This is a genomic window from Gilliamella sp. W8128 (assembly GCF_016100545.1).
GTDB classification, from domain to species: Bacteria; Pseudomonadota; Gammaproteobacteria; order Enterobacterales; family Orbaceae; genus Gilliamella; species Gilliamella apis.
The window spans coordinates 288,358-343,510 of the sequence record NZ_JACFSE010000002.1 but is presented as its reverse complement, the minus strand read 5'-3'; the positions used below and the strand labels follow the sequence as shown (position 1 = coordinate 343,510).

Genomic DNA, 55,153 nt, shown 5'->3' with positions numbered 1-55,153 from the left:
TCAGGTGTGTAAGTGTAGTGATACATTGAGCTAACTGATACTAATGAACCGAGAGTCTTAACCTTACAACTCGGAGTTGTTTTGGATACGCGAAGATAAAGATAGATTAATAGATAATCGAACAGTTTGTTCCGGATTGAGCGATTGATGTGGATATGAGATAATGCGCAGCAATTGAGAGAAGAGAAGACAGAATATGTCTGGCGGTAATAGCGCGGTGGTCCCACCTGACCCCATGCCGAACTCAGAAGTGAAACGCCGTAGTGCCGATGGTAGTGTGGGTATTACCCATGTGAGAGTAGGGTGCCGCCAGACTTTTAAATATACGAGCCCAGCAGCGATGCTGGGCTTTTTTGCATTCTAGGATTAATGTATTTTTGTTAATTATTTTTCAGAGTTATTTCCCTGAATAGTAGACAATGGATAATCTAAATTTTCTGTATCAGTTTTTGGGTTCTGATTTTATTGAAAAATATACAACAATCCCGTAATTAATTGTTAAATTGTATTATTTGGATGTTGAACAACATAATATACGATTGTTAATATTACTAAATAGTATTTTATGGATAATATATAGCTTATGGATAGGCTCTTTAGGTAGTTTAGCTATAGAGGTTACCTTCACGATAATTACTATTATGACAATTATTAAATTATCACCAAAATCGACTGTATGATATTATATTTATTCTATTAGTATCATTTTCCTATTTATTTATTGTTGTATGTATGAAACAATTCAACAATATAAAAATAAATTTTTTGAGGTAGTCAGTGATCGATAATGATGGCTACCGTCCAAATGTAGGAATAGTTATTTGTAACAGGTATGGTCAAGTGCTTTGGGCTCGGCGTTATGGGCAAAACTCTTGGCAATTTCCTCAGGGCGGAATAAAACTTAATGAAACGCCAGAACAGGCAATGTTTCGTGAACTAAATGAAGAAGTAGGATTACTACCTAAAGACGTTAAAATTTTATCGGTTACCAATGGTTGGTTAAGGTATAAATTACCAAAACGTATGATTCGTTGGGATAATCAGCCGGTATGTATCGGTCAAAAACAAAAGTGGTTTTTATTAGAATTAATTTCTGATACGTCAGTTATTAATTTAAATATGTCTTCAACTCCTGAGTTTGATGATTGGAAATGGGTAAGTTATTGGTATCCTATACGACAGGTTATTGCTTTTAAGCGTGATGTATATCGCAAAGCAATGAAGGAGTTTTCTTTGCCTGCATTTACTATACAATCTGAAGTAGAAGAACCTGTAACAAATCTTTCTAAGAAAAAACGGTTTAACTTCTTTGCTCACAAACGAAAAAATAAACAGCGTATTAAAAAATGAATCAATTTTTACAATTTCCCAATTTTGATCCAATTGCTTTCTCAATCGGACCTATTTCATTACATTGGTATGGTGCAATGTACCTATTTGGTGTGCTTGGTGCTTTGTTTTTAGCTAAACGTCGAGCTAATAAACCCAATAGCAATTGGACATCACAACAAGTTGAAAACCTATTGTTCTGGGGTTTTTTAGGCCTCTTTATTGGTGGGCGATTAGGTTATGTATTATTTTATAATTTTGATGCATTTTGTGAAGATCCCGCTATTCTATTCAGAGTTTGGGAAGGAGGAATGTCTTTCCATGGTGGTTTGATTGGTGCCATTTGTGTTATTGCTATCTTTGCTAAAAAAACACAAAAGACCTTTATGCAAGTAGCTGATTTTGTAGCTCCATTAGTACCGCTTGGTTTAATGTTTGGCCGATTTGGTAATTTTATTAACGGTGAATTGTGGGGCCGAGTAACTAATTCTTCAATCGGTATGTTATTCCCTACTTCATCACATGCTGATTTTATGTTTGTTCAAGCAAATCCGGAATGGTTTTCCTTATACAGCCAATTAAACGGTGTTTTACCTCGTCACCCTTCACAACTTTATGAGATGGTATTTGAAGGTATAGTATTATTTATTATTTTAAATTTATTTATTCGCAAACCTCGTCCAGTTGGCGCAGTCTCAGGACTATTTTTAGTTTGTTATGGCATATTTAGGTTTATAATTGAGTTCTTTAGACAACCCGATGAACAATTAGGATTATTTTTAAATATAATCAGTATGGGACAAATTCTCTGTCTCCCTATGATCATTGGTGGTATCTTGATGCTTTTATATGCATATAGATTTAACAATAAGGCTATTAAAAAATGAAACAGTATTTATCACTAATGCAAAAAATTTTAAACGAAGGAACGGCTAAATCGGATAGAACAGGTACAGGGACTTTATCGATCTTTGGTCACCAAATGCGATTTAATTTGCAAGATGGTTTTCCATTAGTGACCACAAAAAAATGTCATTTACGTTCAATTATCTATGAGTTACTTTGGTTTCTTAAAGGTGATACTAATATTAATTATTTAAAAGATAATAAAGTAACAATTTGGGATGAATGGGCCGATAAAAATGGTGATCTTGGTCCTGTTTATGGCAAACAATGGCGCGCTTGGGGCGCTGCGGATGGTCGACAAATAGATCAAATTTCGCAACTAATCGAACAAATTAAAAATGATCCAGACTCTAGAAGAATGATAGTTTCGGCATGGAATGTTGGTGAGCTAGATCAAATGGCGTTAGCACCTTGTCATGCTCTGTTTCAATTTTATGTAGCTCAAGGTAAGCTGTCATGTCAACTTTATCAACGTTCATGTGACGTATTCCTAGGATTACCATTTAATATTGCTAGTTATTCGTTATTAGTTCATATGATTGCTCAACAATGCGATTTAGAAGTTGGTGATTTTGTTTGGACAGGTGGCGATACCCATTTGTATTCCAATCATATGGAGCAAACACATTTACAATTAAGCCGTGAGCCAAAACCATTGCCTAAGCTTGTAATTAAACGCAGACCACCTACAATTTTTGATTATGAATTTGAAGATTTTGAAATTGTTGATTACGATCCTTATCCAGCAATAAAAGCGCCAGTAGCAATTTAAAGCTTAACAAATTTTGAGAAATACTCTTTTAGGGTATATTTTTTCTAAATTATAAGTAAAAATTGATTATTAGGGATTAATCAATTTAATCCTTAATATGTGTTTTTTTATATAATCTTTTAAAACAACTTCATGATAAGAAGTTTAGTTATCTTTGATTATTTTATTTTTCTGCCGCATAACTGAAGATATTGGTATATAATGACTAACTTTGTTTAAATGGTTATTTAATCTTAATATGAGTCAAAATCAAGAAATTCATCCTATTTTTACAAAACGATTATTACATCCTCGCTATTGGTTAACCTGGTTTGGTATTTCTATTTTATATTTGATCGTTTTACTGCCATATCCGGTTATTTATCAATTAGGGAAAGGTTTAGGATTACTTTCGATGAAATTAATTGGCAAGCGTAAAGAGACCGCAAGGCAAAACTTAAAATTATGCTTTCCTGATAAATCCGAACAAGAACGAGATAAAATATTAAGAGATAATTTTATTTCCACAGGACTTGCTATATTTGAAACTGGTATGGCATGGTTCTGGTCCGACAAAAGACTTAAAAAACACTCTTCAATTAAAGGTGATTCACATATCACTCAGATACAACAGTCCGGACAGGGTGTTTTATTAATTGGTATTCACTTTTTAACGCTAGAACTAGGTGCACGTATTTTAGGTATGAGTCATCCAGGTGTAGGTGTTTATCGACCAAACGACAACCCTGTTATGGATTATGTACAATTAAAAGGGCGTTTAAAATCGAATAAATATATGTTAGATCGCTATAATACTAAAGGCATGATAAGAGCCTTAAAGAATGGTGAACTGCTTTGGTATGCGCCAGATCATGATTATGGTCCTAAGAATAGCGTTTTTGCGCCACTCTTTGCGGTAGAAAAAGCAGCAACGACCATTGGAACTCGAATTTTGGTTAAATTAAGTCAGCCTGCAATTATTCCTTTCACCCCTAAACGAGAAAAGAATGGGCACTATACTGTTTACGTTACACCTGAGCTTAAAGGCTATCCTATAGATGATGATGTGCTAGCGGCTACTTTTATGAACAAAGCGATTGAACACGAAATATTAAAAGCACCAGAACAATATATGTGGTTACATCGACGATTCAAAACTCGACCTAAAGGTGAAGCGCCTTTATATACAAATAAAGTCCAATCAGATTAATTTGATAACTTTATAATATTTTCAAATAATTGAAAGAAAGAATATGCAAAAACTGAACAAAATAATTTTGTATTGTCGACCAGGATTTGAAAAAGAATGTGCAGCAGAAATAACAGATAGAGCCGCACAAAAAGAGATATTTGGATTTGCCAAAGTCAAAGAAAACATCGGTTATGTGATATTTGAATGCTATCAAGATGGTGACGCTCAATTATTGATTAAAGAAATTCCTTTTCGAACACTTATTTTTGCCAGACAAATGTTTGTTGCTGGTGAATTATTGGCTGATTTACCAACAGAAGATCGTATTACGCCAATAATTAATTTTTTATCTGGTATTGTTGATAAAGCTGGTGATTTACGTGTTGAAGTGGTAGATACTAATGAAGGTAAACAATTAGCAGGATTTTGCCGAAAGTTTACTGTTCCACTTCGCCAGGCATTACGTAACAAACGTATTTTGTTAAAAGTACAAAATCCATCTAGACCAGTTATTCATTTATTATTTATCAATAATAATAGCTGTTATGTTGGCTATTCTCTGAGTCAAAATAACTCTCCTTTTTATATGGGTATACCGAGGTTAAAATTTCCATCTGATGCACCAAGTCGTTCAACATTAAAATTGGAAGAAGCTTTTCATATTTTTATTCCTTATGAAGAATGGGATGAACGACTTAAAGGTGGTTTAAACGCTGTTGATTTAGGAGCGTGTCCAGGCGGTTGGACTTATCAATTGGTCAAAAGAAGTATGATGGTATATGCTATAGATAATGGTCCTATGAATGAAAAATTAATGGAAACAGGACAAGTTAAACATTATCGTGAAGATGGCTTTAAATTTATACCTAAAAAGCATAATATTTATTGGTTGGTGTGTGATATGGTTGAAAAACCAGCCAAAGTAACAGAGTTAATAGCTAAATGGCTAATTAATGGTTGGTGTAGAGAGGCAATTTTTAATCTCAAACTACCAATGAAAAAACGTTATGAAGAAGTAAAACAAAATTTACAATTACTAATAGAAGAACTAAATAACAGCCAAATAAATGTACAAATTCAGGCTAAGCAACTTTTTCATGATCGTGAAGAAGTTACTGTACATGTACAGCGAATTTGGGGATGAGAAATTATAAGAGAATGGTTATGAAATTAAAACAATCCTTTTATGCTATTGTTATTTTAGCATTATTTTCACTTTTAGTTGGATGTCATCTTAGCTCATCAAAAAGCGGTAAATACGATGAAACTAAAGACTCCAATTATTATTTGTCGCAGGTAGATACTAGCTCAGGAAGTGCTAAAATCGATTGGCAGTTATTGGCAATAAGAGCATTAATAAACGAGAATAAACTTTCTCAAGCAAATAAATTATTATCTCAACTACCAGCTAATCTTAATGTAGAACAACAAAAAGACCAATTGTTATCTCAAGGTGAAATAGCAACTAGAAAAGGGCAACCATTTAATCTTAGCCAATTATCTATCGAGAAATTAAATGATTCACAATCATATCGTTATTATTCAATCAAATTAGCCTTAGACAAAAAAGCTAAAAAGATTAATGAACAAGCGAATGATTATTTGTCTTTACAAAAATTTGCACCTGAAAAATTAAAAAAACAAATTTTAAATAATACCTGGAATTTCTTTAGCAAATTATCGACAAATCAACTAAGTAAAATTGCCGTACTTGAAAATGACTTCATATTGAAAGGTTGGATTGATTTAAGTTATACATATCAAAGTAATAATAGACAAATTTCTATTCAAGACGGTGATAGTTCAGAAGTGCTTGAAGCGAAAAATACAAATCGTAAAAATCAACTAAAACAAGCTATTTTGGATTGGGCTGCAAAATATCCCGATCATCCTGCACAAAATATTGTTGCGATTATAACAGGTGAACAAACACTTGCGGTTGATAATGTGAATGCCAAAAAAGTAGCTTTACTATTACCTCTGAATGGATCTTCTCGAATATTTGGTAATACTATTCGTCAAGGATATGTTGATGCAGTTAAGTTCTATCCTCAAGAACCACAACAAAATGTTATTGTTTTAGATACAACGTCAGTACCAATGGATAATTTAATTCAGCAAGCGCAAGAACAAAATGTCGATTTAATCGTTGGTCCATTATTGAAGTCTGAAGTGAGTAAAATAAAGCAGTTAGCACCTAATATCCCAGTTCTAGCATTGAATAAGGTTGATGATGGAACAGTTTCCGCTAACAAAATGTGCTTTTTTGCGTTATCTCCTGAAGATGAAGCAAAGGATGCGGCTGACCATATTTTTGCTCAAAATAAACAAAAGCCATTGTTAGTTATACCACAAAATGACTTGGGTAGGCGTGTAGCCCAAAGCTTTGCTAAGCAATGGTCGCAAATTTCTAATGGCTCACAAGCTTATGTACAATATGTTGGTAATTTAAATACTTTACGCGCCAATATTAATCATAGTAGTGGAATAAGTTTAACCGGTAGTCCGATTGTATTTAATAGTGATGATGGCTCAGCCTCAATGACCTCAAATGGTTCCTCTTCTGGATTTGATGCAATTTATATTTATGCATCTTATGACGAATTAACCTTGATAAAACCAATGCTAGATATGGGGGCGGGTAAGACAGTAGGTAATGGCTCTTCACCAATAGCGCTTTATTCAAGTTCTAAAAGTCATGTGGCAAATGCTTCGAATGACTTTTATTATGATATGAATCAAACGGAATATTCTGACATTCCTTTGATTATTAATTCATCAGAAAAGACAACGGCAGTGATTCCTAGCAATATTCAAAAAGATTATTCTTTAACACGATTATACGCTATGGGAATCGATGCGTGGCGATTAGCTAATCGTTTTAATCAATTAGACTCTTATCAACCTAATTTTTTAGATGGAATGACTGGTAAATTATCAACCAGTAATCAATGTGAAGTGACTCGAACACTTGCATGGCAACAATATGCCTATGTTACATCCCAATCGTCCTCGGAACAGAACGAAAACTAAAGATATCGGCAAGCATTATGAACATATTGCTTGCCAATTTTTAGCCAATCAAGGACTTGTGTTACTTGATCAAAATAGCTTATATCGAATCGGTGAAATTGATTTAGTTATGCGAGATAAGAGTTGTCTTGTTTTTGTTGAAGTTAGATATCGAAAAAATGCTAATTTTGGCGAGGCTGAAATGACTATTTCGCTCACTAAGCAAAACAAAATTAAAAAGGCAGCTCAACTTTGGATGTTAAATAATAACTTAAATATTGAAGATACAGAGTTTAGGTTTGATGTTTTTGCCATAACGGGAAAAAGTCAAAAATGGATAATTAATGCGTTTTAATGATCAGGTGAAAAACGTGCAAGATTTAATAAAAAATTATTTTACTGAAAGTATTCAAACTCAAATTGTTATGGCTGAATCTCTAGGCTCTTCAATTGAAAAAGCGGCTAATATTATCGTTGAAGGATTACTTAATGGTAATAAAATTATGGGATGTGGTAATGGCTCAGCTGCTGCAAATATACAAAGTTTTACCTCTCGGTTAATTACCAGTCTTGATATTGAAAGACCGAGTATTCCGGCCATTGCATTAGTTTCTGATAATGTATTGTTAAGTGCGATATCTAATCACGAAGAAATTTATGCTCGACAAATTCAAGCTTTAGGTCAACAAGGTGATATCTTAGTTATTTCAACTTGTGAAGGGAATAGCCGTTCGATTATTCGTGCTGTTCAAGAAGCCGTAATTAAAGATATGAAAATTGTTGCCTTAACTGCATTTGATGGTGGAGAAGTGATCGGATTACTTGGGCAAAATGATATTGAAATTAGAATTCCATCTTATAAAAAGGTGATGGCTTATGAAATGCATGCAATGATTTTAAACTGCTTAAGCCAATTAATTGAAAATACATTGTTTATTCATACAGAATAAGTTGAAATAAAAACAGTTTTGTTCTGCATTAATAGCGATTTTTATGCTATAATTATGAACTATTTTAAGATTTAAGTTAATAAGAGAACCTGGTGTTATGACCGAACTAGCCAAAGAAATAACCCCCGTCAATATTGAAGACGAATTAAAATCCTCTTATCTTGATTATGCGATGTCTGTTATTGTTGGGCGAGCTTTACCTGATGTCCGCGACGGACTTAAACCTGTTCACAGACGGGTTTTATTCGCAATGCATGAAGCTGGATACGATTGGAATAAACCTTACCGAAAATCTGCTCGTGTTGTTGGGGACGTAATCGGTAAATATCATCCACATGGTGATTTAGCCGTTTATGATACCATTGTTCGTATGGCACAACCATTTTCATTACGTTATATGCTTGTTGATGGCCAAGGTAACTTTGGTTCTGTCGATGGTGACTCTGCGGCGGCAATGCGTTATACCGAAATTCGCATGCAAAAGTTTGCCGGTGCATTATTAACTGATTTAGATAAAGAAACAGTAGATTTTTCACCAAACTACGATGGATCAGAAATGATTCCTGACGTGTTGCCAACTCGCATTCCTAATTTATTAATTAATGGTTCGTCAGGTATTGCTGTTGGTATGGCAACCAACATCCCTCCTCATAATCTAGCAGAAGTTATCAATGGTTGCTTAGCATTTATTGAGGATGAAAATATTTCTGTTGATGGATTAATGGAATATATTCATGGTCCAGATTTTCCTACTGCTGCTTTAATTAATGGCCGTAAAGGTATTGAAAATGCTTATCGAACTGGCCGTGGTATTATTTATATTCGTTCAAAGGCGACGATTGAAGTAGATGATCATAGTGGTCGTGAAACGATCATTGTTAATGAGATCCCTTATCAAGTTAATAAGAAAAAACTGATCGAAAAAATAGCTGAACTAGTTAAAGACAAAAAAGTTGAAGGTATTTCAGCATTGCGTGATGAATCAGATAAAGATGGTATGCGCATTGTTATTGAAATCAAACGTGATGCAGTTGGCGAAGTCGTTTTAAATAATCTTTTCTCATTAACTCAACTACAGGTTTCTTTCGGGATTAATATGGTTGCCTTACATAAAGGTCAACCGAAACTATTAAACTTACGAGAAATGATCGAGGCGTTTGTTCTTCACCGCCGTGAAGTCGTAACGCGTCGAACTATCTATGAACTTCGCAAAGCTCGTGAACGAGCGCATGTGTTGGAAGGTTTAGCGATAGCATTGGCTAATATCGATCCTGTTATTGAATTAATTCGTGCTGCGGCGACTCCTTCTGAAGCGAAAGCTAAATTATTATCGCAAGCTTGGCAACTAGGTAATGTTGCGGCAATGCTTGAAAAAGCGGGTAATGATGCCGCTCGTCCTGAAGATTTAGCACCTGAATTTGGTATTCGTGATGGCCATTATTATCTTTCTGAAGCTCAAGCCCAAGCAATTTTAGATCTTCGATTACATCGTTTAACAGGACTGGAACACGAAAAAATTCTTGATGAATATAAAGAACTATTAGTTCAAATTGCTGGTTTGTTACATATTCTAGCGAGTCCAGAAAGACTAATGGAAGTTATTCGCGAAGAGCTTGAAGCTGTTCGAGATCAATTCCAAGATGCAAGACGAACTGAAATTACAGCAAGTAGTGCGGATATCAATATTGAAGATCTTATTGCTCAAGAAGATGTTGTAGTTACGCTTTCTCATCAAGGTTATGTAAAATACCAACCGTTATCTGATTATGAAGCTCAGCGTCGGGGCGGTAAGGGCAAATCGGCAACGAAAATTAAAGAAGAAGATTTTGTCGAAAAATTACTGGTTGCAAATACTCATGACACGATTCTTTGTTTCTCAAGTCGTGGCAGATTATATTGGATGAAAGTTTATCAATTACCTGAAGCCAGTCGAGGCTCCCGTGGTCGTCCAATTATTAATTTATTACCATTGGAAGCAGATGAACGTATTACAGCGATTCTACCTGTTCGTGAATTTGATGATGAGCATTGTGTGTTTATGGCGACAGCTCAAGGTACGGTTAAGAAAACTTCATTAATTGAATTTAGTCGTCCGAGAAGTGGTGGCATTATTGCTATTAACTTACGTGATGATGATGAGTTAATTGGTGTTGATTTAACCAGTAACGAAACAGCAGATGCTGTTGATGATGAAGAACTCAATGATGATGTTATTGTTGATGAGCTTGACGATGGTGATGAGGTCTCGCAAATTTCCAATACTGAAGATATTATGTTATTCTCAGCCAATGGTAAAGTTGTACGATTCCCGGCCAATAAAGTCCGTTGTATGGGTAGAACAGCAACAGGTGTTCGAGGTATTAAATTAGAAGGTGATGATAAAGTTGTATCACTTATCGTCCCTCGTGGTAATGGTACAATTTTAACAGCAACTCAAAATGGTTATGGTAAACGTACTGAACAAGAGTTATATCCAACTAAATCAAGAGCAACGAAAGGCGTAATCTCTATTAAAGTGAGTGAACGAAATGGTGCTGTAGTTGGTGCAGTGCAGGTTGAAGAAACCGACCAAATCATGCTGATTACTGATGCAGGAACTTTAGTACGAACTCGAGTATCAGAAGTCAGTGTTGTTGGACGAAACACGCAAGGGGTTACGTTGATCCGAACAGCTGAAAATGAGAAAGTTGTTGGATTACAAAGAATTGCTGAAACAGAGGATGATGTTGAATCGGAACTATCGCCACAGAGTGAGGATAGTAATGATTCAAACCAAGAATCCGAACAATAATTTTAATTATAAAAAAGGATTAGCCACACAGACTAATCCTTTTTTATTTTCTAAAACAGTGAAAAGGAATAGAATTACATGTCTTTCTTAATAAAAAAAATCTTAACTAATCTTGCATGGCAAATATTAATTGCCTTGATTTTAGGTGTAGCTGTTGGTGCTTTTCTATATGAACTAGCAGATCCTAATCATGCGTTACATTCATATTACCAATTTTCAATTGTTAATATTTTCCAACCAGCAGGTGATATTTTTATTCGTTTAATTAAGATGATTGTTTTACCAATTATACTTAGTACACTGACATTAGGTATTGCTGGAATTGGTGGCTCTAAACGTTTAGGAACATTAGGATTTAAAACCATTCTTTATTTCGAAATCATTACAACAATTGCTATTTTATTAGGTCTTTTATGGGGTAATGTTTTTGCCCCCGGTGCTGGTATTGACTCTTCAACTTTAGCCACAACTGATATTAGTAAATATACTAAAGCAGCCGAAGAGTTAAGTGGCAAACCTCACGGTTTGATTGTCATGATTTTAGACATGATTCCAGCAAATATATTTAAAGCAATGACGGATGGCGCAGTTTTACCGGTTATTTTCTTCTGTGTATTTTTTGGTTTAGGTTTAATGTCTTTACCAGATAAACAACGCGAACCATTTGTGTTCTTTTTGAAAGTAGTTTCAGATACTATGTTTAAAGTGACCAACATGATTATGCGTTATGCGCCAATTGGTGTATTTGCATTAATTACCGTAACTGTTGCTAAATATGGTTTTGCTTCTTTACTACCGCTATTAAAACTGATTCTAACTGTGTATTCCGCAATGATCATTTTTACATTAGTGGTATTAGGTGCAGTTTGTAAACTATGTAAATTCAATATTTTTACTTTATTAAAAATATTGAAGGAAGAATTAGTTATTGCTTTTTCTACAGCAAGTTCAGAAACAGCATTACCAAAAATCATTGAAAAGATGGAGGCCTATGGAGCACCAAAAGCGATCACAAGCTTTGTTATTCCTACTGGATATTCATTCAATCTTGATGGTTCGACATTATACCAAAGTATCACGGTTATCTTCTTAGCACAGTTATTTGGTATGGATTTAAGTATCTTAGATCAAATAATCATTGTAATAACATTAATGATTGCTTCAAAAGGAATTGCTGGAGTACCAGGTGCTTCTATTTTAGTTCTATCAGCAACACTTGGTAGTGTTGGTATTCCACTAGAAGGCATCGGTTATATTATGGGTGTTGAACGTATTTTAGATATGGGTAGAACAGTTGTTAATGTTGTTGGTAATGCATTAGCGGCAATTGTTATTGCGCGTTGGGAACATGTCTTTGATGATAAAAAGGCAAGAGCCTATGAGCAAGAATATTTAAAATAGAAATTTACTCTAAAAAGCTTCAGGTAACTGAAGCTTTTTTTATGCATCTAATTTAATAAATTTTATGATGTGATTATTGAAAACATAAAAAAACCCAGCTTAAGCTGGGTTTTTTATTGCTAGATAAAACTATTTAATTTTAGCTTCTTTGTAAACAACATGCTGACGAACAACAGGATCATATTTTTTGATCTCCATTTTTTCAGGCATGGTTCTTTTGTTTTTGCTAGTGGTATAAAAATGACCGGTACCAGCAGAAGAAACTAATCTAATTTTTTCACGTACACCTTTAGCCATGATATGGTTTCCTTATTAGTACTTTTCACCACGGGCACGAAGTTCAGCTAAAACTGCATCAATACCCTTTTTATCGATAGTACGCATACCTTTAGCTGATACACGCAATTTTACAAAACGTTTTTCACTCTCAATCCAGAAACGGTGAGTTTGAAGGTTTGGTAGAAAACGACGTTTAGTAGCATTCATCGCATGAGAACGATTATTTCCCACTAAAGGACCTTTTCCTGTTACTTGGCATACTCGTGACATGTCAATAATTCTCCAAAATTTCTATGCTTAAGCCTAGGGCGTAATATGTTAATGGAATTAACCTCGTCAGGCTTTTAGTTCGCTGCAGTTCTTTTGAGAAGCAGTCTCACCTCTCACACTACACCCATAATAATGAGGTAGCGAAGTATACGCTTTTACAGGTAAATTCTCAAGCATTATCTTATTTATGCACAAAAATAAGTTTCTAATTGAAAAAAATAAATATACCGAGAGTTGTTATTTTTAGCAAAACTATTATATCGTAGTTCATGTTGTGTTGTTCAATATAAAACTATTATATCGTAGTTCATGTTGTGTTGTTCAATATAAAACTATTTAATTTTATAACAGATATGTTTTAATACTATTGAATTCAGATATTATCTGTTAGGCCTAATTTTCTTACTTTCAAGGAGATAGTATGAGTCAGTTCACGCCATACAGTATCTATGGCATTATCGGTTATCCACTAGGGCATAGTATGAGCCCACTTATTCATACAACGTCATTTCAAGATTATGGTATTCCTGCTGTATTGGTGCCATTTCCTACGCCACCCGAAGATATTGCTACTTTATTTAAATCAGTAAGATTACTTAATATTCGTGGTTTATGTGTCACTATTCCACATAAGCAAACTATTATCCCTTATTTAGATGAAGTAACCGAACATGTCAAAAAAGCGGGAGCAGCTAACTTAGTTTATTGGGATGGTGACAAACTTTGTGGTGATAACACTGATATTATTGGTTTTATGCAACCATTAGCACAAAAAAAACTACCTGCTGAGTATAAGAAGGTTTTACTACTTGGCGCTGGTGGTGCGGCTAGGGCTGCGGTTGTTGGTTTACAAGACCTTGGTTATCACGACATTACGGTAACGGATATTGTTACTGATCTTCCAGAGGCACTAGCTAAAGAATTTAATCTTAAAACGATTGCATGGGAAGATAGAGATAAAGTAGAAGCGCAAATTATTATCAATTCTACTCCACTAGGTATGCAAGGCAAATTTGAAGATCAGACACCTTACGAACAAGCTTGGTTTAAAGGTAAAGGGATTGCATACGATATTGTATATACACCATACAATACCAAATTTAGACAAGAAGCAGAAAAAGCGGGATGGGAATCAATTTCTGGTCGAGAAATGTTTATTGGTCAAGCAAATGCCCAATTTAAAATTTGGACCGGTAAAGATCTTTCTGAGAAAGCAAAACAAGCTGTAATTGATGCCTTAGCAGGAAAATAAAATTATAAATAGCCTCGCTCTCATTTTATGGGAGCGATATTTTAAGGTTTTAGGTATTTAATCATCATTTTAAATATTTATTAAATCAATAAAGTAATTATGTTTAGTAAATTTAAAATTGATTAAAAAGGAGTAGTTATGACTAATTTAGAATTACAAGCGTATCGCCGTTTTTTAATGTTAAAAGTGTCAGAAGCAAGTGAATATATTGGTAAAACTGATGTCGAAACATGGCGTAAGTGGGAAAACGGTTCATTACCTATTCCTGAAAATGTGGCAATAGCTATGAAAGAATTAAAAGCTTTTCGCAACGAGAAAATAAAATTGATTATAAATAGCATTAATGACCGTGTAGGTAGTAATACCATTCGTTATTTTATGACTTATCCAGAATTCAAAAAAGTTAACCCAGACTTAGATGTGCTGCAATGGCGATTACATCAATCAATTGCTACTGAACTTTATTTTAGAGGATTAGAAAAATTGTGTTAATGACTATGTTTGACACAATAGTCTATGATTAAAATCGAATGTGTAATAAATTATTTACAGTTATTTTTTTATTTATGTTTATTTAAATCATATTGTTATGTTGATTTTGAATTAGACTGTAAAAAAATATTGCAAAAAGTTAAATGAATCTCTAGCATAGATAACTTATTTCCAGATCTGTATATTTAAAAGGACCCACAATGAAGAAAACAATTTTTTTAGTTGGCGCAAGAGCCGCTGGCAAAACAACAATGGGTAAAATGTTAGCCAATAAGTTATCCTTTTCTTTTATTGATACAGATTGTCATCTACTCGAAACAACGCAAAAAACTGTAGCAGAAATTGTCGAAAAAGAGGGATGGGAAGGGTTTCGAGCTAGAGAAAGCCAAGTGCTTATTGAGACAGCTAAACCCAATAGAGTTATTGCAACTGGTGGTGGCATGGTACTAGCTGAGCAAAATCGTCAGTTTATGAAACAGCATGGCACAGTTATTTTTCTCTCAGCTCCTGCAGCGACATTAGCGGCACGTTTGATGAAAGATCCAAATGTTGCCCAGCGACCATCATTAACGGGTATGTCGATATCCGATGAGATGGAAAAAGTGCTTGCTGAACGTTTACCTTTATACCATGATGCCGCTCATCATGTTGTTAATGTTGACCAAGATGAGAATTTAATTCTTACTGAAATATTGGAAAAACTGCAAACTAATTAAATTACCATTTTTTAAATAAAAATTATTTGTTTCGGGATAATGTTAGTACATCAATTTGTAATTTAAACAATCTATACATCATAAATTTATTAATTGTGAATATTCTTGAATTACAGTAAATAAATAGTCTATTAACAGTAAATAATTGATACATATTCCTTTCAGATAGTAGTCAACACTTGTATATTAATTGCGATTGCGTTTTTTAGTCGCTTAAACTAGTTAAGTTAATATTGGAGTTTTACACATGGATAATCAAAGAGTCAATTCTTATGGGATTGCTGGCTCTATATATGCTAATTACATAATACAAAGTATTGCTTTAATTGTTATTATGCAGTTCGCAGAAGGCATTTCAAAACAGCTTAATACCGATGTAGATGTCGGTCTTGGTTATGTTGCATCAGGAATCGGTATTGGAAAAATTTTATTAATGTTTGTCGGCGGAATGCTATCTGATAAATTTGGACGAAAATTATTTATCTATTTAGGTATGGCTTGTTATATTGTCTTTTTCGTCAGTATGCCATTTTGTCATAATATAGATATTGCGTTTTGTTTAGCTATTGCCATCGGTATAGGTAACTCTTTCTTAGATACAGGGTCTATGCCTGCATTAACTGAATGTTTTCCTCGCTCATCTGGTTCGGCTAGTGTTTTGATTAAAGCTTTTATCTCAATGGGAAGTTTTATTCTGCCACTAATTGTTGGATTATTTTATAAATACGATATTTGGTATGGATGGGCATTTTTGGGTTTTACTGCCTATCTAATTATTAATGCAATCAATTTGCTACCAAAAAAATTTCCACCTAAAGATACCAGAATTAAAGGTAATCAAGGTTTTGATGATTACTTTATTCGTAAACCAAATTTTGCTTTTGAAGGCATTTTATTGATAATTATGGGATTCACAACCACCGCAACCTTTGTGATTATTTGGCAATGGCTACCTGCGATTGCAATTAAAGCGGTTAATATGCCATTAATTGAAGCTAAACAGCTTATTAGCTTTTATAGTTTTGCTTCAATCGTTTCTGTCTTTATCACTGCTTTTATAGTGAAAAAATTCTTGAAACCAATTTATTGTATTTTTATCTTACCTGCAATGTCATCATTGGTTTTACTATTATTTTATTTTGATCTATCGCCATTAATGTGTTTAATCACCGCAATCGGGATGGGATTTTTTGCTGCTGGAGGTGTTTTACAATTAACCTTAGTTGTGATGCAACAAATGTTTCCAACACGTAAAGGGCTTGCTGTGGGTTGTATGTATACTTTAAGTGGCCTGTCTTTCTTTATTATCCCGAGAGTTATCCCTGAATTGGCCGAAATTAATGTTAGTTATGCTATCTTAGCTGATTTGATAATGGCCGTAATGAGTACCCTACTAGGACTGATTGTTTACTGCAGATTTGTTAAAGTTATTGATATGAAGAAGATTTAAATGTGAATCACTCGAATAACTAAAATAATTACTGAGCCGTCTTAATGACGGCTCTTGTCTATAAGCATTATTAATAAATTAAGGTTTTGTCATTTCCTAGCGAATTTAACAAAAGTTTTTCCCTTCGTCAGTATAGAACTTTAGCTTGTTGAACTTATCAAAAAAGACTTGCTATTAACTAAAAAATAAATAAAAATACAAAAAATATGAATAAATATTCATTTTGGCGGTGATAAGATGAAAGAAAGAACAACTGAATTGGTTGATGGTTTAAGGCATTCGGTACCTTATATTAATGCTCATCAAGGAAAAACTTTCGTTATTTTATTAACAGGTGCAGTGCTAAAGAGTCATAATTATGCAAGTATTATTAGTGACATTGGTTTATTGCATAGTTTAGGCATTAAATTGGTTATTGTGAATGGTGCTCGTAACCAAATAGATGAATCACTCAAAAGTCATAATATCCAACCTAGATATCATAAAAATACTCGAATTACTGACGCAGCAACTTTAGACATTGTTAAACAGGTAACCGGATTATTACAGCTCAATATAACAGCAAGTTTATCAATGAGCTTAAATAATACGCCTTTACAAGGTGCACATATCAATGTTGTTAGCGGTAATTTTGTTATTGCACAGCCATTAGGTGTTGATGACGGAGTGGATTATTGTCACACCGGGAAAATTCGGCGAATTAATAATGAGGCAATTGATGAACAATTGAACCGGGGATCAATTGTATTATTAGGGCCTGTAGGGGTATCAGTTACTGGTGAAAGTTTTAACTTATCGTCTGAAGATGTTGCCGCTGAAGTTGCTATTCGCCTTAAAGCTGATAAATTAATAAGTTTTTGTGCTGAACAAGGTGTACTTGATGAAAACAATCATGTTATTACCGATCTGTTTCCGATTGATGCCGATAATTACGTTAATAACAAAGAGCAAAGTGGTAAGCATTTATCTAGTGAAGCGCGTTTTTTACGTGCTGCATCAAAAGCATGTCGCAATGGTGTGCGTCGTAGCCATTTAGTCAGTTATCTAGTAGATGGTTCTATTCTGCAGGAACTATTTTCTCGTGATGGTATTGGAACTCAAGTGTCAATGGAACATTCAGAACAAGTCCGTACCGCAACGATAAATGATATAGGTGGTATTTTAGAATTGATCCGTCCACTTGAAGAACAAGGTATTTTGGTTAAACGCTCAAGAGAACAGTTAGAAATTGAAATTGACAAATTTACCATTATTGAGCGTGATAATATGACGATTGGCTGTGCAGCTCTTTATCCATATCCAGAAGAAAAAATGGGCGAAATGGCTTGTGTAGCGATTCATCCTCAATATCGAAACTCATCACGCGGTGATCTATTATTAGAAAAAATTGCAGAAACGGCTCACAATTTGGGGTTAGAAAAGATCTTTGTGCTGACTACTCGTAGTATTCACTGGTTTCGTGAAAAAGGCTTTAATCCAGCTGAAGTCGATGACCTGCCTATTAAAAAGAAACAACTTTATAATTATCAAAGAAATTCGAAAATTTTAATGTTTGATTTAGTTTAACTATATCGAGTTTAAAAAGTCCAATTTATTCAAGTTGGACTTTTTTATTTTAACTAAATATAAGATGGCCTAATTATTAATTTGAGGTAAACGATCGCTATATCAATAAGCTATCAATATGTTTATATGCAGAAGATGAAAAATTGTTTATGGAAGAAATAGTATTTTGAAAATAGAAAAGATAAGTAAGATTAAAGGGGGATGAATACTATTGTTGGCTCACTTTAAATATAACAATTAGCATTTTGCAGAATTTGTAATGTAAATGATTTTTTTAAATAAAACCCTCGTGGACGTGTTAATATAATTTGGCCATTTTCACCAATAGCTTCAGTTAAAGCTTTTCCATTAGCAGCTTTAGGACGGATCTGTAAATAAGTACCATAACGGGCAGTAATCTTTTCAACCTGACCAAGTACAATCATATCCATCAACTCTTGCCAATCTTGTTTAAGTTGTTGCTCTTGTTGTTCAGTTGGTGTCCATAATATGGGGTGGCCAACTTTTCTCTGGGCTAGGGGTATACTTCGTTCTCCTTCAATAGGGATCCACAGAACTTTACTTAGTTTATATTTCACATGGCTTGTTTCCCAAATTACACCATGATTAGCCATTAAAGGGAGGACACTGACAAAAGTGGTTTCAAGTGGTTTACCTTGTTTATTAACTGGAATGGTTTTTAATTCGATACCTAAATTAGCAAAATCACGTTCGGCTTTACTACCCGCATTAGCGCCTAAAAAAGTTTCAATTAAATTACCTACCCAACCTTTTTGCTTATTAAGATTAGCTGGAATAGCAATATTTAAATAGTTAGCTATCTCACCGAAACTATAACCTGCAGCGAGTCTGGCTCGGTTTAATAATTCTTGTTCATTGCAAGGTTGGAAATTTTTCATTTAATCTGTTTTAAATAACTTTAATCATATCCACAACTCATTATATTGGCTGTGGATATTAAAATAAATCATTATTAACTTAGTTTCTCAACCCAATTAGCATAACTATTAATGATCAATGAAAGAAATGCTTTAGTTTTTTCACTAATATTACCATTTTCATCAAAAGCACTGTTAATATTACCAATATAAGCTTCTGGTTGTTGTAAAGTTGGCATATCAAGAAAGACCAGTGATTGTCGCAACTGGTGATTGGCACCGAAACCACCAATAGCACCTTGTGATACCGAAACTACCGCAGCTGGTTTTTGTGACCAAACACTTTTACCATAAGGGCGAGAACCAACATCTAAAGCGTTTTTAATCACTGCCGGCAAGCCTCGGTTATATTCTGGTGTTACAAATATAACACCATCACAATTGGCAATTTGTTGACGAAAACGTTCATAAGATTTTGGTGGCGTATCTACATCAATATCTTCGTTATAAAACGGTAAATCGCCAATTTCAATAATATTTAAAGAAAGTGATTGTGGAGCGATCTGTTGTAATACTTTTGCGACTTTTAAATTGTAGGAATCTTTACGTAAGCTACCCACAAGTACAGCAATTTTTTTACTCATTTGTAATTCTCCCTTACTCAAACGATAAAGAGACACAATATGTGTCTCTTATTCGGGATGATCACTCATAGCCACTAGATTTTAGTGACCAGAAGAGTCCAATTTACGGCCTGTTTCAAATAAGAACCATGCGCGTTTTTCAGTTTGATCTATCCATTCTTCAATTAAACTTGCTGTTGCCGAGTCATTATATTTATCACAAATATCATGGGCTACACGCATACGAGTAGTAAGTTTAATATTATCTTGGCAGAGTTCAGCTATCATATCTGATGGTTCAACAAAATCAGCATCGTTATCAGAGATACTCTGTAATTTTGAAATATGACCAATTGAACGTAGAGTTGTACCGCCTAATTTTCGGACACGTTCAGCAATTGGATCTGTCATTGCAAATAACTCTTCTCCATGATCATCTAACATTAAATGATAATCACGAAAATGAGGACCACTTACATGCCAATGAAAGTTTTTGGTTTTTAAATATAACGCAAATACATCTGCTAATACAGAGTTCATGGCACCGGAAATATCTTTTGATGCCTTTTGACCTAAATCAGTTGGAAACAAAATAGCTGCTTGTTGTAGCTTTTTTGCCGAAGTCGTACTTTTAGCCATATTAGATTCTCCTATTAATTGAAAAGTAAAATAACTTTGTAATACCAAATTACGCCAACTTATCAGTAAAAAACAGTCATTGTTAACTATTGCTGTTATATCAATAATCTATGAATAAATTAGCTAAAAAAATATTTACCAAATATTTAAAAAAATTTCAAAATAATGATTAACTTTTCAAACTATGATCAAATTAAAGTCATTTTAAATCATTTATAGCATCAATGTTTTTATCAATTAGATGACTTACTTTAACTCTGAATGACAATCTTGACTGATGCTCTATCTACTATTTTTAAAAATCTAAAACCACGAGATAAGTTAAATATTTATAAAATATAAATCAAAAAATTTGAGGAAAGGGGTTTTTTAGCCTGAAATTATTGGTTAAATTTGGTAACGCAACCTATAACTTTATTATTATATTAAAATTGCTCTAATCGTTACCAGTCTTTTTACTGAATAGCACTACGGAATTTTCGAGTATATGATTATTTGGATGGTCGTTATTAGTGTTATGTAATCTCTTAAATAATAACGACCAAAATCATTTTTAACGATAAAAATTAAAATAATAATCTTGCTCGAATAGTACCTGCTACACTTTTCAGCTTAATTAATAATTCTTCGGCTTTATTTTGTTCAACTCTATCAATATCAATAACAACATAACCTATTTTAGCATCAGTTTGTAGATATTGGGCAGAAATATTTAGACCTTGTTCAGCAAATAATGTATTGATAGCCGTTAATACCCCTGGTTGATTATGGTGAATATTGATAAAACGGCTTGAACCTTTTGCTGGAATCGGTAATGAAGCTTCAGGGAAGTTAACCGCTGAAAGGGTTGCACCAGTATCAGAATATTTCGCTAATTTGGTTGCAACCTCAATACCAATATTTTCTTGAGCTTCACTGGTTGAACCGCCAATATGAGGGGTAATAATAACATTATCAAATTTACATAAAGGTGATTCAAAAGGATCATTATTGGTAGCGGGTTCTGTTGGGAAAACATCAATTGCTGCACCATTTAGTTTATTGGTTTCTAATGCTTGTGTTAGCGCCTTGATATCAATCACGGTACCACGTGATGCGTTGAGCAATATTGCACCTGTTTTCATCATATCGATTTCAGGTTGGCTAATCATTTTAATTGTGGTTGGATTTTCTGGAACATGCATACTGACAATATCACTCATAGCAAGTAATTCCCGCATTGTTGGAATTTGTTTAGCATTTCCTAATGGCAATTTAGTTTCAATATCATAAAAATAGACATTCATTCCTAATGATTCAGCTAATACACTCAACTGGCTACCTATATGACCATAACCAATGATACCTAAATTTTTTCCTCGGGCTTCGTGCGAACCTGTGGCAAGTTTATTCCATTTACCCTGATGAGCTTTAGCATTAGCTTCAGGTACTCGGCGAAGTAATAATATTGCTTCAGCTAATACTAGTTCTGCCACAGAGCGAGTATTTGAAAATGGCGCATTAAAAACTGGAATTCCTTTAACCGTCGCTGCGTCAAGTTCAACTTGATTAGTGCCAATACAAAAGCAACCAATACCGGCTAATTTTGGTGCGGCATCGATGATGTCCTTAGTTAAATGGGTTCTGGAACGAATACCAATAAATCTGGCATCTTTTAAAGCTGTTTCCAGCTCAGATTTCGATAGTGCGCCTTTATGATACTCAATGTTGTTAAAGCCCGCTGATTTAAGTGTTTCAACTGCACTAGGGTGGATACCTTCAAGTAATAGAAACTTATTTTCATCTTTCGTTAATGCCTGAACAACCATTTATTCCTCTCTATGCTTAATATTTTAATTGATTGCAAATACAAAATTATCCATCAAAAATGTAAATTTTTATTTTATTAATTCTTTTACACCAGAACGAGTACCGACTAAAGCGATATCAGCCCCTTTATTTGCAAATAATCCAACAGTAACTACCCCAGCAATGCTGTTAATACGATTTTCCAATTCCATTGGTTTGGCAATAACAAGGTCATGAACGTCTAAAATAACATTACCATTATCGGTTATAACACCTTGGCGATAAATTGGTTTTCCACCAAGTTTGAACAATTCTCTAGCAACATAAGAACGAGCCATAGGAATCACTTCTACTGGAAGAGGAAATTTGCCAAGGACATCGACAACTTTAGATTCATCAACGATACAAACAAATTGCTTAGCTAAAGCTGATACGATTTTTTCACGGGTTAATGCTGCTCCGCCTCCTTTAATCATTTGCATATGATGATTAATTTCATCGGCACCATCGACATATATATCTAAACTATCAACTTCATTGCAGTCTAATACGGGGATTCCATAGCTTTTTAATTTTTCAGTTGATACTTCTGAACTAGAGACAGTTCCTTTTATCTGATCTTTTATTGTCGCAAGTGCATCAATAAAATGCGCCGCAGTAGACCCTGTTCCTACGCCAACTAATGAATCAGGCTTAACATATTTTAGCGCTGACCAACCTACAGCCTTTTTTAGTTCATCTTGTGTCATGATATCACCGTATGTAAATATGATTTTGATCAAAAAAAATTTAAAATTTTAAAAGCAAAATTGTTCAATATATGGCATAGTAACCAATTGGAGAGCAAAAATCATTAGTATTTTAAGAAAATCTATAAAGTTTTAGATCGATTTCAAATTTTTTGCAAAATAAAAATAGCTTGAATGACCAAGCAAAGATCAAATCATTAGTAAAGAGATTATGAAGCGTCCAGATTATAGAGCATTACAAGCATTAGATGCAGTGATAAAAGAACGAGGATTTGAACGAGCGGCCGATAAACTGTGTATCACACAACCAGCGGTTTCGCAACGTATTAAGCAATTAGAAAGCTTTTTTGGTCAGCAACTATTAGTACGAACTATTCCTCCAAAAGCAACCAAGCAAGGTGAACATCTTCTCGGATTATTGCATCAAGTTGAATTATTAGAGCAGCAATGGTTAGGTGATAATGAACAAAATACCACACCATTGTCATTATCAATTGCTATTAATGCCGATTCTTTAGCAACATGGTTTTTACCTGCATTAAAACCCGTTCTCGATAAAAATATTTTACGTTTTGATATTCAAGTTAAAGATGAAGAGCATACCTTAGAGCTTTTACGCTTAGGTACTGTTGTAGCTGCAATTAGTATTCAACCAAATCCTTTACCAGGATGCTTATCAGATTTATTAGGCGCATTAGATTATATCTTTGTTGCTTCGCCCGAATTTGCAAAAAAATATTTTCCGAATGGAGTAACCCGTTCATCGCTTTTAAAAGCACCAGCGGTTGCTTTTGATCACTTAGATGATATGCATCAAGCATTTTTACAGGAAAATTTTAATTTGACACCAGGCAGTGTAATTTGCCATATCACTAGTTCGTCAGAAGCTTTTGTTCAGTTAGCTAAACAAGGTTCTGCATGTTGTATGATTCCTATGTTACAAGTTGAGCAAGAGTTAAAAACAGGGGAATTAGTTAATTTAACTGAAGGTTTATTCCAAAGACGGATGCTGTATTGGCATCGCTTTGCTCCTGAAAGTAGTGTAATGCAAAATATCTCCGAAACGTTAATTCGTTATGCGCAGCGAATCTTATCTCAGCCTGCGGAACGAAAATAACTGTCGCATAAAATATTTTTAGCTAACTAAAATGTCGCTTTAACTATTTTATTAGCAACTAGCAAATTTATAGAACTAAAAGATGAACCAATTGAAAAACGATCGTTACTTACGAGCATTACAGTGTTTGCCGGTAGATTACACGCCAGTTTGGATGATGCGTCAAGCTGGTCGCTATTTGCCTGAATATCGACAGCTTAGAGCAAAAGCAGGTGATTTTATGACAATGTGTCAAACGCCAGAACTCGCATGTGAAGTGACTTTACAACCGTTGCGACGCTTTGAACTTGATGCCGCAATTATTTTTTCTGACATTTTAACCATTCCTGATGCTATGGGACTTGGATTATATTTTGAAGCTGGTGAAGGTCCAAAATTTGAAAAAACAATTTCTAGTTTGGTAGATATAGAACAATTGCCAATACCTGATCCAGAACTATCACTTAAATATGTGATGGATGCTATTCGTTTAACTAAGCAAGAGTTAGCCGGTAAAGTCCCCTTAATTGGCTTTTCTGGTAGTCCATGGACATTAGCCACTTATATGATTGAAGGTGGCAGTAGTAAAGCTTTTACAAAAATAAAGAAAATGCTTTATTGTGAACCAAAAGCGTTACATCTATTATTGGAAAAATTGGCTAATAGTGTGGCACTGTATCTAAATGCACAAATTGATGCCGGTGCGCAAGCAATTATGATATTTGATACTTGGGGTGGGGTACTTAGCCATCAAAGTTATCGTGAATTTTCTTTACATTATATGCAATTAATTCTTTCGCAATTAAAGCGTGGTAAGAAATGTGACAATATTACTTCTTATGTCCCTGTTACGCTATTTACCAAAGGGGGCGGTTTATGGTTGGATACAATTTGTCAATCAGGAAGTGATGCAATAGGTGTTGATTGGACAGTGGATTTGAATCTAATTGCTCAAAAGGGTAATATTGCTGTACAAGGTAATCTAGATCCTTCAATATTGTACGCTAACAGAGAAACCATAGAGTCTCAAGTTGAATCGGTGCTGACTGATTTTGGCTACTATAATGGCCATATTTTTAATCTAGGGCATGGTATTCATCAAGATACCCCAATTGAGCATGTACAATATTTAGTTAATGCAGTACATCAACAGTCCAAAAGGTTCCATTTATGATTAAAAATCCAGTTCAATTGAGAATAGCAAAGCTAGCTGTGTGGCAACAGCGTTTATTTATGATTTGTTTATGTGAACGAATGTATCCAAACTATGTTTATTATTGCCGTTTACAACAAGAGGAACAATCAGCTGTTGGCTATAAAAAAATTCTTGATTTAATCTGGGAGTCATTATTAGTAGAAAATGTTAAAATCAATTTTGATTTACAACTTGAAAAACTAGAATTGATAATTCCAATCCTCAACGAGGATAGTCCGTATATGGTTTATCCTGCTATTGATGCTTGTCAGGCGCTGAGCGAGATTTTACATTCTTATATCAGTGGTGAAATAGTCGAACATTCGGCTAAAGTGAGTAGTATATCGGCTACTACAGTGGCTGAATTTGAAATGACTAAAGATAATATTGAACTTTCGGAGCAAGAACAATCGCAATTACCTAGTGTTGTTGAAGAATTTGACTTACAATGGGATATTTTTCGATTATTAAGTAATGAAAACAATGAAATGGTTGATCTAATTAAAGGCCTAAAGGAGGATATAAGATTGACTAAAACGAGCAATATTGGTGTTTTTTTGAGCAATTAAGTCGCTTACGGAGTGATTTTTTTAATTTTTATTAAATTTTTCTTTAACATTACACAAATATAGACTACATTTAACAACAATGTAATCTGAATAATGTTTACAGAAGCAAAATTAAGTGATTAACTTTGCTAAAAAAATGTTAACTTTAACAATAAAATAAATATGTAAGGATATCTCCATGAATAAAACAGAACTTGTAGATGCTATCGCTAGTAAAGCTGATATTACTAAAGTTGCCGCTAAAACAGCGTTAGAAGCAACTCTTGCTGCTATCACTGAATCACTAAAAGCTGGTGAGCCGGTTCAACTAGTTGGTTTTGGTACATTTAAAGTTAATGCTCGTAAAGCTCGTATTGGCCGTAATCCAAAAACTGGTAAAGAAATCAAAATTGCAGCAAGCAAAGTGCCTGCATTTGTTTCGGGTAAAAGCTTAAAAGAAGCAATCAAATAATATTACTGCTTTTTTTCCTATCATTATTGATAGGGTAGCATCTAAGGCCATACATGGATAAGTTATGGCCTTGTTGTTAATCTCAAATTCTCTTCTTTTTTCTTTTTAGAATCTGTTTGTTTTTCTTAATTATTATCAATTTTTATCAATATAGTTAATTAGACAATTTGCTAAATTTAGCATTCAATAGATTGGCTAAATCAGCTGGAGATATTTCAATTTCTAATCCTCTTTTGCCACCAGAAACCAACATAGTTTGGTACTGTTTAGCACTAATATCAATCAGTGTCGGTAATAATTTTTTTTGACCCAATGGGCTGATTCCACCCACTATATAGCCAGTCGTTTTTTGTGCTAAATGTGGATCTGCCAACTCAATTTTTTTACAATCTAGTATTTTAGCAACTTGTTTTAGATCTAAAGAACAATTAACTGGTATAACACAAACAGCCAATGTCTTATTATCACCATTGATACTCACTATTAAAGTTTTAAATATTTGACTAGTAGCAATATTAAGTTCTAATCCAAGCTTATTTGCGGCTTCTTGACCATAATGAGTCTGATCGGCATCGTGCTGATATTGATGAATATTAAATTTTATTTTCTGATTTTTTAGTAATCTAATGGCTGGCGTCATAATAATAACCGTAACATAAAGATTTTTGGTGAGAATTAGAAATTAATAATCCCTATTAAATTTTATTAATAGGGATTAATGATAATTAAGAAATTATTAGTTTGTTATTATCGTCTGATTTTGTCGATTCAATATTATTATTTATGCTGTATAAACGATAAAAGAAGCTAAATATAAAGAAATCAGCAAACACACCTAGTGAGGTAGATATAACATCAAAAACAATATTTTTTCCTAAAGAACTTATACCATTCAGTATTCCAGTAAAAATAACGCTGATTAAAATCATTAAAACAGGCGCTTTCCAATTTTGGAAGAAAAACATGTGGCAGGCGTTAAATCTTTGAAAAAAAGGCGCCGAGTTAGGTTGTGCTGCTGAAACGAGAAAATAATTAAAAATCGACTTATAAATTACTAAAGCGGTACAACCTATCACCAATATTAATAGTAATGATACCATTTTGGGTAGAAGCAATCCTATTATGCTGAAGACCAGTAAGAATAAAATAACGATAGGAATACAAATTAACATATATAAAACAGAAAAACCAAGTATATTCAGACATATTGGTAGAATTCGTGACAATATTAAACTTGGATTAAGTTTGTTACTCATTGATAAATTACAGATAATGCTTAATATTATTGAAACCAAAGCTATATTCACCAAATATAGAATTATGACGGTTTTCATAAAATAATCGGGAATCATACCGAATTGATTAAAATACTCTAATTCTAGCATTAGTTGGTTAGGATTAATTACAGAATATATAACTAAAGTATTAATTAAACCAAGTACAATACTTGATATTGCTATTAGGGAAAATCGATTACGGATAAAGTTAATCGTTTGTTGAAAAATAGCTGTAAATGAAAGGTTTTTTTGTGAATCCATCATGTTTCCTTATATGTGGTAATACAAGTATTACCACGGTGTATAAATTCAATTTAATAATTATGATTGTAATAATGAAATATCGGCAACTTTCAAAAATAAATTTTGTAGTTTCTTTAAAAGAGCCAAGCGATTTAGTTTAATTTTTTCATCATCAACCATCACCATAACTTTCTCAAAAAAGGTATCTATAGGTGCTTTGAGGGATGCTAATTCAACTAAAGCCTCTTGATATTGTCCCTTAGCAAAATAAGGCGCTAACTTATCTGTTAATACCGCTATTTGCATCGCTAATTCGCCTTCAGCACCAGCTTCGAGCAATGAAGCGTTAATATTTTCAGGAATAGTATCTGCGGTCTTCGATAAAATATTTGATACTCGTTTGTTAGCTTCAGCTAATGAAGAAGCTTCTGGCAACGTTCTAAAATGTGTTACAGCGTTGACACGGGCATCAAAATCAGCCGGTCTAGTTGGATTGATAGCTAGTACTGCTTGAATCGTATCGATAGCAAATCCTTTTTCTTGATACCAAGCTCGGAATCGACCTTGCATAAAGTTGACAATGTCTTCAACAACATTTTGGTTAGTTAATTTATCACCATATAATGATGTGGCAAAATTAGCTAATTCAACTAAATCAATAGGTAAATCTTTTTCAACAATAATGCGTAATACGCCAATAGCTGCTCGACGAAGCGCAAAAGGATCTTTATCTCCTTTTGGATGTTGTCCAATACCAAAAATACCCGCTAATGTATCCATTTTCTCTGCAATTGAGACCGCACTAGCAACCGCTGTACTTGGTAATTCATCACCAGAAAAACGTGGTTTGTATTGTTCTTCAATAGCGGTGGCAACTTCGATACTTTCACCATCTTTAATCGCTAAATATCGTCCCATAATGCCTTGAGTTTCAGGAAATTCAAATACAGTATTGGTGACTAAATCACATTTAGTTAATTTTCCTGCTCGTTTGGCTTGTTCAACATTAGCGCCAGTTTTTTCAGCAATAAAACCTGATAAGGCTTCAATGCGGAGTGCTTTATCTTTAACTGTACCTAATTGTTGTTGGAATAAAACAGTTTCAAGGCGAGGAAGACGAGCTTCTAAGCTTTGTTTCAAGTCTGTTTTATAAAAGAATTCAGCATCAGCTAAACGTGGGCGTACGACTTTTTCATTACCTGAAATAACAACTTGCGGATCTTTGGACTCAATATTGGCAACAAAAATGAAATTTGGTAACAATTTTCCTTGTTTGTCATAAACAGGGAAATATTTTTGATCGCCTTTCATGGTATATACCAATGATTCAGCTGGAACCTCTAAAAATCTTTCTTCAAATTTAGCAGTCAATACCACTGGCCATTCAACTAATGATGAAACTTCTTCAAGTAAGCTTTCGGTTAAGTCTGCTTTACCATTAAGTTTAGCTGCTGCTTCTTCAGCTTGCTGTTTAATGATTGATTTTCGCTTGTCATAGTCAGCGACGACTTTACCACGTTGCTCAAGAATTTCTGGATATTGATCCGCATTATCAATAGTAAATTGTTGCTCACCCATAAAGCGGTGACCACGAATGATTCGGTTTGATTGAATATCTAAAATGATACCTGGTACTAGCTCATCACCATATAACATAGTGACTGTATGGCTAGGTCGAATAAATTCAACTTGACGAGCAGCCCAGCGCATTGGTTTAGGGATCGGTAATTTATTTAAGGCATTTTTAACCATATCACAAAGTAAATTGACAACAGGTTGACCTTTTTGATTGTGAGTATAAGATAGCCATTCGCCTTTATCGGTTTGAATTCGTTCTGCTTGTGATATATCAATCCCACAACCACGAGCCCAACCTTCTGCTGCTTTTGTCGGATTACCATTTGCATCAAATGCTGCACTGACTGCGGGGCCTCTTTTAACGATTTGGCTATCTGGTTGAGTATCATTTAAATTCAAAACTTTTAATGCTAAACGGCGTGGTGATGCATACCAAAGTACTTCACCATGTTCTAAATTAGCATTATCAAGTTGTTCAATAAAATTAGCTGCAAAGCTTTCAGCTAAAGTACGGAGTGATTTTGGTGGTAACTCTTCAGTACCGATTTCCACTAAAAATGTTTTTTGCATAATATATCAACTCCTACTTTGCTGCATTTGGTTTAGAACTTGAATTTTGGCACATTGGAAATCCTAGTGCTTCACGAGATGCGTAATATGCTTCAGCCACCATTTTGGTTAATGTTCTGATTCGCAATATATAACGTTGGCGTTCGGTTACCGAAATTGCTTTACGAGCATCTAATAAATTAAAACAGTGAGCTGCTTTCAAAATACGTTCGTAAGCTGGTAATGGTAGTGGTTTTTCTAATTCAAGTAATAATTTTGCTTCTTTTTCATGTTGTTCAAAACAATAAAATAAGAAATCAATATTAGCGTATTCGAAATTATAGGTTGATTGTTCGACTTCATTTTGATGAAAAACATCACCATAAGTAGTTTTACCAAATGCTCCATCGCTCCAAACTAAGTCGTAAACACTATCTACACCTTGGATATACATTGCTAGTCGTTCTAATCCATAGGTAATTTCACCGGTGACTGGTTTACATTCAAGCCCACCGACTTGTTGGAAATAGGTAAATTGCGTCACTTCCATGCCATTTAGCCATACTTCCCAACCTAATCCCCATGCACCTAATGTTGGGTTTTCCCAGTTATCTTCTACAAAACGAATATCGTTGATAGTTGGATCAAGGCCAAGTTCTTTTAAAGATCCTAGATAGAGTTCTTGGATGTTATCTGGTGATGGTTTTAAGATAACTTGAAATTGATAATAATGCTGTAACCTATTTGGGTTTTCACCATAACGACCATCAGTTGGGCGGCGAGATGGTTGAACATAAGCTGCATTAATTGGTTCCGGACCAAGTGCTCGTAGACAGGTCATTGGATGAGAAGTACCCGCACCGACTTCCATATCTAATGGCTGAATCACTGTACAACCTTGATTAGCCCAGTAATCTTGTAACGTAAGTATTAAACCTTGGAAGGTTTTGACATTAAACTTTTGCATGATGTTATCTTTATGGTTGAATTAATTTTTCTACAAATTAAATAGTGCTACATTTTATACTTTTTATTAGAGCTTGTGAAATGCCTAATTACTTTATATTGATTAAGCTATACATGATAGTTTTCATTTTGCATCTTTAGCCATTTGTCGGTATAGTGAAGTCATCTATATTGCTTGGTAAAAAATCAAAAATAAAAAGGCCATGTCTATTTATCATAAACTGTTGATTACATTTTTTATTGGATTAATAAATACACACTTTGTGTATGCAGATGATAATCAACAATTACAATCGTTACGTCGTTCAATCGAAGAACAAGAGAAACGTCTAGCAGAGCAAAAAAAAGAGCGAACGCAATTAATTAATGATCTTAAAGATCAAGAGACAGAAATAGCAAAATTACTAACATCAATTGAGAAAAATAGTCTTACACTTAAAAAGTTAGACAGTGAAATCATTTCTTTAATTAAACAAATCGATGATTTAAAAATTAAACAACAACAACAACGCAATGAGTTAGCCAAACAGTTAGAAAGTGCTTTCAAGTTAGGAAAAAACACCAACTTTAAACTCATTTTTGCTAGCGAACAAAGTGAGCGTAATGAACGTCTTATTACCTATTTTCGTTATATTAATGAAGCAAGACAACAGCAAATAAATATGCTTCGTGAAACACAAGTTCAACTTAGTGAAAAGAAAACGGCTTTGAAAAAGACACAGAGCACGCAAAAAACGCTAAATAATAAACAGAAACAGGAACAGTTAGCGCTAGAAAAAAATCACCAGAATCGTAAAAAAACTATCAATTTGCTTGAGTCTTCAATGCAGAAAAATCAACAGAAATTAGACGAGTTAAAGAATAACGAAGCAAAATTACAGGCTAGAATTGCCCAAGCGGAACGAGAAAGTCGAAAAATAGCCGAAGAAGAGGCAAGGCAAGCAAAAAATATAGAAGAAAAACAACAAAAGAATACTAATTACACACTTAATGCTAACGAACGGGCATTAATGGCTCGAGTCAGTGGTATTGGTAAACCGCAACACCAATTTAATTGGCCAGTAAATGGTAATACTATTCATCGATTTGGTGAAACATTACAAGGTGAACTACGTTGGAAAGGTATGGTTATCGATGCCAGAGATGGCACTCAAGTTAAAGCTATTGCTGATGGACGAGTTATTTTAGCCAGCTGGTTACAAGGTTATGGATTTGTTGTTGCACTTGAACATGGTAAAGGCGATATGAGTTTATATGGTTATAATCAGCGCGTTTTAGTTGAAGTAGGCGAAAAAGTTCGAGCTCAACAGCCAGTTGCTATTGTTGGCTCTAGTGGCGGTCAAAATACCTCTGGTCTTTATTTTGAAATTCGTCGAGATGGTAAAGCATTAGATCCAAGTGGCTGGTTAAAATGATAAAAAATCTGTTAAAAATAGGAGTATTACTTTTCTTATTTAAAGCTAATAGTGTATTAGCAGCAAAATTAGCATTAGTTATAGATGATTTTGGTTATCGCCAGCACAATGAAGAACAGATTATCTCATTTTCTCCTAACATCACTATTGCCGTTCTACCTCATTCGCCTAATGCTAGACGGATTGCGACTATTGCCCATCAACATGGTAATGATGTTATTATTCACTTACCCATGGCCCCTTTGGGAAAACAACCTTTAGAGAAAGATACTCTATTTCCCTATATGAGTGAGTTAGAAGTAAAAAGAATCGTTGATGATGCCGTCTCCCGTGTGCCGTATGCTATTGGTGTGAATAATCATATGGGCAGTTTAATGACTGCAAATTTAAATGGTATGCATAACGTGATGAAGGCGTTAAGTCACTATTCCATGTTTTTTTTAGATAGTAAAACGATAGGTAAGACCCAAGTAAAAAACGCAGCAAGTGAATACAATATAGCGGTTATTGGACGCGATGTATTTTTAGATGATCAGCAAAAAGAATATGCTATCGCTCAGCAGTTTGATTTGGCAATAAAAATTGCCCACAAAAATGGTCATGCCATTGCTATTGGGCACCCTCATCCACAAACTGTGAATGTATTACGTACAAAATTAGCTAATTTACCTGATGATATTGAATTAGTAAAAGTTAGTCAGTTGATTACATCACTTCCAACTAAAACTAAACTTAAACCGACATTTAAAGATATATTTGAAAAATATAAAAAACGATTAACAGATCTATCAAATGTTAATCCTATTGAGCAACAGTAATTATTGTTTTTCAAGTGTACGATGACGAATTTGAACTTGTTTATTTTGTGCTTTAAAAAACTCAGCTAATTGCTCAGCGATAAAAACAGAACGATGTTGTCCACCGGTACAACCAATGGCAATAGTTAAATAGCTACGGTTATTTTTTTCTAACATAGGTAACCATTGTTGTAGATAATTGGCGGTTTGATAAATGAAATTCGTTACCTCATCATGTTTTAATAAATAGTTTTTAACGGGTTCATCTAAGCCGGTTAATGGTCGTAAAGAGATATCCCAATGGGGATTCGGTAAAAATCTAACGTCAAACACAAAATCAGCATCGACGGGTAAACCATGTTTAAATCCAAATGATTCAAAGATCATGGTTAATTCTCGTTCTTTCTTACCTAAAACTCTGGTTCTAAGAATAGTTGATAACTCATGAACCGAAAGGTTGTCGGTATTTATCATCAAACTCGCATGTGATTTTAATGGCTCTAAGTAAGTCTCTTCAAGATCGATGGCTTCTTCTAATGAATATTTTTGATTAGTAAGGGGATGTATTCGTCTGGTTTCGCTATAACGTCGAATTAGTGTATTACGACTACAATCAAAAAAGATTATTTCCGGTGTAACCGAAGAGGGTAAGCGTTGGAGGACATCATGATTAAAATCAAAATTATCAGGCAAATTTCGAATATCTAGACTGACCGCAACAGGGGTATTATTATCTTTTAATGATTCAGCAAGTTGAGGCAATAACGCAATAGGAATATTATCAACACAATAAAATCCCATATCTTCTAGTGCACGTAATGCAATTGATTTTCCTGAACCTGAACGGCCACTTACTATCAATAATATCACAATATCAACTCCAAAATAATTGGTGTTCTAGTATATACTGTTTAGTTCAAAATGTGCAATTATTGGAAATAAGTAGTGAGCTGAAAAGCCAGATTATCTGGCTAATACTCAGTTTTTATTTTGGCGATTAATTGTTTAAGTGCTTGTCCTCGATGAGAAATTTGGCTTTTATGTTCTTTAGTTAGCTCTGCGGCACTACAATTAAGTTCTGGAACAAAAAATAATGGATCATAACCAAATCCACCATTGCCATGCGGTTCATTCAAAATTAATCCATTCCATTTTCCTAAGCAGATAATAGGGGTTGGATCGTTTTCATGTCGCATAAAAGCAAGCGCACAGTAGAAGTATGCAGTTCTTTTTTCTTTTGCTACATCCTTTAATGCAAGTAATAATTTCTCATTATTACTTTTATCATTGCCATGTTCTCCAGCATAACGAGCTGAATATATTCCTGGCTGACCATTTAGCGCATCAACAACTAAGCCAGAATCATCTGCAATCGCAGGTAATTTTGTCAATTTTGCAGTATGTCTAGCTTTTAAAATAGCATTTTCAATAAATGTTAAACCGGTTTCTTCAGCATCAGGAACATTGAATACACTTTGGGCTACAACATCAAAGTCAGCATTAGCCAAAAGCTGTTGTAATTCATTAACTTTTCCTTGATTGTTGGTAGCTAAAACAATTTTTTGCATTTTATGACTCCATAACTAATTTGTGTTATATATCTATTAGTAAGTTAAATATTACTAATAGATTTATTGTTTAAAATTTTAAAAATCTGGCTCACAACAAAATGTCATACTTTCCCCTGTTTTGGGGTGATTTATTGTAAGTAGTTGTGCATGTAACAATAATCGTTGTGACATAGAAAATGCTTCAGGATGAGCATAAAATTTATCCCCTAGAATGGGATGTCCGATTGCTTGCATATGAACTCGTAATTGATGGGAGCGTCCTGTAAACGGAAATAGTGCAACTCTGGTGGTATTATCATCATTACGGGAAATAACTTGATAATGGGTTAATGCATATTTGCCATTTTCGTGGTCAACCATTTGTCGTGGACGATTAGGCCAATCACAAATTAATGGTAATTCGACTTGGCCAATATCATTTTTAAGATGGCCATGAACTACGGCAATATAAGTTTTTTTCGGTACTCGTTCGCGGAATTGTTTTTTAATTTCTCTATCAGCCAATTTTGATAAAGCCGCAACCATGATACCACTGGTCGCCATATCGAGACGATGGACTGATTCAACATAACTATATTTTTGTTGTAAGCGATGAATAATGCTATCTATAAATTGTGGCTTATTGCCTGAAACAGATAATATACCGGGTTGTTTATTCACAACAACAATATGATCATCTTGATATAAAATAGTTAGCCACGGATCAATGGGGGGATGATATTCCAAAAGCATGTATGTGTGATAATTTGTAAAATTAAATTGCCACACATTCTAACAAACTCAACAAAAAGTGCCAGTCGAAAAGTTTATTTACTCCAGATTGACTTTTTACTCGGTGAAAATAGTTGAGAGAAGAGTATCACCAAACTCACTAAAAGGTAACAAGCAAAAATAATGATCATCCATTGCGACATTTCAATAGTTAAAAAAGACCAAATTTTGTCTGCACATGAGCCATAAGCATTAAACATGCTTGGTAACCATTCATTTAACGCTAACCAAGAAGGAAATTGCACATTAATAGCACAGGTATCACCTAGATTTGGTTCAAATTGTAAATGTGCATGAAACGTTGCTAAGTTAAAACCTTTAATGGCACTAATTAACCACACCAAAATACCTGCTAAGCGAAAAATTAGTTTGCTAGGCGCTATCAGTCCAATTAAGCTGCCAAGCATAATGCCGTAAATTGCACAACGTTGATAGATACATAATGTACAAGGGGCAAGGCCTAAGCCATGTTGAAAATAGAGAGCGGTTATTTCAAAAATAAACGTGGAAAGAAATAACAAAAACCAAGCAACTCTACTGCGAGAGTATTGATTGAGCAGAGACAACATACTGTTTTATTCCTCCAGATTCCGTTATAATCGTTTTGAATTCATTTTATTGAAATTAATCGATATTAATTTTTAGCCAGTAGTAGTGTAGTTTATTTTTTAATAATGTGAAACGACTTTTATTTATTAACGGTGGATTAATCTTTTCTTATGGACTCAAAAGTTCAACAAACAAAACAACAAGTTTCATTTGTCACAATTAGTGAAGAAAATGAAGCGCAACGCATTGATAACTTTCTTATTACATATCTTAAAGGTGTGCCTAAAAGTATGATTTATCGCATACTTAGAAAAGGTGAAGTTCGTGTTAACAAAAAAAGAATAAAACCAGAATACAAGTTAGCTATTGGTGATGAAGTGCGTATCCCACCTATACGCGTTTCCGAAAAAACGGTGTTTGAGATTTCCACAAAACTAAATAAAGTTGCTGATTTGGAGAAAGCGATCATTTATGAAGATGATGTAATTTTAGCCATTAATAAACCATCTGGAATTGCCGTACATGGTGGTAGTGGTCTAAGTTTTGGTGTTATTGAAGGATTAAGAGCCTTACGACCAGAAGCAAAATTTTTAGAATTAGTGCATCGAATTGACCGCGAAACATCAGGTATTTTATTGATTGCGAAAAAGCGTTCTGCGTTAAAGTCACTGCACGAACAATTACGTTTGAAACAGATGCAAAAGAATTATTTAGCTTTAGTGAAAGGTAATTGGCCTTCTGAATGCAAAGTTGTACAAGCACCATTACTAAAAAATGTTCTTAAAAGTGGTGAACGAGTGGTTAAGGTCAATGCCGAAGGTAAACCTTCAGAAACGAGATTTAAAGTAGAAGAACGCTTCGGTTTTGCAACCTTAGTTAAGGCGAGCCCAGTAACTGGTCGTACTCACCAAATTCGTGTGCATACTCAATATGCTAATCATCCGATTGCATTTGATGATCGCTATGGTGATAGTCAATTTGATGCATTATTAGCTGATAGTAAACTTAATCGATTATTTTTACATGCCGCTAATGTAAAATTTATTCATCCGAAAACTTTACAGGAGATGCAATTACATGCCCCGTTGGATGATGTATTGCAAAATTGTTTGACAAAGATTAGAGATGATAAATATCAACAAACAGAATGATTAAAATGAGAAGGTAATTAATAAGCATGAAAGATCTTAATTTATACTTAATTAGACATGGTCAAACAGAATGGAATATTAAAGATCAGATGCAGGGGTCACAAAACTCACCTCTAACTGAAAATGGTATTTTAGGCGCCAAGATAACCGGAAAGCATCTTAAAAATATACCATTTATACAAGCCTATTCTAGCCCTCAACAACGTGCAATGGAAACTCGGGACTATATTATTAATGAAAATGATAATGTAATTCCTACTTTTGAGCTTGAAGGTTTGCGAGAAATGGATTTTGGGCTTTGGGAGGGTAGACATGTTCCTTCATTAAAAGAAGAATTCCCAGAATTTAATACCTATTTAACTGAACCAGAAAAGTTTGATGCATCTGTCAATCAAGGTGAAAATTATCTTGATGTCCTTTCTCGTATGAAAAATGCTTTAAATGAAATTGTCAAAAATGCGCCACAAGATAAGGGTAATATTTTAGTTGTATCGCATGGTACGGTGTTACGAATATTACTTTGTGTTTTAAATGGTGGTGATTGGCGTCAACATCGTGATGAAAACTATTTCCCTAGAATGTTAAATACCAGTATTAGCGTGGTTAATTATAAACAGAACAACGATCAACAAGATGGCGAATATTCAGTTAAATTTTATAATAATGTTGATCATTTAGACGATTAATTACTATTATTCTTTGACATTTTCAGGCTAATGCTATTAGTAACATTAGCCTGAAATGTGAGTCTACCTTCTACTATAAACAGCATAACGTTTTTGTAACTGTTTTAATTGATTAATTCTGGCATCAATTTTTGCAATTAAGGTTTGATTGCCTTTTGCTTGAGTTTTAGCATTAGTTAATAATCGAATCGCATCAGGAAACTTTCCTTCTAGCGCCACTGACTCTGCCCGTGCGCTCATCTCTTGAGCTCTTGACTTTAGTCCACCATAAGCAGTTATTAACAAATCCCAACCGTTAGTGTCATCATTGTGATCAAAAGTATAACGATGTAATAAACTCACTGCTTGCTGGTAATTGCGTGCTTTTACATAGGCATTAGCTAAATTTAATTGCAATGCGGAACTATTAGGTGATTTTTTTAATGCTGATTGAAGACGACTAATCGCAGCACTACTATTATTAAGCGCTAAGTCAATATCCGTCATTAGATCAATATACCAAATATTATTTGGATCATTATCTAATAATGGTTGTAATTGTTGTTTGGCTTTTGGGTAATTATTATTATTGTAATCAACTAAAGCATTAGCATAAATTACCGCTATTTTACTTTGTTCATTATTCAGTTTACGATAATCTTCAATCAATAATCTTGCATTCGTTTTGTTACTCATCAATATTGCTATTCTAGCTTTGGCTAGATAATAATTTAAAGATGGCGTAACATTCTTTTTTGAGTATTGTAATGAACGATTACGAATATCTGATAAACGGCTATTAGGTAAAGGGTGAGTCATTAAGATTTCAGGTGGCTTACTGCTAAAGCGACTTTGATCGGCAAGTTTTTGTAGAAACTCAGAAGAAGCATAAGGATCAAATCCAGCCTTAGTTAATGTTCTAAGCCCAACTCTATCCGCTTCTTGTTCATTTGATTGGGTAAAACTAATCATACTTTGTGTTGAACTAGCCATAGTAGTTGTCATTGCCGCCATACCCGCTTCTGGATTGGCTAAAGTTAGTAATAACGAGCCAAGTGTTGCCCCCCAAACGTATGGACTATTACTATTTTGAGCCTCCATTGCTCGAGCCAAATGGCGTTGTGTCACGTGCCCGATTTCATGAGCCATTACCGATGCTAATTGACTTTCATTATCGGTATCTAATATTAATCTTGAATGAACGACGACATTGCCACCAAAAAAAGCAAAGGCATTAAGTACATTACTTCTCATAACATAAAAGTGAAAAGGCGTCTGTACTGAATCCGATTTGGAAACTAATTTTTTTCCTAAATCATTGATGTATTGATTTAAAACCGGATCATTAATAATCGGAGCACTACCACGTAACAAGCGCATATAATAATCGCCCATCTCTTTTTCTTGCCCGATGCTTAATGTAGCTGCAGCTGCGGTGCCCATATCGGGTAGCTTAATGTTATCTGCATAAACGATCGATGCATTTTGTAGTAATAATGATGTAGATACTATTAGTGCGATTGCTTTTTTTAACATACTTTTAACTCATAAAAAAGATTAATAATTAAGTATTCTAGCTTAAAAAAAAGACAATATCACTTTGAATATTTTATCAATTTGAGCTATTACTTCTATATTATTTTATTTACTCGATTAAATAATGATGTTATTCCAATGCTGCATAGCGAATTTATTCAACATCAATATCAACATTCTTAATGTAGTTTTTGATATTGGGATAAATATTTTAATGATTTCTAAACTCAGGTTACATTAATTCATCAACAACTTGACGTTTATTCCAGTTTTGAAAAATCAAGCGATACATAGCAACAACTACGCCTGTGCGGTCACTGCTATGCCAACAATGAATTAATCTCAGTTTAGGGGAATTTTTGATTGTTTTAAGAATTTGAATTATTTTTTATCGGAAACATTTCCTGCTCGCATATTGATCCAAACTTCAGTAATGCCAGTATTGACAACTTTATCTCGATCACTATGCCATATCGCAGATTAATTATGGTTTTAATGCTAAGTTTATCAAGCTGTTTTATCTGTTTTAACGAGGATTGTTCAAGCGATATATATCGTTAGGTACTTGATAAAAGTTATTCACAATGAGGTTTGAATTAATTTCGACTGACAACTGCTAATAAAAAATCAAGCAACACAACAAAATAATGTTCACTATTTGGGCAATTTGCAAACCAAAGAAAGCCATTATTTGTTGTGTCCTATTTATTATTACTACAATTGTTTATTTTTGTGTTTATTGTTGACGGCTTTTAATAAATTCAAGGATTTGATCTACTTTTACCAATTCTTTATCTCCACCAGCACGATGTTTATATTCTACATTGCCACTATCAAGGTTACGGTCACCAATAACAATTGTATGTGGAATACCAATTAATTCTGCATCAGCAAACATTACACCAGGGCGCTCTTTACGGTCGTCAAATAATACTTCAATACCTGCAGCTTGTAGATCGGCATAAAGTTTTTCTGCAGTCGCTTGTACTCTTTCAGATTTGTGCATATTCATTGGAATAATAACAACGCTAAATGGTGCTATGGCTTCTGGCCAAATAATTCCACGATCGTCGTGGCATTGTTCGATTGCAGCGGCAACTATTCGGCTAACGCCAATACCATAACAACCCATGATCATCACATGATTTTGGCCATCTTCACCTTGGACAGTTGCTTTCATGGCTTCTGAATATTTAGTACCAAGTTGGAAGATATGCCCAACTTCAATACCACGCTTAATTTGCAATGTGCCTTTGCCGTCTGGGCTAATATCACCTTCGACTACATTACGAATATCTTCGACGCGAGGTAAAGCAACATCGCGTTCCCAATTGATATTGAAATAATGTTTATGGTCAATATTGGCACCGGCAGCAAAATCACTCATTACAGCAACATCACGGTCAATTATAATTGGCATACTGAGCTTGACCGGTCCTAAAGAGCCAGGTCCAGCATTGACTAAGGCACGAATTTCATCTTCGGTTGCAAATTCAATTGGAGACGCAACAATATCGATTTTTTCCGCTTTGATTTCGTTTAAGGTATGATCACCACGCACTAATAAAGCCACTAGTTGGTGACCACTCTCTTTAGTGGCTTTAACCATTAATGTTTTAACGGTTTTTTCAATTGGTAAATTGAATTGTGCTACTAATTCATCTATAGTTTTGGCATTTGGAGTATCAACTAATTGCATCTCTTTGGTTGGAGATTGGCGAGTTTGAGTTGGTGCTTGTGCTTGTGCCATTTCAATATTGGCGGCATAATCGGATTCCGTTGAAAAGACAATATCATCTTCGCCACTATCCGCTAATACTTGAAATTCATGTGACCAGTTACCACCAATTGAGCCTGTATCAGCACGTACTGCTCTAAAATTTAAGCCAGCCCGAGTAAATACTGCACTGTATGCCTTATACATATCATCATACGTCTCTTGTAATGACTCTTGCGAGGTGTGGAATGAGTATGCATCTTTCATAATAAATTCACGTGAACGCATTACACCAAAACGAGGGCGGACTTCGTCGCGGAATTTAGTTTGGATTTGATAAACATTTAGCGGTAATTGCTTATAAGAACTCACTTCATTACGTAGTAAGTCAGTGATTACTTCTTCATGAGTTGGCCCTAATACAAAATCACGATCGCCACGATCTTTAATACGTAATAATTCAGGACCATATTGTTCCCAGCGACCACTTTCTTGCCATATATCGGCAGGTTGTACCACCGGCATTAATACTTCAATTGCACCGGCTTTATTCATCTCTTCACGAACAATATTTTCGACTTTTTTTAGTACACGATAACCTGTGGGTAGCCATGTATATAATCCGGCAGCAACTTTACGGATCATACCGGCACGTAACATTAATTGATGGCTAATTACTTCAGCATCTGCTGGCGTTTCTTTTAATGTAGATAGAAGATATTTACTGGTTCGCATACATTTATCCCGAAAAATAATTTATATATAAATATAATAAAAATGTTAGCTAGTTTAGCAGTACCAAGCGCAACACAAAAGTAATTTTATTAGTAAATATGGTTATAAATGTTTATATGTGATAAATTTTCTTTTATTGAGAATAAGTTACTAAACAATATGGACAAATTGAACATACCTAAATTAAAACAACGTTTATTCTTTCTCTTTTTAATAGGTCTTATTTTATATTGGCCAATTAAATTTGCTAAATATCATTTGTTTGATTTAAGTTATCAAGAGGTATTAGAGTTTTATTGGCGAACTGATGGTTGTAGTCGACTGTCTAATACAACGGAATATATAATGGAATGTCCTTGTGATAGTTTTATTCAGCCTGATGACCATTTTACCATTACTGATGATGGCGATTTATATTTTGAAAATAAGTTTTATGGTAAATTGATATTAAAAGAAAAACCTAGTTTTTTCCACGACACATCTGAAATATTGTCTGGTGGCTTTATGGAAATTATACGGTCAGATTTAGGTGTTGTTTGTTACTATGATTCGATATAAAAATTTTGAGAGTTTTTAACTAAAATTAGTTGTCAAAAACCCCGTTCCTCAAAAATTTTTATGCTAATAATTTAATCTTAATTAATAGTCTGATTAGGTAATGGTTATCAGCATAATATAGTACTAAATATAATTCGTTGTTTATTTATCATTACGAATAAGTTTTCTTGTGTCTTATCTTGAAAAACTTAATAACGCTAATCTTGATCACACACCCCATATTACAAATACTATAAATCAACGTTATTTATAACTTAGATTTTTTTAAATATTAGGATACCAAAATAATTTTATTATTGTTTTTAACTAAAATAATGAGTAATGACTCTGTTATTACTTATCGATTAAAACTCAATTCAAATATAAATTTTGTCAGATTACTTATTTATAGGTGTCAAAAATGATTCTTTAACAAATTTAAGTAGCTTAAGTATCAAAATAGATATCAATATCTTATTGATTATATTGAATAATTTTGTGTTTAATGTGATAAAGGTCACACTACAAAAGTTTAATTATTGATATCATACGCGCGAATTTTAGATTAAGGAGAAATTCAATATGGGACATACGATTAATAAGGACATATTTGAAGATAAAAGCTCATCGAAATTACCGAAATGGCGTAAAAGTGATACATTATGGATGCTTAGCCTTTATGGAACAGCTATTGGTGCGGGGGTACTATTTCTTCCTATCAATGCAGGTGTCGGAGGATTAATCCCGTTATTGGTGATGTTAATCCTTGCTTTCCCAATGACATTCTTTGCTCATCAAGCTTTGTGTCGGTTTGTTTTATCGGGTAAAAGCCCTGATGGTGATATAACAGTAGTGGTTGAAGAAGCATTTGGACGCACTGCAGGAAATTGGATAACACTACTCTATTTTTTTGCGATTTATCCGATTTTATTAGTTTATAGTGTCGGTATTACTAATACTGTTGATAGCTTTATAGTTCATCAATTAGGCATGGAGCCTCCTCCTCGAGCTTTGCTTTCATTCTTTTTAGTTGCTTTTTTAATGATGATTGTACATTTTGGTGAAGAACTTATTGTTAAAGTTATGTCAATATTGGTTTTTCCTTTTATTGCTGTGTTAATGATTTTGGCTTTGTTTTTAATTCCTGAATGGAATGGTGAACTTTTCACAAATTTTTCATTTAGTAATACAGCTAATGAAGGTGGACGTAGTATTTTAATGACACTATGGCTAGTTATACCCGTAATGGTATTTGCATTTAATCATTCACCTATTATCTCATCTTTAGCCGTAGCTAAACGTAGAGAATATGGTGAAGTATTTGCTGAACCTAAATGTAGTAAAATTATTGCGGCTAGTAATATTATGATGGTGGTGACTGTCATGTTTTTTGTCTTTAGTTGTGCGCTTTGCCTAACCCCTGCAGAGCTATTAGATGCAAAAGCTCAAAATATTTCAACATTATCTTATTTAGCTAATCGATTTAATTCACCAGTAATTGAGTACATTGGTCCTCCAATTGCCTTTATTGCTATGGCTAAATCATTTTTAGGTCACTATTTAGGTGGTAAAGAAGGATTTAATGGCCTTGTTAATAAGGCACTACGTAGCCGTAATAAAACAATTTCGCCAAAAAAACTCGATAAAATTGCCATTGCTTTTATGTTAATTACTGCATGGGGTATTGCGACACTAAATCCAAGTATTTTGGGGTTAATTGAATCATTAGGTGGTCCAATTCTAGCGATATTACTATTTTTAATGCCAATGTACGCAATCCATAGATTGCCTATATTAGAAAAGTATAAAGGTAAAATTAGTAATATATTTATTGTTGTTATGGGAATGATTGCGATTTCAGCAGCTATTTATAATTTAATTTAAATTTGCATTAATTAAAAACCATAACTGTTTATGTGTTATGTAGTAAAGTCGATTGTTTTATTGATCAATAGAAGGAGTTAGTGGCAAATAATTTATTTGCGGAAATCTTAACATAAGATTTGAAATAACTTGTATAAATTTATAGGTTTTACTGCATTTTTGCTCACAGTTATAATTTATAATATTGATAATTGTTATCGATTTAAAATTAGGTATAAAAAAGGGAAAATATGAGTTCAGTATTTGAAATATTTAAAATCGGTATAGGTCCTTCTAGTTCTCATACAGTGGGACCAATGATAGCAGGAAAAATCTTCATTGATCAGTTGATTAGTGCAAATTTGATGTCGTCGGTTACTAAAATTGTTGCTGATGTTTACGGTTCTTTATCATTAACAGGTAAAGGGCATCAAACTGATATTGCCATTATTATGGGATTAGCTGGCGAAAAGCCTGATAGTGTGGATATCGATAATATTCCATTATTTATAGAAACAGTGACTCAGACCAATCGATTATCAATTTATAACAATAGGTATGAAATTGATTTTCCTCTCGATCAATGTATGGTATTTCATTCAAAATTTTTACCATTACATGAAAATGGTATGACATTGAGTGCTTATAATGGAGAGACGTTATTATTACAAAAAACGTATTATTCTGTTGGTGGTGGTAAAATTGTAGAAGAGGAGAAATTTGGTCAGGAAGAACAAAATTCAGTAAAGTTACCATATTCTTTTTCATCAGCAGCACAGCTACTTAGTCTCTGTGAAGATAATTCATTGTCTATTTCCAGCATAATGATGAAGAATGAGTTACAGTTACATACATATGAAGAAATAGAAAACTATTTTGAGCGAGTGGGCGAAACAATTTTAGATTGTATTAAACGAGGAATGAATACAGAAGGTTTATTACCTGGACCACTTAAAGTTCCACGTCGAGCATTTTCATTATATCGGCAATTATCGACCACAAAAGATGGTATTATTAATGACCCAATGGTTATTATTGATTGGGTTAATATGTTTGCTCTCGCGGTTAGTGAAGAAAATGCTGCTGGTGGGCGAGTGGTAACAGCTCCAACAAATGGTGCTTGTGGTATTATACCTGCTGTAATTGCTTATTATAATAAATTTATCAATCCGGTAACACCTGATATCTATATTCGTTTTTTCTTAACTTGTGGTGCTATAGGGCAACTTTACCAAATGAATGCTTCTATTTCTGGTGCCGAAGTTGGTTGCCAGGGTGAAGTGGGGGTTGCTTGTTCTATGGCTGCAGCAGGTTTGGCTGAACTCTTAGGAGGAAACCCTCAGCAGGTTTGTATGGCTGCTGAAATAGCGATGGAACATAATTTGGGTTTAACCTGTGATCCAGTTGCAGGACAAGTTCAAGTTCCTTGTATTGAACGTAATGCAATAGCTGCAGTAAAAGCAATCAATGCCACTCGGATGGCGTTAAGAAGAACGACTGTTGCAAAAGTATCCTTAGATAAAGTTATTGAAACCATGTATGAAACAGGAAAGGATATGAATGCTAAATATCGTGAAACATCGCGTGGTGGATTAGCTATTACGGTTCACTGTAATTAATTTTAGACATTTTGTTTATTTTCGCCGATATAAAATCGGCGAAAATAGCCAATCAACTTAGTATTTCCAACGCATTGTATTAACTTTTGAACGTAGAAAATCATTATTTACTAACATATCTATTTTTTCGTCTTTTTTGAAACAACGTTTTTTTCGTTTTGGTTGTTCTGATGATGTTTTATGCATTATTTCATTATAGGCCAATAAATTGTTCAGTTGGTCAAGTTCATCTAAGCCTTTTAAAACAGCAATTAATGTTTGTAAAGTAATTGATTCTCCATGTTCAATACGTTTTATTGTGGCAATACCTATTTGGGCTTTATTAGCCAGCTCTAGCTGTGATAAATTTTTCTCAATTCTTGCCATTTTTATTCTGCGACATAACATTTTAATCATGTCGGTAGTGTCATTCATGTACTATCCTCAATTTTATAAGCGGAGATTTAATACCATGTCTAATATAAATAAATGGTGCATTAGTTATTCTATTAATCAACAGTAGTTACAGATAAATTTACTATATTATCAATTTATCAGTTAAATCGTCCTAATTAGTACTTATAAAGGCGTTTTTCCTTATTATTTAGAAATAATAAATAATGTTTATATTATTCGATTTTCTAATTATCTGTCTAGTTACAGCTATTGATAATTAGCTTATTTATTCACAGTATTTATCTTATTCGTCAATTAGCTCTTAGCAAATAAGTTATTATTTGTATAACCTATGTAGATTCATACCTAATAAAAGATAATATAATGGATTAAAATATATAGCGATGACATGCCACTAAAAATGACATGTCATATTGGAATGTAGTTATTAATGTCGCAATTTTTCTTCTTGTTTGTCTTTTATTTGCTGTTTTTGCAGATTTTCTAAAATCTTATTATGAATACCATTAAAACCACCATTACTCATAATCAAGATTGCATCAGTTGGTTTAGCTGATTTAATAATCATCTCAACTAATAAATCAATATCACCAGACCAATAAGCCGGTTGAATACAAGCATCAACCACATCAGCAACTAACCAAGGTAGTTGTTCTGGTTGAAACATATATATTTCATCTGCACGACCTAATGATGGCGCAAGTTCATCTTTGGATATGCCTAGTTTCATAGTATTCGAACGAGGCTCTAAAACAGCTAATATTCTTCGATTTGCCCCAATTTTGCTGCGTAATGCTTCTAAAGTTGCTAATATTGCAGTTGGGTGATGGGCAAAATCATCATAAATCTCAATATCATTAACTTCGCCATATAACTCTAAACGTCTTTTGGCATTCAAAAACGATCCAAGTGCTAAACAAGCATCAGCGGGTTTAATACCGACATTATGTGCCGCTGCAATAGCCATTAAGGCATTATGCATATTATGTTCACCAACAAGAGAATAGTTAACTTCACCAACCTGTTCATTGTTAAAGTAAACAGCAAATTGGCTCGCATCATTAGCGATTTTTTTCGCCATCCAGCCATTTTCTGATTCGGTGAATGATTGCTCACTCCAACAACCTTTCGCTAAAACTTGTTTTAAATTGACATCTTCTTGCGGGGAAATTATCAACCCTTTACTCGGCACTAAACGAACTAAGTGATGAAATTGTTTTTGAATTGAACTGAGATCATCAAAAATATCTGCATGATCAAATTCTAAATTGTTCATAATTAATGTTTTTGGGCAATAATGCATAAATTTAGAACGTTTATCAAAAAAAGAACAATCATATTCATCGGCTTCAATAACGAAAAAGTTTCCTTCACCTAGCCTTGCGGATACTTCAAAATTACCGGGTACGCCACCAATAACAAAACCTTGGTTATAGCCTTGTTTCTCTAAAATCCAGTTAACCATACCTGCTGTTGTTGTTTTACCATGCGTTCCAGCAACAGCGATTACCCATCGTTCACGTAAAACGTTGTCATGTAGCCATTGAGGAGCAGAAATATAAGGAATGTTGTTATCTAAAATATATTCAACACAAGGATTGCCTCTTGATAAGGCATTACCAATAATTACCAGATCCGGAATAGGGTTTAATTGTGAAGGATCATCTCCTTCAATAATATCAATATGTTCTTTTTGTAGTAGCGTACTCATTGGTGGGTAAACATTTTTGTCTGAACCCGTGACTTTATGACCCAATGAGCGAGCGATTAATGCAATGCCGCCCATAAATGTGCCACAAATCCCAAGAATATGAATATGCATTTTTTGGTCCTTAATGTTCTATAAAATATTGTACTAATGATAATACTTATCTGTTGCCAGTATCTTTTAGTTAACTGATTTGATTTTTGTAGAAAACTATAATTATAGTCGATTTTACTCGCTTATGCGATAGGCCAAATATGTCTAATCATCAATTTTACCGCCTGATTACCACGAAAATCATTAACATCTAGTTGATAGACAATTTTTACAATTTTTATTGTATTATCTGGCCATTGGGTTAAATTTACATTGAAATATATGCCTTCAATAATTGGACCACCGTTTTTTGGTTCTAATACTAATTTAAGATGTTTTTCAGCAAATAAACGTTGTTGATGCACAATAAAATCACCATCGAATGTTGGTTCTGTAAATCCTTCACCCCATGGACCAGACTCTTTTAATTGTTTAGCTATTGCATAATTAAAATCTTGATTATCTATCTCACCATCGGTTTCAATGATTTGTTCGAGTACATCTAAATCGAGTTGTTCAGTTATCAATGCTTCAAAATGTGCGCTAAATTGATCTAAATCTTTTTCTTGAATGCTTAATCCAGCTGCCATGGCATGTCCACCAAAGCTCACTAGAATATCGGGATATCTCTCATTGAGTTTATCAAGTATGTCTCGTAAGTGAATCCCCTCTATTGATCGTCCGGAACCTTTTAATAATCCATCTTCAGTAGAGGCAAAACATATAACTGGACGATAATGTTTATCTTTCAAACGTGCCGATACAATACCGATAATACCTTGATGCCACTGCGGATGATGTACAACTAATGCGTTCGGAAAAGTAGAATTTTTCTGTTCTACTTGTTCAATATAGGATAACGCTTCTTGATACATTGTTTGTTCAATCAGTTTCCGGTCATGATTAAGTGTATCAAGATCGGTTGCTTGTTTAATGGCACTATCATAATCTTCACATAGCAGTAATTCCACGCTAAGCGACATACTATCCATTCGCCCAGCTGCATTTAGCCTTGGGGCTATGTAATAGGCAAGATCTGTGGAAGTTAACGTAAGAGGATCTCGTCTAGAGATATCTAATAATGCTTTGATTCCTTCACAACAATAACCGGCTCGAATACGGCTAATTCCTTGATGAACCAATATACGATTATTGCGGTCAAGTTTTACCACATCGGCAATCGTGCCAAGCGCAACTAAGTCTAGCAAGTTGGTAATGTTATATTCTGCTAACTTATTGCTAGCAAACCAGTTTTCTTTACGTAGCTTTGCCCGTAATGCCAACATAAAATAAAATGCTACACCAACACCAGCTAAGTGCTTAGATGGAAAAGAGCTGTTTGGTAAATTAGGATTAATGATAGCATCAGCTGCTGGTAATTGCTCTGAACACAAGTGATGATCTGTAATTATTACAGTTAAGTTTGATTGTTTTGCAAATTCAACCGCCTCAATAGCCGAAACACCATTATCAACAGTAATAATCAGATCGGCTTTTTTTGACAGTGCTCTTTTTACCACACTTATACTTAAACCGTATCCATCATCAAATCGATTAGGAATGATATAATCGACATGTTTACATCCCATCTTTTTTAATGCTTTTATCATTAATGCAGTACTGGTTGCGCCATCAGTATCAAAATCACCGACAATCATAATCCGTTTATTATTCTGCATAGCTGAATAAACAATTTCGACAGCAGTATGGGTACCGTCTAAGTTGTCATAGTTGCATAAATTACGAGTGGTATAATCTAATTCTTGCATAGATGTTATTCCACGTAATGCATAGACTCGTTGCAATAAGAGTGGAATATCTGGTGACAATTTAGGTAGTACTTCAGGTAATTGGCGGTGTGTTAATTTACTTTTCATATTTTAAATGTTAGCGCATGTGCGCTAACATACATTTTTATTTTTATCTGAATTTTAATTGTTAGAAATTATAAAGTACTAATTTTTAGCTTTCTTTTTTAATATTTCGATTAATTTATCAGCAGGAACATAGCCTGAAACTAATTGCCCATCCGGTAGTAATAATGCTGGGGTACCACTGATACCTAATTTTTTACCAACATTAAATTGTTGTGTTACGTAAGGCACCATACTATTCGCCGGAGAAATTGAATTACCCTTATAGGCATTATCAAAAGCAGCTTTACGATCGGCAACACTCCAAATAGATTGCATATTTTTGCCTACATCACTATCAGCACCGGCTCGAGGAAATGCAAAATAGTGCACTGAGATACCCGCATCTAAGTATTGATTTATATTTTCATGAAGTAATTTACAATAATGACAAGTATAATCGGTGAAAACTGAAATAATATATTTTTCTTTTGGTGCTTTATAAACAATGGCATCTTTTTCAATTGATTTCATTAATTTTAAGTTATTACTGTTGGCAATATTTACTGGTTCACCACCTTCAAGACTATAGATTGGTCCTTGAGTTAAAAATTTACCATCATCTGTTATATAGAAAATACCTTCAGGTGTGATAACACTTTTCAATCCTTGTACTGGATTATTTTCGATAGTAATTTCTTTATTAGAAAAACCTAATTTTTCCATCGATTTGGTGATATCGGCGTTATTGGCTAATACTGAAGTTGAGATTAATGCTAAACCTAAACTTATGACTAATTTTTTCATTCAGTTATCCTTAGTTATATAAACTGTTATGCACGAGGATGATGTTTGCTGTGCAATTGTTTTAATCTTTCTGTTGCAACATGTGTATAAATTTGTGTAGTTGATAAACTACTGTGCCCTAGTAACATTTGTACTACTCGCAAATCGGCGCCATGATTAAGCAAATGCGTTGCAAAGGCGTGCCTAAGTACATGAGGTGAAAGGGCTTCGATATTAATGCCTGCTAGTATGGCATAATATTTGATTCTATGCCAGAATGTCTGTCGTGTCATTTTCTTGCCTAAACGACTTGGAAAAAGTACATCAACTGGCCCATTTTTTAGTAGATCATTGCGTGCATATTTGAAATAGTATTCAAGCCAATAGATTGCTTCTTCTCCTAAAGGAACTAAACGCTCTTTGTTGCCTTTGCCTATAACTCTCACTACCCCTTGCCTTAGGCTGACATCACTAATTTCTAAGTTAACTAATTCTGAGACTCGTAATCCTGTAGCATAAAGCACTTCTAACATAGCTTTATCTCTCAGTTCAATTGGATCATCAATACTTGGTGATTCTAGTAGGGCATCAACCTGTGATTCAGTTAAGTCTTTAGGTAATTTTTTGGGTAATTTTGGTGATGACAATATAGCTGATGGATCATCGGTACGATAGTTTTCTTGATATAAATATTGAAAAAAACGTTTAGTCGCACTTAATAAACGTGCCGAACTACTTGCTCTATAACCATCTTTAACTCGTTGTAGTAAAAATTCCTGTAAGTTAGTGGATTGTGCCGTGAGAAAGTTAACTTGTTGTAATTGTAGTGATTGGCTTAGAGCGAAGAGATCAAGTTTGTAAGATTCAATTGTATTTTCAGCAAGATTTCGTTCTAACCAGATTGAGTCTAGAAATTGTTCAATTAATATTTTATTTTGTGATGATATATCTTTATCAGACATTAAAAACCAACTCATTTTCAATAGTTGTTAATATTATATACTAACTGTCAATAACTTGAAGTTGTCACATTATTATTGCAATTGAAATGCATAAAATTGAATGTTTGGTCAATGAAAACATTAACTTTAGTTGATATTGCAATAATATTTTGTATCTTTTCTATTGCCTACTATATACTGAATTATCTGTTATTTTTTATGATAAGTTATGTTAAAACGAAATATTAATCTTTTTATTGCATTATATGCTTTTTTTATTATTGGTATTGAAACTTATATTTATTGGCATTCGCAGCTAAGACCTTGGCAACCAAGTACCCCAACTGGGCGAATAATATTTTACTACAGTTTTTTTACGGTACTTTCCAATCTAATGTTTGCATTTAGTTGTCTATGTTTAACTTTCAATCCCAACTGTAATCGATATAGTTTCAAGGTGATACGACTAAATGGCTTAGTCGGGGTGATTATAACCGCAATAGTTTATAACTTAATTTTAAGGGGAATACATAAACCACCTAATACTTTATTACAGTTTACCAATGAAAGTTTACATGTGATTCTACCGGTTATTGGTATATTAAGTTGGTTAGTTTGGGGTCCATTTCGACGAATTCAGTTTAATGTCATTGTTGGTTCGTTTTTGTCGATGTTAATTTATGGTATTTATATTTTCATACGGGGTTATCTTACTAATCAATATCCATATCCTTTTATTAATGTGGTTAGGGTTGGATATGTTAAAGCGCTATATGCTGCAGGATCGGTTTTTATACTGTTTTTAGGGCTGGCTCTTTTGTTATGGGTCATTGATTGCTTTAGGAGAAGAATATGAAATTGTATATTTATGAACATTGTCCTTTTTGCGTACGGGCAAGAATGATTTTTGGTTTAAAAAATATTCCAGTTGAACAGCATGTCTTTCTCAGCGATGATGTTAAATCACCGACAAGTATGATTGGTGAAAAAATGGTGCCAATCTTACAAAAGGAAGATGGTAGCTATATGCCAGAAAGTCTTGATATTGTTGCTTATGTTGATAGTAATTATGGTAAAGGCCCTATCTTAAGTGGAGTTAAAAATCCAGAAATTGAAGCATTAATTAAACAATTTCAACAATATGATTATAAGTTAGAGTGTCCACGATATGTAAAATTAGGCTTAGCTGAATTTGCCACTCAAGCTGCTATTGATAATTTTATTACAAATAAGAGTAAAAAATTGGGTTCGTTTGCTGATTGCCTTGCCGAAACTGATGCATTAATTGCTAAGATATCTGATTTATTAAATCAGCTTGAACCATTAATTGTGGCATCGAATGCATGTAATGGCACATTATCTTGGGATGATATATGTTTATTTCCGATATTACGCAATTTAACCTGTGTTAAAGGTCTCATTTTCCCTACAAAAATTAAAGCCTATTTAGATTCAATGGCTGAACTAAGCAAGGTAAACCTGTTTTTTGATCAGGCGGTTTAACAAAAAGTAGAATCCTATTGTATACAAAAATGATGATTAAATAATAGGCAAATTGTTCATTTAATAACAAGAGTACAAGAAAAATAGGAATAAAACTTGTACTCTTATCTGTTATTTAAGTTATTTATTTAAATCTCTACAAAAACGATTAATTACTTAATTTAAGATCAATAATTTCAATCTTGTCTTTACCACCATATACATCGTACCATGAGGTTGCATATTGTTTTAAAATCTTATTAAGTTGTTCAACATTTTCACGTCCAATAGTATCAAGCCAACGTTTTAAGCCATCTTTACCATTTTTAGCATATGCTTCAATACCTTCAAACCAAGTAGCTCGACCTCCTAGAATACCGCTATATTTGGCGCCGTGCTCTCCGGCAAAAATGAGTTCTTCATGGAAAGTTTTGGTTGGTACGCCTGCACTTAAATAGATGAAAGGACGAGTCGCAACATCACTTGCTTGTTTGAAATAATCGGCAGCTTCTTGTTGCGAATAAACTACAGGATTATTATCATTAAATCCTGCAACGTTTTTAAATAATACGGGTACTTCTACTTTAAGAATATCAATGTAATAGTGATCTTTAGTAAATTCTTCAATTGTCTTGATAACTTTTTGTGGTTTTATTTTTGCGAATTCAGGACTTTTATCATCAGTTACCACATTATCATAAACAATAGGCTCAACAAATACTGGAATGTCAGCCGCCCGCGCTTCATTGCCTAAACGTTCTAAAAAGGCGTGTTTTTTATCTAAAATATCTTGCGGATCGTCAGGATTATAATAGACCAGTACTTTCGCTGCATCTGCACCTTTTTGAATTAGGCGTTGAAGTGAATCTTCCGGTAAAATATCTGGTAAACGTCCTGGTGTATTGGCATCGTATCCAGTTTTTTCATAAGACATAATTAACCCAGCATTTTTATTTTTTGCTGCCATGCCTTTAAAACCGAGTTCTTCATCCAGTAAAATGGCACTAACATATTTGGTTAATTCCTGAGAAACAAGCTCTTTAAATTCATACACCATATCAATATTATAACGTTCTTGACCTACAGCATTTTGCATCATTTTTACCATAGAACCACGCTGATCGATTGCTAATGCTGCAATTACGCCATCTTGGTTAGATAATTGTTGCATACGGTTGAATTTTCCACGAGAAATGCATTTTGTTGCCATTTTAAAACTCTCCATTTAATAAGATTTTTTCATTGTAGGTTTTTATTTGGCTAATTATTAATCATTTAGTGCTAGTTTTAATTTTGTGTGAACTTTTTGATATTTTCTTTTAAATGGCAATTTGTTACGGTATATTAGTACAGATTAATAGACTGTTTGTAAACAAATATTTACAGGGATGATTATGCCAGATTCTGCAATAGTTACAAATGTGCGAACATTAAATAATCAAGATTATAAAACCTTAGCTCTATCAGCATTAGGTGGTGCATTAGAATTTTATGATTTTATTATATTTGTCTTTTTTTCAATTACGATAAGCCATCTATTTTTTCCGGATGATATGCCAGCATGGTTAAGTCAAGTTCAAACTTTTGGTATATTTGCTGCTGGTTATTTGATTCGTCCTTTTGGTGGTATTGTGATGGCTCACTTTGGTGATATGTTTGGCCGCAAAAGAATGTTTACACTTAGTATTCTATTAATGGCATTACCAACATTATTTATTGGTTTTTTGCCTACTTATGCCAATATCGGTATTTTTGCACCATTATTACTCTTAATGATGCGATTATGCCAGGGGCTTGCTGTAGGTGGTGAAGTACCAGGGGCGTGGACATTTGTTGCTGAACATGTGCCTAAGAATAAAATTGGTTTAGCTTGTGGCATTTTAACCAGTGGCTTAAGTTTAGGTATTTTACTCGGTTCACTAGTATCGACAATAATGAGTAAAAGCGTCTCGGTAGAGCAAATGAATGAGTGGGGCTGGCGAGTACCATTTATTATTGGTGGTATTTTTG

At 33.9% G+C, this 55,153-nt stretch carries 53 protein-coding genes and 1 rRNA gene (1 of these 54 cut by a window edge); 31 read left to right on the top strand and 23 right to left on the bottom strand.

Translation table 11 applies throughout. The features are described 5' to 3' along the window. Positions 1 to 199: 199 nt before the first annotated feature. The 12 genes from rrf to gltP all read left to right on the top strand — a co-directional run bounded on the left by rrf (position 200) and on the right by gltP (position 12,332). Positions 200 to 315, top strand: a 5S ribosomal RNA gene (gene rrf / locus H3U97_RS03215). Between the two features lie 188 nt (positions 316 to 503). Further along, positions 504 to 680, top strand: coding sequence for a YgjV family protein (locus H3U97_RS11560; protein WP_370545669.1), 177 nt, complete (start codon positions 504 to 506; stop codon positions 678 to 680). A 97-nt stretch (positions 681 to 777) separates the two neighbouring features. Then, positions 778 to 1,350: an RNA pyrophosphohydrolase gene (gene rppH, locus H3U97_RS03205; protein WP_065578249.1), complete on the top strand. Its 573-nt coding sequence runs from the start codon at positions 778 to 780 to the stop codon at positions 1,348 to 1,350. Next, a complete protein-coding gene (gene lgt, locus H3U97_RS03200) occupies positions 1,347 to 2,216 on the top strand; it encodes a prolipoprotein diacylglyceryl transferase (RefSeq protein ID WP_065578250.1) in 870 nt (289 codons plus the stop codon). The genes rppH and lgt overlap by 4 nt, the downstream gene beginning before the upstream one ends. After that, positions 2,213 to 3,007: a thymidylate synthase gene (gene thyA, locus H3U97_RS03195; RefSeq protein ID WP_065652097.1), complete on the top strand. Its 795-nt coding sequence runs from the start codon at positions 2,213 to 2,215 to the stop codon at positions 3,005 to 3,007. The genes lgt and thyA overlap by 4 nt, the downstream gene beginning before the upstream one ends. A 238-nt stretch (positions 3,008 to 3,245) precedes the next feature. Then, the gene (locus H3U97_RS03190) at positions 3,246 to 4,196 is read left to right on the top strand and encodes a Kdo(2)-lipid IV(A) acyltransferase (protein ID WP_198198062.1); all 951 of its coding nucleotides are present in this window, start codon (positions 3,246 to 3,248) and stop codon (positions 4,194 to 4,196) included. A 52-nt stretch (positions 4,197 to 4,248) separates the two neighbouring features. Beyond that, a complete protein-coding gene (gene rlmM / locus H3U97_RS03185; protein ID WP_198198076.1) occupies positions 4,249 to 5,322 on the top strand; it encodes a 23S rRNA (cytidine(2498)-2'-O)-methyltransferase RlmM in 1,074 nt (357 codons plus the stop codon). 20 nt (positions 5,323 to 5,342) lie between these two features. Next, positions 5,343 to 7,211 (top strand): penicillin-binding protein activator, encoded by a 1,869-nt coding sequence (locus H3U97_RS03180; protein WP_198198060.1) that lies wholly within the window; start codon positions 5,343 to 5,345, stop codon positions 7,209 to 7,211. Continuing rightward, positions 7,165 to 7,545, top strand: coding sequence for a YraN family protein (locus H3U97_RS03175; protein WP_198198058.1), 381 nt, complete (start codon positions 7,165 to 7,167; stop codon positions 7,543 to 7,545). The genes H3U97_RS03180 and H3U97_RS03175 overlap by 47 nt, the downstream gene beginning before the upstream one ends. Positions 7,546 to 7,561: 16 nt before the next feature. Beyond that, positions 7,562 to 8,140 carry an SIS domain-containing protein gene (locus H3U97_RS03170; protein WP_198198056.1) on the top strand — a complete coding sequence of 193 codons (579 nt, stop codon included), beginning with the start codon at positions 7,562 to 7,564 and terminating at the stop codon, positions 8,138 to 8,140. 97 nt (positions 8,141 to 8,237) lie between these two features. Next, a complete protein-coding gene (gene gyrA / locus H3U97_RS03165) occupies positions 8,238 to 10,931 on the top strand; it encodes a DNA topoisomerase (ATP-hydrolyzing) subunit A (RefSeq protein WP_198198054.1) in 2,694 nt (897 codons plus the stop codon). Positions 10,932 to 11,021: 90 nt separating this feature from the next. Beyond that, positions 11,022 to 12,332 carry a glutamate/aspartate:proton symporter GltP gene (gene gltP / locus H3U97_RS03160; protein WP_165755077.1) on the top strand — a complete coding sequence of 437 codons (1,311 nt, stop codon included), beginning with the start codon at positions 11,022 to 11,024 and terminating at the stop codon, positions 12,330 to 12,332. A gap of 129 nt (positions 12,333 to 12,461) precedes the next feature. Here the strand turns inward: gltP and rpmG are convergent, their stop codons facing one another. Both rpmG and rpmB read right to left on the bottom strand, forming a co-directional pair. Further along, positions 12,462 to 12,629: a 50S ribosomal protein L33 gene (gene rpmG / locus H3U97_RS03155; RefSeq protein ID WP_034884348.1), complete on the bottom strand. Its 168-nt coding sequence runs from the start codon at positions 12,627 to 12,629 to the stop codon at positions 12,462 to 12,464. A 15-nt stretch (positions 12,630 to 12,644) separates the two neighbouring features. After that, positions 12,645 to 12,881, bottom strand: a complete 237-nt coding sequence (rpmB, locus tag H3U97_RS03150; protein WP_034884345.1) for a 50S ribosomal protein L28 — start codon at positions 12,879 to 12,881, stop codon at positions 12,645 to 12,647. A gap of 421 nt (positions 12,882 to 13,302) precedes the next feature. Between rpmB and aroE the strand changes: the two genes are divergently transcribed. The 5 genes from aroE to argA all read left to right on the top strand — a co-directional run bounded on the left by aroE (position 13,303) and on the right by argA (position 18,357). Continuing rightward, positions 13,303 to 14,133 (top strand): shikimate dehydrogenase, encoded by an 831-nt coding sequence (aroE, locus tag H3U97_RS03145; RefSeq protein ID WP_065613781.1) that lies wholly within the window; start codon positions 13,303 to 13,305, stop codon positions 14,131 to 14,133. A 138-nt stretch (positions 14,134 to 14,271) separates the two neighbouring features. After that, positions 14,272 to 14,625 (top strand): DUF1870 family protein, encoded by a 354-nt coding sequence (locus tag H3U97_RS03140; RefSeq protein ID WP_065578256.1) that lies wholly within the window; start codon positions 14,272 to 14,274, stop codon positions 14,623 to 14,625. Positions 14,626 to 14,825: 200 nt separating this feature from the next. Continuing rightward, the gene (gene aroL / locus H3U97_RS03135; RefSeq protein ID WP_065613779.1) at positions 14,826 to 15,341 is read left to right on the top strand and encodes a shikimate kinase AroL; all 516 of its coding nucleotides are present in this window, start codon (positions 14,826 to 14,828) and stop codon (positions 15,339 to 15,341) included. A gap of 247 nt (positions 15,342 to 15,588) precedes the next feature. After that, the gene (locus H3U97_RS03130) at positions 15,589 to 16,791 is read left to right on the top strand and encodes an MFS transporter (RefSeq protein WP_198198052.1); all 1,203 of its coding nucleotides are present in this window, start codon (positions 15,589 to 15,591) and stop codon (positions 16,789 to 16,791) included. Between the two features lie 237 nt (positions 16,792 to 17,028). After that, positions 17,029 to 18,357, top strand: coding sequence for an amino-acid N-acetyltransferase (gene argA, locus H3U97_RS03125; protein WP_065578259.1), 1,329 nt, complete (start codon positions 17,029 to 17,031; stop codon positions 18,355 to 18,357). A gap of 224 nt (positions 18,358 to 18,581) precedes the next feature. Here argA and mutH read toward each other — a convergent pair whose 3' ends face one another. From mutH to rpiA, 5 genes are all read right to left on the bottom strand, one after another. Next, positions 18,582 to 19,256, bottom strand: a complete 675-nt coding sequence (gene mutH, locus H3U97_RS03120; protein WP_065578260.1) for a DNA mismatch repair endonuclease MutH — start codon at positions 19,254 to 19,256, stop codon at positions 18,582 to 18,584. A 74-nt stretch (positions 19,257 to 19,330) separates the two neighbouring features. Further along, positions 19,331 to 19,879 carry an NADPH-dependent FMN reductase gene (locus H3U97_RS03115; protein WP_065578261.1) on the bottom strand — a complete coding sequence of 183 codons (549 nt, stop codon included), beginning with the start codon at positions 19,877 to 19,879 and terminating at the stop codon, positions 19,331 to 19,333. An 81-nt stretch (positions 19,880 to 19,960) separates the two neighbouring features. Then, on the bottom strand, positions 19,961 to 20,497 hold the full coding sequence (locus tag H3U97_RS03110; protein ID WP_065578262.1) for a Dps family protein: 537 nt from the start codon (positions 20,495 to 20,497) through the stop codon (positions 19,961 to 19,963). 566 nt (positions 20,498 to 21,063) lie between these two features. Continuing rightward, positions 21,064 to 22,305 (bottom strand): phosphoglycerate dehydrogenase, encoded by a 1,242-nt coding sequence (gene serA / locus H3U97_RS03105; RefSeq protein ID WP_086365142.1) that lies wholly within the window; start codon positions 22,303 to 22,305, stop codon positions 21,064 to 21,066. Positions 22,306 to 22,374: 69 nt separating this feature from the next. Next, on the bottom strand, positions 22,375 to 23,034 hold the full coding sequence (rpiA, locus tag H3U97_RS03100; protein WP_065652091.1) for a ribose-5-phosphate isomerase RpiA: 660 nt from the start codon (positions 23,032 to 23,034) through the stop codon (positions 22,375 to 22,377). A 211-nt stretch (positions 23,035 to 23,245) separates the two neighbouring features. Between rpiA and H3U97_RS03095 the strand changes: the two genes are divergently transcribed. The 4 genes from H3U97_RS03095 to H3U97_RS03080 all read left to right on the top strand — a co-directional run bounded on the left by H3U97_RS03095 (position 23,246) and on the right by H3U97_RS03080 (position 26,345). Further along, a complete protein-coding gene (locus H3U97_RS03095; protein WP_065578265.1) occupies positions 23,246 to 24,151 on the top strand; it encodes a LysR family transcriptional regulator ArgP in 906 nt (301 codons plus the stop codon). Positions 24,152 to 24,233: 82 nt separating this feature from the next. Further along, the gene (gene hemE / locus H3U97_RS03090) at positions 24,234 to 25,304 is read left to right on the top strand and encodes a uroporphyrinogen decarboxylase (protein ID WP_198198050.1); all 1,071 of its coding nucleotides are present in this window, start codon (positions 24,234 to 24,236) and stop codon (positions 25,302 to 25,304) included. Beyond that, positions 25,301 to 25,894, top strand: coding sequence for a YjaG family protein (locus tag H3U97_RS03085; protein WP_198198048.1), 594 nt, complete (start codon positions 25,301 to 25,303; stop codon positions 25,892 to 25,894). Before hemE ends, H3U97_RS03085 begins: the two co-directional genes overlap by 4 nt. Before the next feature lie 178 nt (positions 25,895 to 26,072). Further along, positions 26,073 to 26,345: an HU family DNA-binding protein gene (locus tag H3U97_RS03080; RefSeq protein ID WP_065578268.1), complete on the top strand. Its 273-nt coding sequence runs from the start codon at positions 26,073 to 26,075 to the stop codon at positions 26,343 to 26,345. A gap of 154 nt (positions 26,346 to 26,499) precedes the next feature. On the opposite strand, the gene ybaK is transcribed toward H3U97_RS03080, so the two are convergent. The 4 genes from ybaK to glyQ all read right to left on the bottom strand — a co-directional run bounded on the left by ybaK (position 26,500) and on the right by glyQ (position 30,959). Beyond that, the gene (gene ybaK, locus H3U97_RS03075; RefSeq protein WP_065578269.1) at positions 26,500 to 26,985 is read right to left on the bottom strand and encodes a Cys-tRNA(Pro) deacylase; all 486 of its coding nucleotides are present in this window, start codon (positions 26,983 to 26,985) and stop codon (positions 26,500 to 26,502) included. 85 nt (positions 26,986 to 27,070) lie between these two features. After that, positions 27,071 to 27,883 carry a hypothetical protein gene (locus H3U97_RS03070; RefSeq protein WP_198198046.1) on the bottom strand — a complete coding sequence of 271 codons (813 nt, stop codon included), beginning with the start codon at positions 27,881 to 27,883 and terminating at the stop codon, positions 27,071 to 27,073. 60 nt (positions 27,884 to 27,943) lie between these two features. Beyond that, entirely contained in the window at positions 27,944 to 30,016 is a 2,073-nt protein-coding gene (gene glyS / locus H3U97_RS03065) for a glycine--tRNA ligase subunit beta (protein WP_370545672.1), read from the bottom strand. A gap of 10 nt (positions 30,017 to 30,026) precedes the next feature. After that, entirely contained in the window at positions 30,027 to 30,959 is a 933-nt protein-coding gene (gene glyQ, locus H3U97_RS03060) for a glycine--tRNA ligase subunit alpha (RefSeq protein WP_065578272.1), read from the bottom strand. A 202-nt stretch (positions 30,960 to 31,161) separates the two neighbouring features. On the opposite strand from glyQ, the gene envC reads away from it, so the two are divergent. Both envC and H3U97_RS03050 read left to right on the top strand, forming a co-directional pair. After that, positions 31,162 to 32,373: a murein hydrolase activator EnvC gene (gene envC, locus H3U97_RS03055; protein WP_198198042.1), complete on the top strand. Its 1,212-nt coding sequence runs from the start codon at positions 31,162 to 31,164 to the stop codon at positions 32,371 to 32,373. Continuing rightward, positions 32,370 to 33,191, top strand: coding sequence for a divergent polysaccharide deacetylase family protein (locus H3U97_RS03050; RefSeq protein ID WP_065578274.1), 822 nt, complete (start codon positions 32,370 to 32,372; stop codon positions 33,189 to 33,191). Before envC ends, H3U97_RS03050 begins: the two co-directional genes overlap by 4 nt. Here the strand turns inward: H3U97_RS03050 and rapZ are convergent, their stop codons facing one another. The 4 genes from rapZ to dsbB form a co-directional block, all read right to left on the bottom strand. Then, positions 33,192 to 34,040 (bottom strand): RNase adapter RapZ, encoded by an 849-nt coding sequence (rapZ, locus tag H3U97_RS03045; protein ID WP_065652084.1) that lies wholly within the window; start codon positions 34,038 to 34,040, stop codon positions 33,192 to 33,194. A gap of 101 nt (positions 34,041 to 34,141) precedes the next feature. Beyond that, on the bottom strand, positions 34,142 to 34,738 hold the full coding sequence (locus tag H3U97_RS03040) for an XTP/dITP diphosphatase (protein ID WP_198198040.1): 597 nt from the start codon (positions 34,736 to 34,738) through the stop codon (positions 34,142 to 34,144). 78 nt (positions 34,739 to 34,816) lie between these two features. Then, positions 34,817 to 35,473 (bottom strand): bifunctional tRNA pseudouridine(32) synthase/23S rRNA pseudouridine(746) synthase RluA, encoded by a 657-nt coding sequence (gene rluA, locus H3U97_RS03035; protein WP_198198038.1) that lies wholly within the window; start codon positions 35,471 to 35,473, stop codon positions 34,817 to 34,819. A 74-nt stretch (positions 35,474 to 35,547) separates the two neighbouring features. Then, entirely contained in the window at positions 35,548 to 36,081 is a 534-nt protein-coding gene (gene dsbB / locus H3U97_RS03030; protein ID WP_065578278.1) for a disulfide bond formation protein DsbB, read from the bottom strand. A gap of 150 nt (positions 36,082 to 36,231) precedes the next feature. On the opposite strand from dsbB, the gene rluC reads away from it, so the two are divergent. Both rluC and H3U97_RS03020 read left to right on the top strand, forming a co-directional pair. Next, complete coding sequence (gene rluC / locus H3U97_RS03025; RefSeq protein ID WP_198198036.1) at positions 36,232 to 37,212, top strand: 23S rRNA pseudouridine(955/2504/2580) synthase RluC; 981 nt, start codon at positions 36,232 to 36,234, stop codon at positions 37,210 to 37,212. Positions 37,213 to 37,238: 26 nt separating this feature from the next. Next, a complete protein-coding gene (locus H3U97_RS03020; RefSeq protein WP_086361694.1) occupies positions 37,239 to 37,898 on the top strand; it encodes a histidine phosphatase family protein in 660 nt (219 codons plus the stop codon). Positions 37,899 to 37,961: 63 nt separating this feature from the next. Here H3U97_RS03020 and H3U97_RS03015 read toward each other — a convergent pair whose 3' ends face one another. Together H3U97_RS03015 and proS are read right to left on the bottom strand one after the other, a co-directional pair. Beyond that, complete coding sequence (locus H3U97_RS03015; RefSeq protein ID WP_198198033.1) at positions 37,962 to 39,413, bottom strand: M48 family metalloprotease; 1,452 nt, start codon at positions 39,411 to 39,413, stop codon at positions 37,962 to 37,964. 736 nt (positions 39,414 to 40,149) lie between these two features. Continuing rightward, complete coding sequence (gene proS / locus H3U97_RS03010; protein WP_198198031.1) at positions 40,150 to 41,865, bottom strand: proline--tRNA ligase; 1,716 nt, start codon at positions 41,863 to 41,865, stop codon at positions 40,150 to 40,152. Between the two features lie 159 nt (positions 41,866 to 42,024). Between proS and H3U97_RS03005 the strand changes: the two genes are divergently transcribed. From H3U97_RS03005 to H3U97_RS02995, 3 genes are all read left to right on the top strand, one after another. After that, positions 42,025 to 42,423 (top strand): hypothetical protein, encoded by a 399-nt coding sequence (locus H3U97_RS03005; protein WP_198198029.1) that lies wholly within the window; start codon positions 42,025 to 42,027, stop codon positions 42,421 to 42,423. A 561-nt stretch (positions 42,424 to 42,984) separates the two neighbouring features. Continuing rightward, positions 42,985 to 44,286: a serine/threonine transporter gene (locus H3U97_RS03000; RefSeq protein ID WP_198198027.1), complete on the top strand. Its 1,302-nt coding sequence runs from the start codon at positions 42,985 to 42,987 to the stop codon at positions 44,284 to 44,286. Between the two features lie 230 nt (positions 44,287 to 44,516). After that, positions 44,517 to 45,884, top strand: coding sequence for an L-serine ammonia-lyase (locus H3U97_RS02995; protein ID WP_065578283.1), 1,368 nt, complete (start codon positions 44,517 to 44,519; stop codon positions 45,882 to 45,884). A 57-nt stretch (positions 45,885 to 45,941) separates the two neighbouring features. On the opposite strand, the gene H3U97_RS02990 is transcribed toward H3U97_RS02995, so the two are convergent. The 5 genes from H3U97_RS02990 to xerD all read right to left on the bottom strand — a co-directional run bounded on the left by H3U97_RS02990 (position 45,942) and on the right by xerD (position 51,682). Further along, the gene (locus H3U97_RS02990; protein WP_065578284.1) at positions 45,942 to 46,298 is read right to left on the bottom strand and encodes a helix-turn-helix domain-containing protein; all 357 of its coding nucleotides are present in this window, start codon (positions 46,296 to 46,298) and stop codon (positions 45,942 to 45,944) included. A 409-nt stretch (positions 46,299 to 46,707) separates the two neighbouring features. Beyond that, positions 46,708 to 48,102, bottom strand: a complete 1,395-nt coding sequence (gene mpl / locus H3U97_RS02985) for a UDP-N-acetylmuramate:L-alanyl-gamma-D-glutamyl-meso-diaminopimelate ligase (RefSeq protein ID WP_110453860.1) — start codon at positions 48,100 to 48,102, stop codon at positions 46,708 to 46,710. A 122-nt stretch (positions 48,103 to 48,224) separates the two neighbouring features. Continuing rightward, complete coding sequence (gene recJ / locus H3U97_RS02980; protein ID WP_198198025.1) at positions 48,225 to 49,958, bottom strand: single-stranded-DNA-specific exonuclease RecJ; 1,734 nt, start codon at positions 49,956 to 49,958, stop codon at positions 48,225 to 48,227. A 78-nt stretch (positions 49,959 to 50,036) separates the two neighbouring features. Beyond that, complete coding sequence (gene dsbC / locus H3U97_RS02975) at positions 50,037 to 50,741, bottom strand: bifunctional protein-disulfide isomerase/oxidoreductase DsbC (RefSeq protein ID WP_065578287.1); 705 nt, start codon at positions 50,739 to 50,741, stop codon at positions 50,037 to 50,039. Positions 50,742 to 50,767: 26 nt separating this feature from the next. Next, positions 50,768 to 51,682, bottom strand: a complete 915-nt coding sequence (xerD, locus tag H3U97_RS02970) for a site-specific tyrosine recombinase XerD (RefSeq protein WP_198198023.1) — start codon at positions 51,680 to 51,682, stop codon at positions 50,768 to 50,770. 208 nt (positions 51,683 to 51,890) lie between these two features. Here xerD and H3U97_RS02965 point away from each other — a divergent pair, with 208 nt between their 5' ends. Both H3U97_RS02965 and grxB read left to right on the top strand, forming a co-directional pair. After that, a complete protein-coding gene (locus H3U97_RS02965; protein ID WP_198198021.1) occupies positions 51,891 to 52,517 on the top strand; it encodes a Pr6Pr family membrane protein in 627 nt (208 codons plus the stop codon). Then, positions 52,514 to 53,164 carry a glutaredoxin 2 gene (grxB, locus tag H3U97_RS02960; protein ID WP_198196167.1) on the top strand — a complete coding sequence of 217 codons (651 nt, stop codon included), beginning with the start codon at positions 52,514 to 52,516 and terminating at the stop codon, positions 53,162 to 53,164. The genes H3U97_RS02965 and grxB overlap by 4 nt, the downstream gene beginning before the upstream one ends. A gap of 148 nt (positions 53,165 to 53,312) precedes the next feature. Here grxB and H3U97_RS02955 read toward each other — a convergent pair whose 3' ends face one another. Next, positions 53,313 to 54,353, bottom strand: a complete 1,041-nt coding sequence (locus tag H3U97_RS02955; protein WP_198198019.1) for a tagatose 1,6-diphosphate aldolase — start codon at positions 54,351 to 54,353, stop codon at positions 53,313 to 53,315. Positions 54,354 to 54,537: 184 nt separating this feature from the next. Between H3U97_RS02955 and H3U97_RS02950 the strand changes: the two genes are divergently transcribed. Further along, positions 54,538 to 55,153, top strand: the 5' end (the start) of a protein-coding gene (locus H3U97_RS02950; protein WP_198198016.1) for an MFS transporter. The gene runs 704 nt beyond the window's last position; only the first 616 of its 1,320 coding nucleotides appear in the window; it begins with the start codon at positions 54,538 to 54,540; the stop codon falls past the right edge of the window.

Coding starts and splice junctions, on each gene's coding strand:
- mutH (WP_065578260.1), bottom strand. CDS start 19,256: ATGAAAAATTTCCAACCTTGCAATGAACAAGAATTATTAAACCGAGCC.
- H3U97_RS03175 (WP_198198058.1), top strand. CDS start 7,165: ATGCCTATGTTACATCCCAATCGTCCTCGGAACAGAACGAAAACTAAA.
- rpmB (WP_034884345.1), bottom strand. CDS start 12,881: ATGTCACGAGTATGCCAAGTAACAGGAAAAGGTCCTTTAGTGGGAAAT.
- H3U97_RS03015 (WP_198198033.1), bottom strand. CDS start 39,413: ATGTTAAAAAAAGCAATCGCACTAATAGTATCTACATCATTATTACTA.
- H3U97_RS03180 (WP_198198060.1), top strand. CDS start 5,343: ATGAAATTAAAACAATCCTTTTATGCTATTGTTATTTTAGCATTATTT.
- aroE (WP_065613781.1), top strand. CDS start 13,303: ATGAGTCAGTTCACGCCATACAGTATCTATGGCATTATCGGTTATCCA.
- mpl (WP_110453860.1), bottom strand. CDS start 48,102: ATGCATATTCATATTCTTGGGATTTGTGGCACATTTATGGGCGGCATT.
- dsbB (WP_065578278.1), bottom strand. CDS start 36,081: ATGTTGTCTCTGCTCAATCAATACTCTCGCAGTAGAGTTGCTTGGTTT.
- H3U97_RS03085 (WP_198198048.1), top strand. CDS start 25,301: ATGATTAAAAATCCAGTTCAATTGAGAATAGCAAAGCTAGCTGTGTGG.
- gyrA (WP_198198054.1), top strand. CDS start 8,238: ATGACCGAACTAGCCAAAGAAATAACCCCCGTCAATATTGAAGACGAA.
- H3U97_RS03130 (WP_198198052.1), top strand. CDS start 15,589: ATGGATAATCAAAGAGTCAATTCTTATGGGATTGCTGGCTCTATATAT.
- xerD (WP_198198023.1), bottom strand. CDS start 51,682: ATGTCTGATAAAGATATATCATCACAAAATAAAATATTAATTGAACAA.
- glyQ (WP_065578272.1), bottom strand. CDS start 30,959: ATGCAAAAGTTTAATGTCAAAACCTTCCAAGGTTTAATACTTACGTTA.
- H3U97_RS02995 (WP_065578283.1), top strand. CDS start 44,517: ATGAGTTCAGTATTTGAAATATTTAAAATCGGTATAGGTCCTTCTAGT.
- proS (WP_198198031.1), bottom strand. CDS start 41,865: ATGCGAACCAGTAAATATCTTCTATCTACATTAAAAGAAACGCCAGCA.
- rpmG (WP_034884348.1), bottom strand. CDS start 12,629: ATGGCTAAAGGTGTACGTGAAAAAATTAGATTAGTTTCTTCTGCTGGT.
- hemE (WP_198198050.1), top strand. CDS start 24,234: ATGAACCAATTGAAAAACGATCGTTACTTACGAGCATTACAGTGTTTG.
- ybaK (WP_065578269.1), bottom strand. CDS start 26,985: ATGACGCCAGCCATTAGATTACTAAAAAATCAGAAAATAAAATTTAAT.
- rluA (WP_198198038.1), bottom strand. CDS start 35,473: ATGCTTTTGGAATATCATCCCCCCATTGATCCGTGGCTAACTATTTTA.
- rpiA (WP_065652091.1), bottom strand. CDS start 23,034: ATGACACAAGATGAACTAAAAAAGGCTGTAGGTTGGTCAGCGCTAAAA.
- rluC (WP_198198036.1), top strand. CDS start 36,232: ATGGACTCAAAAGTTCAACAAACAAAACAACAAGTTTCATTTGTCACA.
- argA (WP_065578259.1), top strand. CDS start 17,029: ATGAAAGAAAGAACAACTGAATTGGTTGATGGTTTAAGGCATTCGGTA.
- H3U97_RS03095 (WP_065578265.1), top strand. CDS start 23,246: ATGAAGCGTCCAGATTATAGAGCATTACAAGCATTAGATGCAGTGATA.
- H3U97_RS03005 (WP_198198029.1), top strand. CDS start 42,025: ATGGACAAATTGAACATACCTAAATTAAAACAACGTTTATTCTTTCTC.
- H3U97_RS03110 (WP_065578262.1), bottom strand. CDS start 20,497: ATGGCTAAAAGTACGACTTCGGCAAAAAAGCTACAACAAGCAGCTATT.
- H3U97_RS03040 (WP_198198040.1), bottom strand. CDS start 34,738: ATGCAAAAAATTGTTTTAGCTACCAACAATCAAGGAAAAGTTAATGAA.
- H3U97_RS03190 (WP_198198062.1), top strand. CDS start 3,246: ATGAGTCAAAATCAAGAAATTCATCCTATTTTTACAAAACGATTATTA.
- H3U97_RS02990 (WP_065578284.1), bottom strand. CDS start 46,298: ATGAATGACACTACCGACATGATTAAAATGTTATGTCGCAGAATAAAA.
- H3U97_RS03020 (WP_086361694.1), top strand. CDS start 37,239: ATGAAAGATCTTAATTTATACTTAATTAGACATGGTCAAACAGAATGG.
- serA (WP_086365142.1), bottom strand. CDS start 22,305: ATGGTTGTTCAGGCATTAACGAAAGATGAAAATAAGTTTCTATTACTT.
- H3U97_RS03140 (WP_065578256.1), top strand. CDS start 14,272: ATGACTAATTTAGAATTACAAGCGTATCGCCGTTTTTTAATGTTAAAA.
- recJ (WP_198198025.1), bottom strand. CDS start 49,958: ATGAAAAGTAAATTAACACACCGCCAATTACCTGAAGTACTACCTAAA.
- H3U97_RS02955 (WP_198198019.1), bottom strand. CDS start 54,353: ATGGCAACAAAATGCATTTCTCGTGGAAAATTCAACCGTATGCAACAA.
- H3U97_RS03000 (WP_198198027.1), top strand. CDS start 42,985: ATGGGACATACGATTAATAAGGACATATTTGAAGATAAAAGCTCATCG.
- H3U97_RS03070 (WP_198198046.1), bottom strand. CDS start 27,883: ATGGATTCACAAAAAAACCTTTCATTTACAGCTATTTTTCAACAAACG.
- grxB (WP_198196167.1), top strand. CDS start 52,514: ATGAAATTGTATATTTATGAACATTGTCCTTTTTGCGTACGGGCAAGA.
- H3U97_RS03115 (WP_065578261.1), bottom strand. CDS start 19,879: ATGAGTAAAAAAATTGCTGTACTTGTGGGTAGCTTACGTAAAGATTCC.
- thyA (WP_065652097.1), top strand. CDS start 2,213: ATGAAACAGTATTTATCACTAATGCAAAAAATTTTAAACGAAGGAACG.
- envC (WP_198198042.1), top strand. CDS start 31,162: ATGTCTATTTATCATAAACTGTTGATTACATTTTTTATTGGATTAATA.
- aroL (WP_065613779.1), top strand. CDS start 14,826: ATGAAGAAAACAATTTTTTTAGTTGGCGCAAGAGCCGCTGGCAAAACA.
- H3U97_RS02965 (WP_198198021.1), top strand. CDS start 51,891: ATGTTAAAACGAAATATTAATCTTTTTATTGCATTATATGCTTTTTTT.
- lgt (WP_065578250.1), top strand. CDS start 1,347: ATGAATCAATTTTTACAATTTCCCAATTTTGATCCAATTGCTTTCTCA.
- H3U97_RS03080 (WP_065578268.1), top strand. CDS start 26,073: ATGAATAAAACAGAACTTGTAGATGCTATCGCTAGTAAAGCTGATATT.
- dsbC (WP_065578287.1), bottom strand. CDS start 50,741: ATGAAAAAATTAGTCATAAGTTTAGGTTTAGCATTAATCTCAACTTCA.
- H3U97_RS03050 (WP_065578274.1), top strand. CDS start 32,370: ATGATAAAAAATCTGTTAAAAATAGGAGTATTACTTTTCTTATTTAAA.